The 57671-nt window shown below is 37.0% G+C and carries 53 protein-coding genes and 1 other RNA gene (1 of these 54 running past the window's edge); 33 read left to right on the top strand and 21 right to left on the bottom strand.

The genetic code is table 11. The features are described from left to right. Window positions 1-400 carry the 5' end (the start) of a glycosyltransferase family 9 protein gene (locus GFO_RS10715; protein WP_011710144.1) on the bottom strand. It extends 650 nt beyond the left edge of the window, so 400 of the gene's 1050 nt are visible here — the first part of the coding sequence; the start codon lies at window positions 398-400; the stop codon falls past the left edge of the window. Window positions 401-440: 40 nt separating this feature from the next. After that, window positions 441-1256: a 2,3,4,5-tetrahydropyridine-2,6-dicarboxylate N-succinyltransferase gene (locus GFO_RS10710; protein ID WP_011710143.1), complete on the bottom strand. Its 816-nt coding sequence runs from the start codon at window positions 1254-1256 to the stop codon at window positions 441-443. Window positions 1257-1342: 86 nt separating this feature from the next. Between GFO_RS10710 and ruvX the strand changes: the two genes are divergently transcribed. From ruvX to GFO_RS10695, 3 genes are all read left to right on the top strand, one after another. Continuing rightward, on the top strand, window positions 1343-1750 hold the full coding sequence (gene ruvX, locus GFO_RS10705; protein ID WP_011710142.1) for a Holliday junction resolvase RuvX: 408 nt from the start codon (window positions 1343-1345) through the stop codon (window positions 1748-1750). A gap of 112 nt (window positions 1751-1862) precedes the next feature. After that, complete coding sequence (gene def, locus GFO_RS10700; RefSeq protein ID WP_011710141.1) at window positions 1863-2453, top strand: peptide deformylase; 591 nt, start codon at window positions 1863-1865, stop codon at window positions 2451-2453. Between the two features lie 57 nt (window positions 2454-2510). Then, window positions 2511-2948: a DUF5606 family protein gene (locus GFO_RS10695; protein WP_011710140.1), complete on the top strand. Its 438-nt coding sequence runs from the start codon at window positions 2511-2513 to the stop codon at window positions 2946-2948. Between the two features lie 594 nt (window positions 2949-3542). Here the strand turns inward: GFO_RS10695 and GFO_RS10690 are convergent. Together GFO_RS10690 and smpB are read right to left on the bottom strand one after the other, a co-directional pair. Further along, window positions 3543-6008 (bottom strand): DUF5686 and carboxypeptidase regulatory-like domain-containing protein, encoded by a 2466-nt coding sequence (locus tag GFO_RS10690; protein WP_011710139.1) that lies wholly within the window; start codon window positions 6006-6008, stop codon window positions 3543-3545. 43 nt (window positions 6009-6051) lie between these two features. Beyond that, window positions 6052-6507, bottom strand: a complete 456-nt coding sequence (smpB, locus tag GFO_RS10685) for an SsrA-binding protein SmpB (protein WP_041250099.1) — start codon at window positions 6505-6507, stop codon at window positions 6052-6054. A gap of 114 nt (window positions 6508-6621) precedes the next feature. On the opposite strand from smpB, the gene GFO_RS10680 reads away from it, so the two are divergent. Beyond that, complete coding sequence (locus GFO_RS10680; protein ID WP_011710137.1) at window positions 6622-7374, top strand: DUF6503 family protein; 753 nt, start codon at window positions 6622-6624, stop codon at window positions 7372-7374. Window positions 7375-7376: 2 nt separating this feature from the next. Here GFO_RS10680 and GFO_RS10675 read toward each other — a convergent pair whose 3' ends face one another. Both GFO_RS10675 and GFO_RS10670 read right to left on the bottom strand, forming a co-directional pair. After that, entirely contained in the window at window positions 7377-7901 is a 525-nt protein-coding gene (locus GFO_RS10675) for a SixA phosphatase family protein (RefSeq protein WP_011710136.1), read from the bottom strand. A gap of 10 nt (window positions 7902-7911) precedes the next feature. Beyond that, window positions 7912-9027, bottom strand: coding sequence for an esterase-like activity of phytase family protein (locus GFO_RS10670; protein WP_011710135.1), 1116 nt, complete (start codon window positions 9025-9027; stop codon window positions 7912-7914). Window positions 9028-9146: 119 nt separating this feature from the next. Here GFO_RS10670 and GFO_RS10665 point away from each other — a divergent pair, with 119 nt between their 5' ends. Next, complete coding sequence (locus GFO_RS10665) at window positions 9147-9332, top strand: CsbD family protein (protein WP_011710134.1); 186 nt, start codon at window positions 9147-9149, stop codon at window positions 9330-9332. Between the two features lie 164 nt (window positions 9333-9496). Here GFO_RS10665 and clpB read toward each other — a convergent pair whose 3' ends face one another. Continuing rightward, window positions 9497-12103: an ATP-dependent chaperone ClpB gene (gene clpB, locus GFO_RS10660; RefSeq protein WP_011710133.1), complete on the bottom strand. Its 2607-nt coding sequence runs from the start codon at window positions 12101-12103 to the stop codon at window positions 9497-9499. Between the two features lie 182 nt (window positions 12104-12285). On the opposite strand from clpB, the gene ytxJ reads away from it, so the two are divergent. Next, the gene (gene ytxJ / locus GFO_RS10655; protein ID WP_011710132.1) at window positions 12286-12684 is read left to right on the top strand and encodes a bacillithiol system redox-active protein YtxJ; all 399 of its coding nucleotides are present in this window, start codon (window positions 12286-12288) and stop codon (window positions 12682-12684) included. Window positions 12685-12889: 205 nt separating this feature from the next. Here the strand turns inward: ytxJ and fahA are convergent, their stop codons facing one another. Beyond that, window positions 12890-14179: a fumarylacetoacetase gene (gene fahA, locus GFO_RS10650; protein ID WP_011710131.1), complete on the bottom strand. Its 1290-nt coding sequence runs from the start codon at window positions 14177-14179 to the stop codon at window positions 12890-12892. A 109-nt stretch (window positions 14180-14288) separates the two neighbouring features. Here fahA and glyA point away from each other — a divergent pair, with 109 nt between their 5' ends. After that, the gene (gene glyA, locus GFO_RS10645; protein WP_011710130.1) at window positions 14289-15563 is read left to right on the top strand and encodes a serine hydroxymethyltransferase; all 1275 of its coding nucleotides are present in this window, start codon (window positions 14289-14291) and stop codon (window positions 15561-15563) included. A 340-nt stretch (window positions 15564-15903) separates the two neighbouring features. Here glyA and GFO_RS10640 read toward each other — a convergent pair whose 3' ends face one another. Together GFO_RS10640 and GFO_RS10635 are read right to left on the bottom strand one after the other, a co-directional pair. Next, on the bottom strand, window positions 15904-16308 hold the full coding sequence (locus GFO_RS10640) for an acyl-CoA thioesterase (protein ID WP_011710129.1): 405 nt from the start codon (window positions 16306-16308) through the stop codon (window positions 15904-15906). After that, window positions 16308-17378 (bottom strand): glutaminyl-peptide cyclotransferase, encoded by a 1071-nt coding sequence (locus tag GFO_RS10635; protein ID WP_011710128.1) that lies wholly within the window; start codon window positions 17376-17378, stop codon window positions 16308-16310. The genes GFO_RS10640 and GFO_RS10635 overlap by 1 nt, the downstream gene beginning before the upstream one ends. 84 nt (window positions 17379-17462) lie before the next feature. On the opposite strand from GFO_RS10635, the gene ffs reads away from it, so the two are divergent. The 3 genes from ffs (at window position 17463) to fsa (ending at window position 19136) form a co-directional block, all read left to right on the top strand. Beyond that, an RNA gene (gene ffs / locus GFO_RS17545) (signal recognition particle sRNA small type) lies at window positions 17463-17561 on the top strand. 43 nt (window positions 17562-17604) lie between these two features. Then, window positions 17605-18426 carry an SDR family oxidoreductase gene (locus GFO_RS10630; protein WP_041250098.1) on the top strand — a complete coding sequence of 274 codons (822 nt, stop codon included), beginning with the start codon at window positions 17605-17607 and terminating at the stop codon, window positions 18424-18426. A gap of 53 nt (window positions 18427-18479) precedes the next feature. After that, window positions 18480-19136, top strand: a complete 657-nt coding sequence (gene fsa, locus GFO_RS10625; RefSeq protein WP_011710126.1) for a fructose-6-phosphate aldolase — start codon at window positions 18480-18482, stop codon at window positions 19134-19136. Between the two features lie 48 nt (window positions 19137-19184). Here fsa and GFO_RS10620 read toward each other — a convergent pair whose 3' ends face one another. Continuing rightward, a complete protein-coding gene (locus GFO_RS10620; protein WP_011710125.1) occupies window positions 19185-20597 on the bottom strand; it encodes a hypothetical protein in 1413 nt (470 codons plus the stop codon). Window positions 20598-20764: 167 nt separating this feature from the next. On the opposite strand from GFO_RS10620, the gene GFO_RS10615 reads away from it, so the two are divergent. Further along, a complete protein-coding gene (locus GFO_RS10615) occupies window positions 20765-22390 on the top strand; it encodes an ABC-F family ATP-binding cassette domain-containing protein (protein ID WP_011710124.1) in 1626 nt (541 codons plus the stop codon). Window positions 22391-22459: 69 nt separating this feature from the next. On the opposite strand, the gene GFO_RS10610 is transcribed toward GFO_RS10615, so the two are convergent. Next, a complete protein-coding gene (locus GFO_RS10610) occupies window positions 22460-24820 on the bottom strand; it encodes a TonB-dependent receptor (RefSeq protein ID WP_041250097.1) in 2361 nt (786 codons plus the stop codon). A gap of 648 nt (window positions 24821-25468) precedes the next feature. Between GFO_RS10610 and GFO_RS10605 the strand changes: the two genes are divergently transcribed. Continuing rightward, window positions 25469-25831, top strand: coding sequence for a CoA-binding protein (locus tag GFO_RS10605; RefSeq protein WP_011710121.1), 363 nt, complete (start codon window positions 25469-25471; stop codon window positions 25829-25831). Here GFO_RS10605 and GFO_RS10600 read toward each other — a convergent pair. Then, window positions 25802-27247 (bottom strand): sodium:solute symporter, encoded by a 1446-nt coding sequence (locus GFO_RS10600; RefSeq protein WP_011710120.1) that lies wholly within the window; start codon window positions 27245-27247, stop codon window positions 25802-25804. The two genes, GFO_RS10605 and GFO_RS10600, sit on opposite strands and share 30 nt — an antisense overlap. Window positions 27248-27324: 77 nt before the next feature. On the opposite strand from GFO_RS10600, the gene recR reads away from it, so the two are divergent. The 14 genes from recR (at window position 27325) to GFO_RS10535 (ending at window position 38471) form a co-directional block, all read left to right on the top strand. Next, window positions 27325-27942 (top strand): recombination mediator RecR, encoded by a 618-nt coding sequence (gene recR, locus GFO_RS10595; protein ID WP_011710119.1) that lies wholly within the window; start codon window positions 27325-27327, stop codon window positions 27940-27942. A gap of 215 nt (window positions 27943-28157) precedes the next feature. Beyond that, on the top strand, window positions 28158-29483 hold the full coding sequence (locus tag GFO_RS10590) for a dihydrolipoamide acetyltransferase family protein (RefSeq protein WP_011710118.1): 1326 nt from the start codon (window positions 28158-28160) through the stop codon (window positions 29481-29483). Window positions 29484-29622: 139 nt separating this feature from the next. Next, window positions 29623-30399, top strand: coding sequence for an exonuclease domain-containing protein (locus GFO_RS10585; protein ID WP_011710116.1), 777 nt, complete (start codon window positions 29623-29625; stop codon window positions 30397-30399). After that, a complete protein-coding gene (locus GFO_RS10580; RefSeq protein ID WP_011710115.1) occupies window positions 30399-31013 on the top strand; it encodes a fumarylacetoacetate hydrolase family protein in 615 nt (204 codons plus the stop codon). The genes GFO_RS10585 and GFO_RS10580 overlap by 1 nt, the downstream gene beginning before the upstream one ends. 8 nt (window positions 31014-31021) lie before the next feature. After that, window positions 31022-31363, top strand: coding sequence for an Hpt domain-containing protein (locus GFO_RS10575; protein ID WP_011710114.1), 342 nt, complete (start codon window positions 31022-31024; stop codon window positions 31361-31363). Further along, window positions 31360-32619 carry a competence/damage-inducible protein A gene (locus GFO_RS10570; RefSeq protein WP_011710113.1) on the top strand — a complete coding sequence of 420 codons (1260 nt, stop codon included), beginning with the start codon at window positions 31360-31362 and terminating at the stop codon, window positions 32617-32619. Before GFO_RS10575 ends, GFO_RS10570 begins: the two co-directional genes overlap by 4 nt. Before the next feature lie 228 nt (window positions 32620-32847). Further along, a complete protein-coding gene (gene rpmB, locus GFO_RS10565) occupies window positions 32848-33087 on the top strand; it encodes a 50S ribosomal protein L28 (protein WP_011710112.1) in 240 nt (79 codons plus the stop codon). 26 nt (window positions 33088-33113) lie between these two features. Then, a complete protein-coding gene (gene rpmG, locus GFO_RS10560) occupies window positions 33114-33296 on the top strand; it encodes a 50S ribosomal protein L33 (RefSeq protein ID WP_011710111.1) in 183 nt (60 codons plus the stop codon). 7 nt (window positions 33297-33303) lie between these two features. Beyond that, entirely contained in the window at window positions 33304-33453 is a 150-nt protein-coding gene (locus GFO_RS17540) for a DUF4295 domain-containing protein (RefSeq protein WP_011710110.1), read from the top strand. Between the two features lie 142 nt (window positions 33454-33595). Further along, on the top strand, window positions 33596-34549 hold the full coding sequence (gene ftsY / locus GFO_RS10555; protein ID WP_011710109.1) for a signal recognition particle-docking protein FtsY: 954 nt from the start codon (window positions 33596-33598) through the stop codon (window positions 34547-34549). A gap of 80 nt (window positions 34550-34629) precedes the next feature. Beyond that, window positions 34630-36264, top strand: a complete 1635-nt coding sequence (locus tag GFO_RS10550; protein ID WP_011710108.1) for an amidase family protein — start codon at window positions 34630-34632, stop codon at window positions 36262-36264. Further along, the gene (locus tag GFO_RS10545) at window positions 36257-36541 is read left to right on the top strand and encodes a hypothetical protein (protein ID WP_049792107.1); all 285 of its coding nucleotides are present in this window, start codon (window positions 36257-36259) and stop codon (window positions 36539-36541) included. Before GFO_RS10550 ends, GFO_RS10545 begins: the two co-directional genes overlap by 8 nt. 106 nt (window positions 36542-36647) lie before the next feature. Then, complete coding sequence (gene rimO, locus GFO_RS10540) at window positions 36648-38000, top strand: 30S ribosomal protein S12 methylthiotransferase RimO (protein ID WP_011710106.1); 1353 nt, start codon at window positions 36648-36650, stop codon at window positions 37998-38000. Window positions 38001-38189: 189 nt separating this feature from the next. Next, window positions 38190-38471 (top strand): hypothetical protein, encoded by a 282-nt coding sequence (locus GFO_RS10535; protein ID WP_011710105.1) that lies wholly within the window; start codon window positions 38190-38192, stop codon window positions 38469-38471. Here the strand turns inward: GFO_RS10535 and GFO_RS10530 are convergent. The 4 genes from GFO_RS10530 to GFO_RS10515 form a co-directional block, all read right to left on the bottom strand. Beyond that, on the bottom strand, window positions 38464-39150 hold the full coding sequence (locus tag GFO_RS10530; RefSeq protein ID WP_011710104.1) for a TVP38/TMEM64 family protein: 687 nt from the start codon (window positions 39148-39150) through the stop codon (window positions 38464-38466). The genes GFO_RS10535 and GFO_RS10530 overlap by 8 nt on opposite strands. A 299-nt stretch (window positions 39151-39449) precedes the next feature. Then, window positions 39450-42275 (bottom strand): M16 family metallopeptidase, encoded by a 2826-nt coding sequence (locus GFO_RS10525; RefSeq protein WP_041250344.1) that lies wholly within the window; start codon window positions 42273-42275, stop codon window positions 39450-39452. A gap of 17 nt (window positions 42276-42292) precedes the next feature. After that, a complete protein-coding gene (locus tag GFO_RS10520) occupies window positions 42293-42709 on the bottom strand; it encodes a hypothetical protein (RefSeq protein ID WP_041250095.1) in 417 nt (138 codons plus the stop codon). 22 nt (window positions 42710-42731) lie between these two features. Beyond that, on the bottom strand, window positions 42732-45221 hold the full coding sequence (locus GFO_RS10515) for a M14 family metallopeptidase (protein WP_041250094.1): 2490 nt from the start codon (window positions 45219-45221) through the stop codon (window positions 42732-42734). 114 nt (window positions 45222-45335) lie between these two features. Between GFO_RS10515 and bshC the strand changes: the two genes are divergently transcribed. The 3 genes from bshC (at window position 45336) to GFO_RS10500 (ending at window position 48776) form a co-directional block, all read left to right on the top strand. Beyond that, the gene (bshC, locus tag GFO_RS10510; RefSeq protein WP_011710100.1) at window positions 45336-46952 is read left to right on the top strand and encodes a bacillithiol biosynthesis cysteine-adding enzyme BshC; all 1617 of its coding nucleotides are present in this window, start codon (window positions 45336-45338) and stop codon (window positions 46950-46952) included. A 1-nt stretch (window position 46953) separates the two neighbouring features. Next, window positions 46954-48321 carry a pyridoxal phosphate-dependent decarboxylase family protein gene (locus GFO_RS10505; protein WP_011710099.1) on the top strand — a complete coding sequence of 456 codons (1368 nt, stop codon included), beginning with the start codon at window positions 46954-46956 and terminating at the stop codon, window positions 48319-48321. An 80-nt stretch (window positions 48322-48401) separates the two neighbouring features. Beyond that, entirely contained in the window at window positions 48402-48776 is a 375-nt protein-coding gene (locus tag GFO_RS10500) for a lipocalin-like domain-containing protein (RefSeq protein ID WP_011710098.1), read from the top strand. A 3-nt stretch (window positions 48777-48779) separates the two neighbouring features. Here the strand turns inward: GFO_RS10500 and GFO_RS10495 are convergent, their stop codons facing one another. After that, a complete protein-coding gene (locus GFO_RS10495; RefSeq protein ID WP_011710097.1) occupies window positions 48780-49169 on the bottom strand; it encodes an SIMPL domain-containing protein in 390 nt (129 codons plus the stop codon). A 182-nt stretch (window positions 49170-49351) separates the two neighbouring features. Between GFO_RS10495 and guaA the strand changes: the two genes are divergently transcribed. The 4 genes from guaA to GFO_RS10475 are packed head-to-tail and all read left to right on the top strand — an operon-like array spanning window position 49352 to window position 53824. Next, a complete protein-coding gene (gene guaA / locus GFO_RS10490) occupies window positions 49352-50881 on the top strand; it encodes a glutamine-hydrolyzing GMP synthase (RefSeq protein ID WP_011710096.1) in 1530 nt (509 codons plus the stop codon). Between the two features lie 33 nt (window positions 50882-50914). Further along, a complete protein-coding gene (locus GFO_RS10485; protein ID WP_011710095.1) occupies window positions 50915-52891 on the top strand; it encodes a LysM peptidoglycan-binding domain-containing protein in 1977 nt (658 codons plus the stop codon). Continuing rightward, the gene (locus GFO_RS10480; RefSeq protein WP_011710094.1) at window positions 52881-53282 is read left to right on the top strand and encodes an OsmC family protein; all 402 of its coding nucleotides are present in this window, start codon (window positions 52881-52883) and stop codon (window positions 53280-53282) included. The genes GFO_RS10485 and GFO_RS10480 overlap by 11 nt, the downstream gene beginning before the upstream one ends. After that, entirely contained in the window at window positions 53279-53824 is a 546-nt protein-coding gene (locus GFO_RS10475; protein WP_011710093.1) for a DUF922 domain-containing protein, read from the top strand. The genes GFO_RS10480 and GFO_RS10475 overlap by 4 nt, the downstream gene beginning before the upstream one ends. Here GFO_RS10475 and GFO_RS10470 read toward each other — a convergent pair. The 3 genes from GFO_RS10470 to mnmA are packed head-to-tail and all read right to left on the bottom strand — an operon-like array spanning window position 53821 to window position 57574. After that, entirely contained in the window at window positions 53821-54768 is a 948-nt protein-coding gene (locus GFO_RS10470) for an NAD(P)H-dependent flavin oxidoreductase (RefSeq protein ID WP_011710092.1), read from the bottom strand. The genes GFO_RS10475 and GFO_RS10470 overlap by 4 nt on opposite strands. After that, window positions 54768-56363 carry a S8 family serine peptidase gene (locus tag GFO_RS10465; RefSeq protein WP_011710091.1) on the bottom strand — a complete coding sequence of 532 codons (1596 nt, stop codon included), beginning with the start codon at window positions 56361-56363 and terminating at the stop codon, window positions 54768-54770. Before GFO_RS10465 ends, GFO_RS10470 begins: the two co-directional genes overlap by 1 nt. Window positions 56364-56386: 23 nt before the next feature. Next, entirely contained in the window at window positions 56387-57574 is a 1188-nt protein-coding gene (mnmA, locus tag GFO_RS10460; RefSeq protein WP_011710090.1) for a tRNA 2-thiouridine(34) synthase MnmA, read from the bottom strand. Between the last annotated feature and the right edge of the window lie 97 nt (window positions 57575-57671).

Here is a 57671-nt window from a genome sequence, read left to right as displayed (position 1 = left end):
GAAGTCTTTTTTCGATAGCCGATCCACCAACCGTTTTAGGTTCAATTTTTCTACTGAAGACATGGGTAGAAACAGGCTTCGTATAAAATTTATCGTAGGAAATTCTATAGGTTGCTCCTGATAATCCCGTTAGAATAGCCGTTTTAATATTTGAAAGTACATCTATAACTACATTATAGTTTTCAGCTTTCATCTTTTTGGCAAGCTTACTAAAACTCTGCTCTTTATTATAGAGTACAAACCTGTCTATATTCGGATTGTTTTGCACTACAGGAAAAGTGTGTGCGTTGATAAGGTAATGCAGCTCAGCCTTTGGAAATTCTTTTCGAAGTGCCTCAAAGAGAATTGAGGACGTAAGTACATCCCCAATCATTTTCATCTGTATTACCAGTATTTTCATTACTTCTTTTTCTCCCTAAATCATTTTGAACGAAAGATTTTTATACAGCTACACTATATTCTCTAAGTGCATCGTTCAAAGATGTTTTTTTATTGGTACTTTCTTTTCTCTTTCCAATAATCAAAGCACATGGAACCTGGTATTCACCTGCAGGAAATTTCTTGGTATAGCTTCCCGGGATCACCACAGAACGAGCTGGAACATAGCCTTTAAACTCTTTTGGTTCGTCTCCTGTTACATCGATGATCTTTGTTGAACCAGTTAATACCACATTAGCTCCTAGTACAGCTTCTTTCTCAATTCTGATTCCTTCCACAACGATACTTCTTGAACCAAGAAAAGCATTGTCTTCAACAATTACAGGGGCCGCCTGCAAAGGTTCTAGAACACCACCAATTCCAACACCACCGCTTAAATGCACATTTTTACCAATTTGAGCACAGCTACCAACAGTTGCCCAGGTATCTACCATAGTCCCTTCTTCCACGTGAGCGCCTATGTTTACGTAACTCGGCATCATGATTACTCCTGAAGAAATATAAGCACCATGTCTGGCAACGGCATTTGGCACTACACGAATTCCTTTTTCTTTATAGCCTCTTTTCAAAGGAATTTTGTCATGATATTCAAAAATTCCGGCTTCCAGTGTTTCCATTTTTTGAATCGGAAAATAAAGTACTACCGCTTTTTTAACCCATTCATTTACCTGCCAGCCATCTGCTGTAGGTTCTGCAACACGAATTTCACCTTTATCTAAAAGGTCTACAACTTTCCTGATTGCATCGGTTGTTTCGGTATCTTTTAAAAGGTCCCTATTGTTCCAGGCCTCTTCAATTTTCGCTCTTAACTGGTCCATATTTTAAATTTTTTCAAATATAATAGCTATAAGGCAATATTTATGGACAAACCAATATAAACCTTACCTTTGCATAAATTTTTTAAATGGCCAGAATTTTAGCACTGGATTACGGAACAAAGAGAACAGGAGTAGCAGTTACCGATGAATTGAAGATGATCGCCTCTGGTTTGACCACTGTTCAAACACCTGAACTTATTAAATTTCTGGAAGACTATTTCAAAAATGAAAAGGTAGAGCGTGTTTTGGTCGGTGAGCCGAAAAGAATGGACGATACACCATCTCAAAGTGAAGTGCATATTCAGGAGTTTTTAAAGGAGTTTGTAAAGAAATTTCCTGAGATGCCAATGGAAAGGGTAGATGAACGTTTTACCAGTAAGATGGCCGTGCAAAGTATGATAGATGGAGGCCTAAAGAAAAAGAAAAGACGTGATAAAGCTTTGGTAGATGAAATTAGCGCCACTATAATATTACAGACCTGGCTGTACGAATAAGGTTAGTGAAAAGTGAAAAGTTGCAAGTTTAAGGGCTTACCAGATTTATAACTTAGATTTTAAATAAAAAAGAGGCTTACAGCGTATAGCTTATGGCTGAAAACATTCAAGAATGATATTACCAATTATAGCATACGGAGATCCGGTTTTAAAAAAGAAAGCCAAAGATATAGATAAGGATTATCCAAAACTTGAGGAATTGATCAATAATATGTGGGACACCATGTATAACGCCTATGGTGTGGGATTAGCAGCGCCTCAGGTGGGATTGCCTGTACGAATGTTTATGATAGATCCTGCTCCATTTGCAGATGATGAGGAATTGGATGAAGCAGAGAAGAAAGTCTTAATGGATCTTCGCAAGGTTTTTATCAATCCGCAGATTATTGAGGAAACCGGGGAGGAGTGGGCCTTTAGTGAAGGTTGCTTAAGCATACCTGAAGTTAGAGAAGATGTTTTTAGACAACCTGATATTACCATTGAATACCACGATGAAAATTGGGAAAAACATACTGAAACTTATTCCGGATTAGCGGCCAGGGTGATTCAGCATGAATATGACCATATTGAAGGAATTTTATTTACAGATAAGCTTTCCAGCCTGAAAAAGAGACTAATAAAAAGTAAACTAGCCAATATTTCTAAAGGTAAAATTAACGTAGAATATAAAATGCGTTTTCCTAATGCAAAAAAAGCCCGCTAAAGGCTTTGATAATTGATTATGGGAATTGATATTTGCCAACCTAAATAAAAAAATACTATGGGATTAGATAAAATTCTTGCAATTTCTGGAAAACCCGGTTTATTTGAGCTAACGGCCCAAACCAGAGGCGGCTTTGTTGCAAAATCTATGCTTGACGGAAAGAAGATAGCTGTTAATATGCGTCATAATGTGAGTATTTTGAGCGAGATCGCGATTTATACGTATACTGAAGAGATTCCGCTTGGCGAAGTTTTTCAAAAGATTCAGGAAAAAGAAGATGGAGGGGAAGCGATAAACCATAAATCATCTAAAAAGGAACTAGAAAATTATTTTTCTGAAGTCCTTCCAGATTATGATGAAGATAGGGTGTATGCCAGTGATATGAAGAAAATCTTCCAGTGGTATAATATGTTGATCAATAATGGTTTTACTGATTTTTCAAAGGAAGAAGAGAAAGTAGAAAATACTGAAAATAAAAAGGACGAAGAAGAATAGAATTCTGATTTGTTGCTGAATAAAAATAGCTGAAATTTGGAATTTCAGCTTTTTTTATGTCTATATAAATGGAATTCATCACCCTGAATTGATTTCAAGATTTTTTGTCATCTCGACCAAAGGGAGAGATCTCTTTTGGAATCGCATCACTTTAGAGATTTCTCCCTCCGCTGTGCTTCGTTCGAAAAGACAAATCCATTTTTCAACATAAGTTGAGATTTTTCACTTTGTATGAATATCATCAAATTATAGTTGTCAAAACTTTACATTGTCATCTCGACCAAAGGGAGAGATCTCTTTGGAAATCGCATCACTTTAGAGATTTCTCCTACGCTGTGCTTCGTTCGAAATGCCAAACGCAGTTCTTAACGTGAGTTTGGATTTCTCACTTTGCGTGAATATTATCAAATTATAGTTGTCAAAACTGTAGGTTGTCATCTCGACCAAAGGGAGAGATCTCTTTTGGAATCACATTACTTTAGAGGTTTCTCACTCCACTATGCTCCGTTCGATGACAATTTCAGTTCTTAAAGTAAGTTGAGATTTCTCACTTCGCTGCGCTTTGTATCGAAATGACAGTTAGGGTTAATAGGACTAGAATTTCAACCCAAATATAAAAGCACCGTCTCTTTTTCCTCCAAAATCGGAAACTACATAATCCAGCCTTAAAAAGCGATATTTGCCAAACCCAAGATTGTCCAGACCAACAGAATATTCAGAATATGGATTTCGGCCCTCTGTAGTTAGTCGGTGAGCTCCCAAAATAAGATTAAAATTCAATTTATTGATCAACGGAAGCTTGCCCAAAGCCCAACCCTGGAAATCATGCTCTGCATGAAATTCAGCATAATTATCATTCGTGCTAAAGTCGTAGTAGGGCATCAAATTAAATTTTCCTACATAACTCCCAAAACCTATCCTGGTTTGATTGGCATTAAAATGTTGATAATCTACCAGGCTTATATTTTCTGCACCAGAGAAAACTCCACCATTTATTAAGTAACTAAATTCTCCTTTGTTGCCAAGCTTTAATTCCTGCCTGATCTGTGCTTTAAACTGATCAAAATTGTATTTATCATCATCTCCTCCAAATCCTTTTTCCCAGCTTAATTTCAGCTTTGGATACTTTGATTCATAAACATTGTACCTGCCGTTAGGGTACGTCATATATTTCTGCCCGAAAGTGATATCTGCAAAGAGGTTAGATTTAAAGATTGTATGTTCATCAAAAGGCCGACTCCCAAAATTATTGGGTTCAAGGGGATTATTTGAAGTATATGCAACATCATCCCGATCTATAATTACATGATCTGTATTATTGAAAAGTGGCTTCCTGTTTTCCCAGCTTAATGCTCCAAATAACCGAATTCCAGGGAATACATCCTGTCCGTAACCAATCTCTGCAAAACTCTTTTCATAGAGCTTCATATAGTTTCGTTCGAAGAAAATAGTGGAAATACTATTTAGAAGGGGTGTGATAGGTTCTGTTTCATCTATCTGACTGGCTTTGATCCCTCCGCTAATTCTTAAATACTTTTTATTGAAATTGTCAAATTTCTTTTGAAAACCTCCACTAAGCCGAAATCGTTCTTCGCTTAAACCATAACTGAGGTTGGAATTAATTCGCCAGAAATTCTCCTGGTCTTCTCCTGTTCTTTGCGTATAGCCTACATCGATATTGGTATTCCAACCCTGGACCGTGTTAAATCCAATTCCGGAAATGGGAGCGCCGATACTAAAGTTCTGGTGTTTCCAGGAATTAGTGTACGTATATCCAAAAAGCACATCAGTTATTCCGAAGGTATTATTTACTGCATCTACCGAATCTTTATATTGCTTGGTGCTTCTTATCTCTTGAATACTATCTTTTCGAACATAATCGTCAATCTCTTCTCCTGTAAGCGGAACCGGTCTTTTTTCTTTCCAGTATAATGAGTCTTTCATGTTTGCCTGTTCCTGGAAACTTAAAATTTCTCTTCCGAAACTGCTTTTATCAAACTGAGGTTTAAAATCGTAATTGCTGTACACCGCCGTAAATGTTCCGTTTCCACCGAATCCAAACATCTTAAAGCCAAAGTCCACACTTTGGGAGATCTGTATGTAAAGGTTATTTTCTTCAGAATATTTATAATTCTGTTTAATTACAATTTCTTCAATTGGCGGAACCTGGATAGCAGTTCCTGTAGTTGTTAACTCTACGCCATATATCTGCCATAGATCTTCAACAATATAAACGTAACCTGAAAAAATTCTGTCTCCTGTGCGCTTTGGAGTGACCAGTACTTTATTGATCATATTTCCGCGATCATCAAAAAAAGTTCCTTCAAGCTGGTAACGATAATAATTGAAGGCATACTCTGCGATAGGTGAAATGATCTCACTGTTTATTTCCAGCGTGTTTTCATAAAATGAAAAATAAGCTTCCTGGGCAGAGTTCAGGCTGAAACCATTGTCGTCTCCACTTACTTTCGAGGCGATGATCTTTTCTTTGAAATCATCGGGTTTTTGAAAGGCGATCTTTGAAATGGTTTCGCTGAGGTAAACAATACCACTTCGCGTAGAATCCAGTCCCCCGCCAAGATCACCCACGCTCTGACCTAAAATTTTTTCCGGAGCATTCTTTATGCGCCATAAACCACGGGAATAAAAATCGGCAGTAAATGATTCCAATTTTCTAGCGTTTAGCTCCCTTGATTCAATAGCTTTTCTAATGATCCTGTTCGCGGGATTTTCCCCACTTTCTACTGTAACTTCATCAAGACTGGTGCTTTCCGTAGCTAAAACAACATCTATAGCTAATGGAAAACTTTCAGCTTCAATTTTTTTCTTTTGAGTTTTATATCCTAGAAATTGAAAAACTAAAGTATAAGAACCTTTTTGATCTATCTTCAATTCATAGATTCCATCGTCGTTGGTGGTAGTTCCTTGAGCCCCGGTTTCAGTATAAATATTTACATAGGGAAGGGGAGTTCCATTCTTGTCTTTTACAACTCCCGTAATTTGGGAAAAAGCCTGGGAAACCGTTAAAAACAGCAACAGGCCAAAGAGCTTTTTAAGCATTGGTTAGATTTTGGATTATAAAGAGAACGAAAAAATATTAGAATTATTTATATTCTTTCTGAATTCGATCTAATCTACGCTTGCTTTCACGATCTTTTATAGTTTCTCTTTTATCATAAAGCTTTTTACCTTTAGCAAGGCTTATCTGTAATTTGGCAAGACCACGATCATTAATAAATAAGCGTAAAGGGATAATCGTTAAACCGGAGTTGGTCACTTCTTTTTCCAGTTTTCTCAATTCTCTACGTTGCAAAAGAAGTTTTCGTTGACTTCGGGGATTATGGTTAAAATGAGTGGCATGAGAGTATTCTTCAACGTGCATATTAATTACAAAAAGTTCGTGGTTATTAAATTCACAAAAACTCTCAGCAATATTGGCTTTTCCCTCCCGTATGGCTTTAATCTCTGTTCCGGCTAATTTAATCCCTGCGGTATACTTATCCAGAAACTCATAATTGAACTTAGCCTTACGGTTTTTTATGTTGATAGAATTCTTCATATAGCCACAAAAATACAAGCTTTAAGCTAATTTCATGCAAAAGCAATTTTAAAATTATCTTCAGCTGTCTGCTAAACAAAAATTTTTATTTTTGCGACATTCAAATCACCTGTTATGAAATATATTTCATTATTACTTGTTATATTTCTTTTCGCTTCGTGTAATGAAGAAAAGAAAGAGCTTACTGCCGATGAAATCGTGAACAAAGCGATTGAAAATGCCGGAGGCGAAAAATATAAAAATGCAGAAATTGATTTTGTTTTCAGAAAACAAAAGTATAAAAGTAAAAGAGCAGGAGGAAAGTTCCAGTTTGAAAGAACTATTACAGATTCTTCGGGCAACCAGGTTTATGATATATTAAATAATGAAGGACTGGAGAGATTTGTAAACGATTCGGCGGTAAAACTTCAGGATTCCCTGGTAGTTCCTGTTGGAAATTCTATAAATTCAGTTCATTATTTTGTTCAATTGCCTTTTGGACTGAATGCCGAGTCAGCGAATAAAGAACTGATTGGAAAAGATAGTATAGCCGGTCGAGAATATTATGAGATCATGGTGAAATTCGCTGAAGAAGGTGGAGGAACAGATCATGAAGATGAATATTTATACTGGATAGATACCCAGAATTTTGAAGTGGATTACCTTGCTTATAATTTTGAAATTAATGATGGAGGAATTCGCTTTAGAAAAGCTTTTAATCACCGAATTATAGAGGGAATTCGATTTGTGGACTACGAAAACTATAAATATACTGACCTCTCTACTCCTCTTGAAAAACTGGACAGCCTCTACGAAAATCGTGAGCTGGAATTACTTTCAGTAATTGAAACAAAAGATATAGCGGTTAAACTGAATCAGGAAAATTAGACTTAGTTAATATAAAGAACTTTGGATCTAGAGCTTCCATCTGCCTGTACTTCTACAATAAATAAAGCTCCATTTTCTGAATCATCAATATTTTCATATTTCTTTTCATCGAGAATAGCATTTGCGAACTGCGGCGTTGTATTGCTATGCCCAACTACAAGTAAGGTTTTTCCTGAAGTAGCTTTTTTAAATTCAGGACTGTATAAATTATTTGCATCGTAGTTTAGAAGCTCCAATTTTTTTAGATCTGCCAGCGGTTTCGCAGTTTGCATCGTTCTCTTGTAATTAGTACTGTAAACGGCATCGAATTCAATATCTTTTAAAACATTCGCCCAGTTTTCAGCTCGCTTTAATCCTTTTTCGGTAAGAGCCGGATTGCTGTTTTTTGAATCACTTCTGTCTTTTTCAGCGTGTCTTATCAGGTAAAAAGTCGTCACAGAATCATTGGAGGGGTGCGGAATGTTTTCTTCGGAATTTGACCCAAAACTTAGAATTATTGAAAAGAAAAGTGTGATAATGTTTGCCATGACGTTTTTATTAATTTGTTTTAGAAGTTAGATTCTTTATGTTGATCTCCATTATTATGAATTGATTTATTTGATCTGCAAAACTGTTGAAATTATTATCAGATACAAGTATAAGGGAATGTTTACCATTTTCAAGTATAGGCCCGAAACACATTCCTTCAATATTATCTATGATCCCCCTGGTTAATTTATTTTTCACCGATTTAAAATTGAAAAGAAGCTTTTTTTCAGCAGCCTCATAATCTTCACCCTTCAGTTTACCTAAATTTAAGGTATTATCAGCTTTAGAGGCATCAACCTCAAAAATTTTCACCGTATTCCCATGGGATCCATATCCTGCAGAATAAGACCTTTCCAGAATTAAGAATTTATCCTCGGCATACTCAATGATCTCTGTTAATCCATTTACTGCAAAATAGTTAATGGGCAGTTTTGCAATACCATCCAGTTTATAAACGAACTGTTTCGTAGGTTCGCCAGTATTTTTATCAAATTTAGTGATCCTTACATGAGATCTTGAGGGGAAGATCTTTGGTTTAGAGGAATCCTTTTCTAGAGGAGACTCTGTAGCAACCCAATATCCCTGCTGATCAAAACTTTCGGTAAGTCCTTCAAAGACTCCATTATTACGAGGTTTCTGCTCTCCTTCAGCTTTGAAATATTCAGGAATGGTAAATGAACTTTGAATTTCTCCATTATTAGAAAGCCTGTAAATACCCGGGTTCTTACCCTCATCAATTTTTCCTTCGCTGGTCACCACAAATTCGTCACGCAATTCATCAAATCTCAGCGCTTCAAGATCCAGAACTTCATTTGTGAATTTTTCAGTTTTTTTGACTTTGATCAATTTTTCAATTGAAACATTTTGAAATTTCTGTCTTTCAATACTAATATTAGCTTCGTAAATTCTTGGGTTGGAAGCCTGGTCACTAACAAGATAATACTTTCCGTTTTTATAATCTATTCCGGAAAGTCCCCCCACTACGGTATTATCAAACTTTGTATCTGATGGTAAAACATATTCGTCTAAAAATGTAAGTTGAATAGTGTCATTTTCGATATTTCGGGTTACTGCACAGCTATTCAAAAAAAGAGCAAGCAGAAAAAGTGAAATTATTCTTCTCATTGAGATATTATTGAAATTCAAAAATAACAAATGTTTAGGATAAAAATAGGAGTTTGTTAGGAGCTCTAAGAGTTGTATTTAGATACCTTTATTTTATTAACAATTAAAATCAATATGTTATGAATGAAGATCAAAGAGAAGGAAAGTGGAAACAGATAAAAGGTGATTTCAAGCAGAAATACGGAAAACTTACCGATGACGAAACCACTTATTCTGAAGGGAAGTTCGATGAAATGCTGGGTCGTATGCAGGAAAAGACTGGGAAGTCAAAAGAAGAATTGAAAAAGGAGATTGATAAATGGTAATGATTGATGAAGTAATGTAAAAAAGGCGGTAGAAATTTCTACCGCCTTTTTTTATTCTCAAATAGCACTTAATTATGCTTAAAAATATGATTTGATCCCTGAAAGATTCAGGCTTTTACAAGGGTCTTCCGTTTTAAAAGTTTACTCAAGAATCTATCTTTTAATTAATCATTTTTCGTCAATTCTTCCTGATTTCTAAACACCAGCTCTTCATTAAATTCATCCAAAAGAATAATACTGTCAGTATGAATTTTTCCGGATAGAATATCTTTAGAAAGCTTATTAAGTACCTCTTTCTGAACAACTCTTTTTACGGGTCTCGCACCAAATTGAGGATCAAATCCTTTTACCGAAAGGTATTCTATAGCTTCATCGGTAGCGTCAAGTACCATGTGCTGATTAGCCAGCATTTTTTTAACGCCCTTTAATTGAAGACCAACTATCTGTTTAATATCATTCTGAGTTAGCGGACTAAACATTACAATATCATCTATCCTATTAATAAATTCGGGACGTACACTTTGTTTAAGTAAGCCTAAAACTTCAGTTTTTGCAGCTTCCATCGCAGTATCAGGATCTTTCACATTTTCAAACTTTTCCTGAATAATATGGCTTCCCATATTAGAGGTCATGATGATGATCGTATTCTTAAAATCGGCGACGCGGCCTTTATTGTCGGTTAACCTGCCTTCATCAAGCACCTGCAATAAAATATTGAAAGTATCCGGGTGTGCTTTTTCAATTTCATCAAGAAGCACTACAGAATATGGTTTTCTTCTAACCGCTTCGGTAAGCTGGCCACCTTCATCATAACCCACATATCCCGGAGGTGCACCCACCAATCTACTTACAGAATGTCTCTCCTGGTATTCACTCATATCTATCCTGGTCATTGCAGATTCATCATCAAAGAGATATTCAGCTAGAGCTTTAGCTAATTCAGTCTTTCCAACCCCCGTGGTACCAAGAAACAGGAATGAGCCAATTGGCCTGTTTTGATCCTGCAATCCCGCACGGCTTCTTCTAACGGCATCACTCACTGCAATGATCGCTTCCTGTTGACCAACAACTCGTTTGTGAAGATCATCCTCAAGGTGTAATAATTTTTCACGATCGCTCTGAAGCATTTTGGTTACTGGAATGCCTGTCCATTTCGCCACCACTTCAGCGATATCTTCATTGGTAACTTCTTCCTGAATCAAAGATTTCTCACTTTGATTTTCGGCCACTTGTTGTTGAAGCTTTTCCAGTTTTTCCTGAGCTTCCTTGATCTTTCCGTACCTTATTTCGGCAACTTTTCCATAATCGCCTTCTCGCTCTGCTCTTTCTGCTTCAAGCTTAAATTCTTCAATATCAGATTTCGCCGTCTGGATGTTATCTACCACATCTTTTTCACTCATCCATCTTGCATGAAGATCATTGCGTTCTTCTTTGAGGTTGGCCAGATCACTGCGCAAAGATTTCAGCTTCGCTTCGTCTTTTTCCCGTTTAATCGCTTCAATTTCAATTTCAAGTTGCATGATCTTACGATCAAGCACATCTAACTCTTCAGGTTTGGAGTTGATTTCCATTCTCAACTTTGAGGCAGCCTCATCCATAAGGTCAATAGCCTTATCCGGTAGAAAACGATTTGTAATATAGCGCTGGGAAAGTTCTACCGCGGCAATAATCGCCTCATCTTTGATCCTAACCTTGTGGTGAGTCTCATATTTTTCCTTGATTCCACGGAGAATGGAAATAGCGCTTTCAGTATCTGGTTCTTCAACGATCACTTTCTGGAAACGACGCTCAAGCGCCTTATCTTTCTCAAAATATTTTTGATACTCATCCAACGTGGTGGCTCCTATAGCTCGCAGTTCCCCACGAGCGAGCGCTGGTTTAAGAATATTAGCGGCATCCATAGCTCCCTGACCGCCACCTGCACCAACGAGGGTGTGGATTTCGTCAATAAACAAGACGATACTCCCGTCGCTGGAAGTAACTTCTTTAATAACAGCTTTCAGGCGTTCTTCAAATTCACCTTTATATTTTGCGCCTGCAATAAGAGCTCCCATGTCTAAGGAGTAAATCCTTTTATCTTTTAAATTTTCCGGAATATCTCCATCTACAATTCTGTGCGCAAGGCCCTCTGCAATAGCTGTTTTCCCTGTTCCCGGTTCACCTACAAGCATTGGGTTGTTTTTGGTTCTACGAGATAAAATTTGAAGAATTCTTCTAATCTCTTCATCCCGACCAATTACCGGGTCCAATTTTCCGTCTTCTGCAAGCTGATTTAGATTGCGAGCGTATTTTTCTAAAGAATTATAAGTTTCTTCAGCACTTTGCGAGGTTACTTTATCTCCCTGTCTCAATTCTGAAATTGCTGCTTTTAAACCTTTCTCTGTAGCTCCCTGATCTTTTAAGATTTGTGCAACTTTACTGGAAGACTTAAAGATTGCGAGGATCAAATGCTCGATAGAGACATATTCATCTCCCATTTTTTTGGCAATGGAAGAAGCGTCGTTTACCGTTTTTCCAGACTCCCGGGATAAATGGATGTCACCTCCGCTAACTTTTGGGAAGCTTTCCAGACTCTTATCGAGAATCTGCGTAAACAGGTTTAGGTTGATATTTAGTTTTTTTAGTAAGAATGGAGTTACATTTTCGTCAACCATCATGATAGCTTTGAAAATATGTTCATTCTCTATTTGCTGATGGCCCATCTCCTGCGCTAGTTGCTGCGCCTGCTGGATGGCCTCTTGTGATTTTATAGTATAATTTTGAAAATTCATTTTATTGTGATTTTGAAAAATTCATAACGCAATAGATGTACCATTCAGAATAAATGTCAAAATGACGTGTATTGCTGAAAAATAACCGACAAAAAGACAGTTGCATTGAAAAGAACTAAAAAATTAACGGATTGTTCCGTTATTAAATTTAGTTAGATTTACTTTTGATAAAAAGAAAAATTATGGGATTATTTGATAAAATGTTTAGTTCTGAAAAGAAGCAGGAAAAGGAAGAGAAGAGCGTGACTCCATGGATAGATCTTAATTCTATGGCTCAACTAGACCAACTGGAAGAAAGGTCTAAAGAAAGAACAGTAGCGATCTTAAAACATTCTACTACCTGTGGTATTAGTAGAATGGTATTGAAGATGTTTGAATCTGATTATAATCTGGATGAAAATGAACCAATAGATCTTTATTTTCTTGATCTTAGAGCGCACAGAGATATTTCTAATGCCATCGCTGAAAGACTGAGGGTAAAGCATGAAAGTCCGCAATTAATTGTTCTAAAGAATGGGGAAGTGGTGCATCATTCTTCGCACCAGGCAATTTCTGCAGATAAATTGAAAGAATTGATTTAGTTAATTTTTAATCATAGGTATAAGAAGTCCTGAAACCACTTAAGGATGGCTAAATACTAAAGAAAATTACGTCAAGCTGAACTCGTTTCAGCTTCTAATTTGAGATAATAGTAATTATAAAAGATCCTGAAATAAGTTCAGGGTGACGATAAAATAAAAAGCCCCATACTTTGTTGTAAGGGGCTTTTCTATTGTATAAATTTTATTATTTCTTCTTCGGTTCGTAAACGGGAAGTAATTTTGATTTTACTTCACCAAAACCAATTCTGGAATTACCATTCTGGCAAAATCCTCTCATGATCACCGTGTCATTATCATTAACGAACTTACGTTCAGATCCATCCTTTAATTTGATTGGTTTTTTACCACCCCAGGAAAGTTCCAGCATAGATCCATAAGAATCTTCAGAAGATCCTGAAATAGTACCTGAAGCCATCATATCACCAGAGTTTACCGGGCAGCCATTTACAGTATGGTGAGCAAGTTGCTGACTCATGTTCCAGTAGAGATATTTAAAGTTTGATTTTGAAAGTGAATTTTCCTCTCCACCTTCAGGCTGAAGAAATACTTCCAGGTTGATATCAAAACTTTTCTCTCCTTTATATTTTAAATATGGAAGTAGCTCTTTTTCAGGTTTTGGACTTGCCGTTCTAAAAGGTTCCAAAGCATCCATGGTTACAATCCATGGAGAAATAGAGGAAGCGAAATTTTTGGCAAGGAAGGGTCCTAAAGGTACATATTCCCACTTCTGAATATCACGAGCACTCCAGTCATTGAAAAGTACCATTCCAAAGATATAATCTTCAGCTTCATCCACCGGGATTGGTTCCCCCAAATGATTAGCATCTGTCGTAACAAATGCCATTTCCAGTTCAAAATCTACCCTTTGAGATGGTCCAAAAACAGGTTCGTCAGAATCTGCTGGTTTAGTTTGTCCCTGTGGGCGATGTACCGGAATTTCAGAAGGAATAATCGATGAGCTTCTACCATGATACCCCACTGGGATATGAAGCCAGTTTGGCAATAAAGCGTTATCCGGATCTCTAAACATGGTTCCAATGTTGGTAGCATGTTCTTTCGAGGAATAGAAATCGGTATAATCTCCTACCTGCACAGGCATCTGCATTTCAATCTCATCCAGCGTAAAAAGTACTGTATTTCTGTGGTCCTGATTATCTTTTAATTTAGTATTGTTGGCATCGAAGATATCTGCAATGCGGTTTCTTACCAATCGCCAGGTTTTCTTGCCATCAGAGATAAAATCATTTAAAGTATCCTGTAAAAATATATCGTCAGTTAATGGAATTCCTTCAAAATAACCCAATTGGTGCAATGCTCCAAGGTCTATCGCGAAATCTCCAATTCTCGTACCAATGGTAATAACATCATCACGAGTTAGAAATACTCCAAATGGAATATTCTGAATAGGGAAATCGGTATCGCCAGGAATATCCAGCCAGGTTTTTCTTTTTGGATCGTTAGCGGTAATTGACATAAAAATGTTGGTTTTTTGTTAAAATCTAGTTGATTCAAATATATTATTTTCCTGTTATTAACCGAATGTATTTGTTATTTTTACCGAATATTTAACGTAAAAATTTGTAATGCAACGAGACACCCAGGTATTTGATTTAATTGCTAAAGAAAAGGAGCGCCAGTTAAATGGTTTGGAACTTATTGCGAGTGAAAATTTTGTAAGCGAAGCTGTGCTTGAAGCAGCAGGATCTGTACTTACAAATAAATATGCTGAAGGTTACCCCGGAAAGAGATATTATGGCGGATGTGAGGTGGTAGACCAGGTAGAACAACTTGCAATAGATCGTCTAAAGGAATTGTTTAATGCTGAATATGCCAATGTGCAGCCACATTCTGGTTCACAGGCAAATACGGCAGTTTTTCATACGGTGATGAAGCCGGGAGATAAATTTCTAGGTTTTGATCTTTCACATGGAGGACACTTAACCCACGGTTCCCCGGTGAATTTCTCGGGTAAACTTTATAATCCTGTTTTTTACGGAGTTGATAAAGAAACCGGTTTAATTGATTATGATGCAGTTGCTGAAATTGCTGAAAAAGAAAAGCCTAAAATGATCATCGCAGGAGCGTCTGCATATTCAAGAGAGATCGATTATAAAAGATTTAGAGAGATTGCTGATAGCGTTGGTGCTATTTTGGTGGCAGATATGGCGCATCCCGCAGGGCTTATTGCTAAGGGATTAATTAGTGATCCGCTTCCTCATTGTCATATTGTAACTTCTACCACCCATAAAACACTTAGAGGACCCAGAGGAGGAATCATATTGATGGGAAAAGACTTTGAGAATCCATTTGGAGAGAAATTAAAAAATGGAAACCTGAAGAAAATGTCTACGATGCTAAATTCAGGGATTTTTCCAGGAAACCAGGGTGGACCTTTAGAGCATATTATTGCAGCCAAAGCAATAGCTTTTGGAGAAGCTTTGACCGATGAATTTCTTCATTATACTGTTCAGGTTAAGAAAAATGCTGAGAAACTAGCTCAGGCATTTGTTGAAAAAGATTATAAAGTTATTTCCGGTGGAACCGATAACCATATGATGCTTATAGATCTTAGAAATAAGAATGTGAGTGGTAAGGAAGCGGAAGAAGCTTTAAGTAAAGCAGATATCACGGTTAATAAAAATATGGTGCCATTTGATGATAAATCACCTTTTGTGACATCAGGTATTAGAATTGGAACTCCGGCAGTTACCACTCGTGGATTACAGGAAAACGATATGAATAAGATCGTTGATCTTATAGATCGTGTAATCACCAATATTGAAAATGATACTGAACTTGAAGCAGTAAAAAAAGAGGTGAATTCTATGATGAGTGGAAGGCCTTTGTTTGTTGCTTAATCTGCAATTAAAGAATTATATAAGGCCGTTCTATTGAACGGCTTTTTTTATGACAAATATGAAGTATTGATAAATGTCATTTCGATGGAGCACAGCGGAGGAGAAATCTATAGAGCAATATGAACTCCGAAGAGATCTCTCCCTTTGGTCGAGATGACAGTTAAAAAGTGTTGGGAATTGTCATTTCGAACGGCACGTAGTAAAATGAGAAATCTATAGAGTGATACTATTTCCGAAGAGATCTCTCCCTTTGGTCGAGATGACAAATAAAACTGAGATATTTCCTTTTAGCCAAGATGACAAAAAAGAGTGAAAGCAGTTACTTTCTTGGATTGTTTAATTACTGAAGAAAAACCCTTTTTAATTCCTCTGAAATCTTTGCCGGCTTTTTCGTTTCAGCATGAAGTAAGCACCAGGTGGTTTTAGCTTCTGCTAAAACTTTATCTGTTTCAGAATTTTTTATAATAACGTGTCTTACGGAAGTTACATGAGTAACCTCACCCACATACGTTTGAAGTGAAATGGTATCACCCAGAAAAGCTTCTTTTTTATAATCAATCTCGTGGCGTACGACTACCCAGATCACAGTAGATTTTTGTTCTTCAGAAGCTCTTGCTTCCCAGTGTTCTTCAGCTACATCCTGAACCCACTGAACATATTCCACATTATTTACATGCCTTTGTTTGTCAAGATGGGTTTCCTTAACTACTAATTGCTTTTCATATATTTCAGGGTTGATCTCCATTACTTCCTGATAATTTTAACTTCGAAGATCTTGTCCCATCTTTTTCCGGTTACGTAAAGCTTTTTAGAAGTGCGATTATATGCTATTCCGTTTAGCACATCATTATTCGGGTCTAAATCATCGGTATTTCCTAATTCTTTATCCAGACCTTTAAAATTTATAATTCCTTCAATCCCTCCTGTTGCAGGATTAATAATTGCTACACTAGGTAATTGGTAAGTATTTGCATAGATCATTCCGTCCACCCATTCCAATTCGTTGAATTTTGTAGAAACAGACTTATGTGTGGTTGGTTGAATGTAATTCTGCTCAGCTAAAGTTTCGGGATCAAGAATCCATATTTTCTCGGTTCCATCACTTTTAAAGATCTTATCGCCATTATTGCAAAGCCCCCAACCTTCTTTACTTTGGTTATACCCGAAAGTACCGGTCTTTTCAAAAGTGTTCAGATTATAAATGAATCCTTCACCTTCCTGCCAGGTTAACTGATAAAGTTTATCATTAAGAATGGTTAAACCTTCAGCAAAATATTGATCGTCTAATTTGATTTCTTTAAGGGTTTCCCCGGTTTCAAGAGCTACTTTTCTTAGCTTGGATTTTCCATACTGGCCAATACTTTCATATAGCGTATCACCATGAAATTCCAGTCCCTGCGTGTAAGAAGTGACATCATGAGGAAACGTATTTACTATTTCATAGGTATAAACTTTAGGCGCATTTGAATTAAGGACCTTAATATTCTTTGAAAGTGTATCTATTGATTCTTCACTATAAACGATGGCTTTCAATACCTGCTTCCCCAATAATACATCGTTCAGTTTAAATTGAAGATTATTTCCGTTTTTAGAATTTTGAAGATATAGATCGCCAAAATAGAAAGAAACAGAATCTATTTGCTTGTTTTTGCTGTTTACGATAGAAGCTTCCAGTTGCTCATTTAGCTTAAATTCTGACTTCTTTTCTTTAATTTGAAGAGAAAAATCAGATTTTTTATTTGCATTATTACTTCCGCAGGAAAAAAATAAAAAGTTTAAAATAAAGAGTAACAGTAAGTTAAATTTATTCATCATAAAATCGGCTTGAATACAGGGCTAAATTAACTAATTCACATTAAAAAAAGCTTGCCAAAAGATACAAAGATTGTATATTTGCATCGGCAAGTCCCACACAACCAGCTCCTGCTGAATCCCCCAGGGCGGGAACGCAGCAAGGGTAAGCGGTCGTAGCGGTGTGATGTGGGTCGCTTGCCATTTTTTGTTTCTACTAATTCCTAAATTTATTGCATATTTGTGCGATATGAAAAAAGGGGAATCTTCAGATAAAATAGTGCTCATCACCGGCGCTTCTTCCGGAATCGGAAAGTCCATAGCGACTTACTTAGCTAAGAGAAATTTCAAAGTTTACGGTACCAGCAGAAGTAAGAAAGAATCTTCTGATTCAGTCTTTAATTTTGTTCAGTTAGATGTAACAAATGAGCAGAGTATCATAGCGGCTATCAATGAAATTTCTAAGAAAGAGGGTAGAATCGATGTCCTTATTAATAATGCCGGCGTTGGAATTACCGGACCTATTGAAGAAACTCCGGAATCTGAAATTAAAAAAGCTTTTGAGACCAATTATTTTGGTCCGTTAAATATGATTAAAAATGTATTGCCAGTAATGCGGAAGAATAATGGGGGTTTAATCATTAATGTAACTTCTATCGCAGGATATATGGGGCTTCCATATCGTGGAATTTATTCCGCAACAAAAAGTGCTTTGGAAATTACTGCGGAAGCCTATAGAATGGAATTAAAGCAATTTGGTATTAAAATGACCAATGTTGCTCCTGGAGATTTCGCTACTAATATTGCCTCTGGGAGATATCATGCCCCGGTTACAAAAGGTTCACCATACGAAAAGGTATACGGTAATACCCTGAAATTGATGAACGAACATGTTGATTCGGGTCAGGATCCTGAGGTAATGGCGAAGCAAATTTTTAAGATCATAAATACTGAAGATCCTAAGGTTCATTATAAAGTGGGAGAGCGGTTGCAGAAAATTTCTGTAAAACTCAAAGGCCTACTACCAGATAAACTTTATGAGAAAATGCTTATGAAGCATTATAAATTGTAATTTTATTACAATCTGAAAACGTATTTCATTAATACTATAAATAACACACAACTATGAAATTTTTTATTGATACCGCAAATCTTGAACAGATAAAAGAAGCTCAGGATCTAGGTGTATTGGATGGAGTTACCACTAATCCATCTCTTATGGCAAAGGAAGGAATTACCGGAAAAGATAATATTTTTAAACATTATAAAAAGATATGTGATCTTGTTGAAGGAGATGTAAGTGCTGAGGTAATCGCCACAGACTTTGAAGGTATAGTTAGAGAAGGAGAGGAGCTTGCAGAGTTACATGACCAGATCATTGTAAAAGTGCCTATGATCAAAGAAGGTGTAAAAGCTCTTAAGTATTTTAGTGATAAAGGAATAAAAACAAACTGTACACTGGTTTTTTCTGCAGGGCAGGCTCTTTTAGCTGCTAAAGCAGGTGCCACGTATGTTTCTCCATTTATTGGAAGACTGGACGATATTTCTACAGACGGTTTAAATCTAATTGCTGAAATAAGGTTGATCTATGATAATTATGGGTTTGAAACTGAAATTTTAGCTGCCTCTGTAAGGCATACTATGCACGTACTGGAATGTGCTAAATTGGGAGCAGATGTTATGACCGGACCATTGTCTTCTATAGAGGGATTATTAAATCATCCTCTCACTGATATTGGTTTAGAAAAGTTTCTTGCCGATTATAAAAAAGGAAATCAATAAAGATTGAGAAATAAATAATTTGAAAAGGCTGCCCAAAAGGTGGCCTTTTTATTTATTCAGAAATTGTAGAATATCATCTTCAAATTCGGGACTACCAAATTGAACATCTCCTCTAATGATTCTGGCATCGGGCGAAACAAATAATACCTTGTTCAGGTATTTTTGATAAGTTTCTTTGCTGGCCTGGCGGCGTGCAATTTGATATTCATCTGTTTTATCATAACCATAGGTCTCTAAGGTTCTTAGCCATTCTTCGCGTTCACCAAGGTCGATATTCACTCCAAGAAAGTCCAGCTCGGGATATTTTTGTTTAAGCTCATTTATAATATTATGCTGCCATCTGTGGTGCGCCGGAGCATAAAGCGACCATGCGTAGGTGATGGTAGGCTTATTTATTACCTCACCATATTTAATGACCTTTCCCTGAGTATTTTCAGCCATTACCTGTGCAATAGAATTTCCTACGAAATAATCTTCCTGGATGTCAGCAAGCTGCCGGACACTCTCAATATTTGAATAGTTAATTTCCTCTAAAAGATTCAGGATAGAGTCTATCCGGCTTTCTTTCTCTGCCATGGTTATAGCCTGTGCAGCCAACCTGTTTAGAAATTCATTTTTTAAAGATTCTGTATTAGAAAGTGAATCTATAAGACGAATTCTATTTTCAATATTTTTAAAGCTATTTAAATTATAGCATTTTTTATGATCATTATGTGTTGAAGCACAATTCTCAATAGATTTTGAACGCAAATAATCGTCTATTAGATTTGTGTACACGTAATAGTCCTGCAACTGTTCATTATTGAAATCTATCTTTTCACGATAATCATGAAAATCTACCGGAATTTTATCAGCAAAATTATTATAGTATTTTCTAATCAAGAATGTATATCGCTCCCTTAGGTCATAGTATTCGTAATCTATACTCGCTCTAGCAATTTTCACGAATTCCTCACTAAATTCATTCTTTTCCTTAAGGTCTTCTAAGGTTTTCAACCTTTGTTCTTTAATAGAATCTGTGATCTTAGCAAATTTCGCTGGTTCAATTTTGTAGTAGGTAAGAATGAGATCATTATCTTCCTGGTTTTTCAAAAACATGTCCAGAAGAAAATTGCTTTTTTCGGCACCATCCCCGCTAAAATTTAGAGATTCATCAAAAGATAAAGTGTTCAGCCAAATCAAGATACTGTCTCCAGGTTCCATGTACATGATTTGACTCTCAGGCGGGTGCCTAAAAGTGTAAATTCCGCTCTTCAGGTCGTCGAAATTTTTTCCGAACTGATTTTTTTCGTTCAGGTATAGAGTATCTACCGTCTTATTCTCTTTAGAAATAATGACATAATCTGTCTCTGGATTATTAATCTGACCTCCTATAAAAATGGAGTCAGATTCCGAAGAATTATCGGCGCACCCCGTGAACAGGAGAACACAGCATAAGCTTAATAAAAAAAGGTATCTCATTTGCAGTATTGAGCCACAGGGCTTTTCGGTTCGCCCGTTTTTAACAAATATATAAGCTGCCCTAGGCGAGCCATGTTAAGTGTGCGTTAAAACAAATATTTAAAACGTTAATTTTTCCTTGTAATGTTGATTATAGCTATTTTTGCAAAAAATTAATTTATTAGTTTATGCTTTCAGTATCAAATCTTTCTGTGCAGTTCGGAAAACGTGTGTTGTTTGATGAGGTGAATACCACCTTTACCCAAGGAAATTGTTATGGAATTATTGGTGCCAATGGTGCCGGAAAATCTACTTTTTTAAAGATCCTTTCAGGAAAATCTGATCCTACTTCTGGTCACGTTCATTTAGAACCAGGTAAGCGTATGTCTGTGCTTGAACAGGATCACAACCTTTATGATAATTACCCGGTGCTCGAGACCGTGATGAGAGGGAATAAACCTTTGTTTGAAATTAAGACACAGATAGACGCATTATACGCCGACTATTCAGATGAGAACGCTGATAAAATTGGTGAATTGCAGGTGGCATTTGAAGAAATGGATGGATGGAATGCGGAAAGTAATGCCGCTTCTATGCTCTCGAATCTTGGTATAAAAACAGAATTGCATAATTCTTTAATGAAAGATCTTGACGGGCAGCAAAAAGTAAGAGTATTGCTTGCGCAGGCATTGTTCGGAAGCCCGGACGTGCTCATCATGGATGAGCCTACCAATGACCTGGATTATGAAACTATTAGCTGGTTAGAGAACTTTCTTGCTAATTATGATAATACAGTAATTGTAGTTTCTCACGACCGTCACTTCCTGGATTCGGTTTGTACACATATTTCTGATATAGATTTCGGAAAGATTAACCATTTTAGTGGTAATTATACGTTTTGGTATGAGTCTTCTCAGCTAGCTGCAAGACAGAGAGCGCAACAGAATAAGAAAGCAGAAGAGAAAAAGAAGGAGCTTCAGGAATTCATTATGCGATTTAGCGCAAACGTCGCTAAGAGTAAGCAGGCGACCTCCAGAAAGAAAATGATTGATAAACTTAATATCAACGAGATCAAGCCTTCAAGTAGAAGGTATCCCGCCATTATCTTCGAGAGAGAGCGTGAAGCTGGAGATCAGATCTTAAATATTGAAGGATTAGAAGCTAGTATAGAAGGAGAAACACTTTTTAAAAATGTGGATATCAATCTTGCTAAAGGAGATAAAGTGGTTGTTTTTTCAAAAGACTCGAGAGCGACTTCTGCTTTTTACGAGATCATTAATGGAAAACAGAATGCTGTAAATGGCAAATTTCAATGGGGTGTAACTACTTCACAATCTTATTTACCTGCAGATAATTCAGACTTTTTTGATAACGATCTAACACTGGTTGACTGGTTGCGTCAATGGGCAACTTCAGAAGAAGAAAGAGAAGAGGTTTATATTAGAGGATTTCTTGGTAAAATGTTATTTAGCGGAGAAGAGGCTTTAAAAACCTGTAGAGTGCTATCTGGAGGAGAGAAAGTTCGTTGTATGTTGAGCAGAATGATGATGATAAGAGCAAATGTGCTAATGCTTGACGAACCAACAAACCACCTGGATCTGGAGTCTATTACAGCATTTAATAATTCTTTAAAGAACTTTAAGGGCACCGTATTATTCACCACCCATGATCACGAATTTGCGCAAACGCTTGCTAATCGTGTGATCGAGCTTACTCCTGGTGGAGTGATAGATCGCTACTTGAGTTTTGATGAGTACATGAGCGATAAAAGTATTAAAGAGCAAAGAGAAAAAATGTATGCCGTAAATGCATAATTTATAAGGTATATAATTAAAAAGACCCTGCCATTGGCGGGGTCTTTTTTTGGCTAATTCAAACAAATTTTAAAATACTCCACCACCTCCGGATTCATCATTGTCGCGGCTTTTACGCTTTAAGGCTTTGTTCTTGCCCCCTCCAAATCTGTAAGAAAACCCAAGATAAACTGTCTGTGTTTCTCCTTTGAATCTTCCTCTTTGTTCAAAAGGTCTTCCGTCTTCCACTCTGAATTCCTGAGTATCGAATACATCATTGAAGTTTAAACTCAGCGTAGCTTTATTGTCTTCAAGGAAGGAATATCTGGCCCCAAGATTCAGAAAATACATGGACTTTATATCCAACTGAAGATCCTGACTTTTACTTCTGTAAAATCCGAAGACTGAAAATGTCAAAGATTCGGTTGCTTTTAAATTATGATTGGTTCTAAAAGTAAAGGCTTTGTTATCTATTTCAATAAATTCATTTCCAACCACTCCTTTGAGTGTTTGCCCATAAAGCTCAAGCCCTGTATTCGTGCTCCACCAATCGGTAAACTTATAATTAGCAGAAAATTCAGCTCCATAGGAATCATTAGAATCGTAATTCGCATAGGTTAAGAAGATCGACCCTGGATCGTCTTCTTCAGTAGTGAATATCTGGTTAATCTCATCCTGAGTTCTTCTATAAAAAACTCCGCTGGTAAGACTTCCTTTTTTTCCAAGTTTTCGGGTGTAATTAAGTTCAATAGAGTTGGTGAACTGAGGTCTTAATTCAGGATTTCCGGCAACCGTTAATCTTGGAGAAGCAACTTCTCTAATAGGGTTGACCTGCCCAAATCCCGGTCTGTCAACTCTTCGACTATAACTTAATTGATAGGAGTTCTTCTCACCGGGGGTGTAGCTTACAAATCCTGAAGGATAAAGAGTGAAATAATCATCCTCATAAACGAGATCATTATTGTAGATCGCATCAACATTAAATTTTTCAAGTCTGGCTCCTAATTGGTACGACCATTTTTCAAATGTTTGACCAAATGTGGTGTAAAAACTATAAATATCGCGGTTGTATTGATAGTCACTATCAGAGAATTCAGGATTAGTGGTTTCATAATCGTTATTGGTATCCAATAAACGAACTTCAGCGCCCATCTCTAATTTAGAAATATCACTTAAGGGATTTATATAATCTATATTCCCTGTAAAATTTTGTCGGTCTTGAAGCACAAAATCTGTGTATGGAGTAAAATCGAGTTCAGTATCCCTAAAGTCAATTTTTGTATTCTCTTCTTCTTCAAAATCGTTGTAATCTAGCTCAAACTGAATGTCATGCCCTTCTTTCTCAAAATCGTGATCGTAAAGAAAATTATAAGCCGAATTTCGATTATCCATATTTATATCAAGGAGCTGGGTTAGATTCATAGACGAATCATCAGCGTCTGTAACCGATATAAATCCGTCTGGACCACCATCAAATCTTCCCTGGTTTGTATAAAAAGACAAAGTGTTTTTCTCATTCAGATAAAAATCCACTCCTACTTTATAGAGATAGGATGTTCTTTCATTAGCTACTTTAAAGACCTGTTCGATGTTCTGTTCAGGAAGCCCTAAGGTTCCTCCGTTTTCACGCGGACCAAAATTAGTCCCGAGATTGGTGTAAATATTAAACTTTCCTTTTCTGTAGTTCATATCCAGCGTTCCGTTGAACCTGGTATTCTCGCCAAAAGTCACCCCGGTATTCAAATTTCCGTTGAAGCCCTGATTTGCATTTTTATGCAGTACAATATTGATGATTCCACTCATGCCTTCAGGATTATATTTAGCGGAAGGATTCGTGATCAATTCAATACTTTTAATAGAAGTAGAAGGAATCTGTTTTAGTAGTTGAGCAGGATCCATATTAGTAGGTTTTCCATCTACCAGAATTCTCACATTAGAATTTCCGCGAAGCGAAATATTACCATCCTGATCTACATTCACCGAAGGAATGTTTACCATAATTTCTGAAGCACTTGCTCCAGTGGTCATTAAATCTTTTCCAATGTTAATGACTTTTCTGTCTACACGCTGTTCTATGGTTGTTCTTTCGGCAATGACCACGGTTTCATCCAGCATAGCAACATTTGGCTCCAGGTTAATTTGCCCGATTTCAATATTGGTATTATTTCTATTGATATGAATTTCTTTGCTGAAAGTCTTATAACCTATAAACTGAACTTTAAAAATATAATCTCCTGCTTTGATGTTTTCAATAAGAAAAGTTCCGTCATCGCCAGAAGTAATTCCTGTAACAAGATTTCCCTCCATATCATTTATGATGATAGTGGCATATGGAATAGGCTCATTTAATTCCTGATCGATTATAGATCCTGAAATTTTGCCGACAGGATCGGTGAAAGCCAGGCTTAAGGCTGATGTAAATAGTAAAAAACTAAAAATTAACTGTTCCATTTTTTGATTGATTTGATGATTAATGTATAACAAGTTACTTGGCATTGCATAATAGATGAGCGCAATACTCCGTATTTTGATGTGCTTGTACTATAAAGACGATTCAAATTTTAAATTGTTACAGAAAAAATCATAACTATCCGGAAGTTGTAATTTTTGTGAACCCTTTTTCGCAGAATATGTGGTAAAATTCTCGAGATTCAGGATGAGCGATTTTTTCTATCGCTCCTCCGCGGGAATTTTATCACGGTTCTTGGCTTTTTGCCAAAAAATTCCTTGCAAAAGGCGTCTTTTTCTTTGCTTCGTTTATTTTGGACGAGCAAAATAAATGAAGGGCAAGGAAAAAAATAATCTTCGAGGTGAAATTTCAGTCCAACAAAAGTTCACTTATTTTCTTGGATTTTTTAAAAATATACAGCAATTTTTAGGCTTTTCGTTACTTTTCCCAGGTTTTTGGAAACTTTCGGATGGCAGTGAGAAAAAATGAAAAGAACCTGCATTCCTCTAAAGAAATGCAGGTTTTGGTAGAATCATCTTTCTTAACACTAACCATCAAAATTAATAGGATGACCCTGCAAGGTCCGGACCTCATTTTAAAGACTAGTATCAATTTGAATTGTTACACTAAATTTTGTTTAACTTTGAGATATGCAGAAAAAGACGTTGGTTTTAGGAGCCTCATTAAATACAGCCAGATATTCAAATCTTGCGATCAATAGATTAGTAAAGTATGATCAGCCTACTGTAGCTATTGGTTTACGTAAGGGTAGTGTACAAGGAGTGAAAATTGAAACTGAAAAAGTTCCGTTTCAGGATATAGATACCATTACCTTATATCTTAATGCAAAGCGTCAGAAAGAATATTATGATTATATCTTATCTCTAGAACCGGAACGGGTGATATTTAATCCCGGTACAGAAAATCCTGAGCTTTATGAACTTTTAAGAGAAAACGGCATCTTTTTCGAAAATGCCTGTACGTTAGTGATGCTTTCTTCTCAGCAATACTAATCCCAGGAAAGTTAGAAATCCGTTGAGGATTAGGATAAAGAATCCAAATTCGAATCCAAACCATACCAGGCTATTAATGCTAATAATGTATGATAGAATTGGTGCAGCAATAGCGATTATTGGAACCAGTTTATCCTTTACATTCCATTTGGTAAAAAGTCCGAAAGCATAAAGACCCAATAACGGGCCATACGTATATCCTGCGAACTGAAACAGCTTATTGATCACACTTTTATCTGCAATTGCGTATTTGAAGACCAGCATTACGAGAATTAGTAAGACTGAAATAGCTATATGAATTTGTTTTCTAATTCTTACCTGTTTCCTTTCATCATATTTTTTTTCAATATCAAGAATATCAATACTGAAAGAGGTGGTAAGAGAAGTCAATGCACTATCTGCACTGGAATATGCCGCAGCTATTAATCCAAGGATAAAGAAAATCGCCACGCCCATTCCCAACGCTCCACTGGTAGCAATTGCCGGGAAAAGATCGTCTCTAACTTCAGTGATTCCATTAATATCGGCATAATCGGTCAATAGCACTCCTAAGGCAAGAAAGAGGAAGTTGACAAAGACAAGGACGATAGTAAACCAGAAAACATTCTTTTGAGCATCCTTCAGACTTCTACAGGTAAGGTTTTTCTGCATCATGTCCTGATCAAGACCCGTCATTACAATGGCGATAAACGCACCCGAAAGAAACTGTTTTACAAAGTGATCTTTACTTTTCCAGTCATCAAAAAAGAAGATTTGAGAATGTTCACTTTCAGCCAGATAACCAAATAAATTGGTAAGATTGAATCCAAGATCTTCAGAGATAAAATAGATCGTAATTCCCAGAGCTAATAACATGAAGAATGTCTGAAGCGTATCTGTCCAGATGATCGTTTTAATTCCGCTTTTAAAAGTATAGAGCCATATGAGTAAAATAGTGATGGTTACGGTAACATAATAGGGGACACCCATAGCATCAAATACAATAAGCTGAAGCACATTAGCAACTAGAAATAACCTGAAACTTGCACCTACCACCCTCGATAATAAGAAGAAAGAAGCTCCTGTTTTATAGGAGGCATTTCCAAACCTACTTTCCAAATAGGTGTAAATAGAGGTTAGGTTCATTTTATAATAGAGAGGAAGCAATACCTGCCCTATTACAGCATACCCTACCGTATACCCCAGAACTACCTGAAAATAGCTAAAGGAATCAGATTCAACAGTTCCGGGAATAGAGATAAAAGTGATACCGCTTAAGGAGGCTCCAATCATTCCGAAAGCAACCAGGTACCACGGAGCCTGTTTATTGGCTTTAAAAAATTCGGCGTTACTGCCCCCGCGGCCGGTAAAATATGAGATTAGAATAAGTACTGCGAAATAAGCAGCGATAAGAATGAGGACCTGGTATGGTTGCATAAATCGTATTTCTACGGAGCAATTTACAAATTAAGCTTTAAGTAATTTCATCCGCTGAAAAAATCATAAATTCGCATATGGATTTTTCTTCAAAATTACTGGAGCAGGCAGTGGACGAAATGTCCCAGTTGCCGGGAATTGGAAAGCGAACTGCGCTAAGACTGGTATTACATCTTTTAAAGCAACCGGAGGAGCAGACAACCCAGCTTTCGAAAGCTCTTTTAGAGCTAAGACAAAATATCAAACTCTGTAATAACTGTTACAATATTAGTGACACCGAACTCTGCGAAATTTGTGCGAATCCATCTAGAGTTTCAGAAATTGTTTGTGTAGTAGAAGATATTCGTGATGTAATGGCCATTGAAAATACCGGTCAGTATAGAGGGCATTATCATGTTTTAGGAGGGAAGATAAGTCCCATGGATGGTATTGGCCCTTCACAGCTCACTATAAAACCTTTGATAGAAAAAGTACAGGCAGGAAAGATCGACGAGATTATTTTTGCTTTAAGCAGTACTCTGGAAGGAGATACTACCAATTTTTATATTTTCAAGCAATTGGAAGGTACTGCTATTAAAACTTCAACCATTGCACGTGGAATTTCAGTAGGAGATGAACTGGAATACGCCGATGAGGTAACTTTAGGGCGAAGTATAACCAACAGAATTCCTTTTGAAAATTCCATGAAGAGCTAGCTTATAGTAGTAATTAAGATAACCGAAGTTTTAAAAACTTCTGAAACTTTTTCAATTCCGTAGTTGAAATCGTAGTTTTAGCATAAAAATATAAGGGTTGTTTCGCTGTAAGAAATTCAGTAAAAATCAATTTTATTGATTTTTTAATATTTAATAAGCGGTATTTTGATTAAATTCGCAACTCAAATAACAAAAATCACATCTGATTTAAAGATATGGCAAAATTTGAATTGAAGTTGCCCAAAATGGGTGAAAGTGTTGCAGAAGCAACGATAACAAGCTGGCTGAAGGAAGTAGGGGATACCATTGAAATGGATGAGCCGGTTCTTGAAATAGCAACAGATAAAGTTGATAGCGAGGTTCCAAGTGAAGTTGACGGGAAACTTGTGGAGAAACTTTTTAATGCCGATGACGTTGTTAAAGTAGGCCAGACTATTGCAATCATAGAAACTGATGGTGATGCTGAAGGAGGAACAGATGAAGATGAAGACGAAGAACCAGCACAAGCAGCCGATGTAGCAGAAACCGTGGAAACAGCAAAAACAACTGCATCATCTTCTGAATCTACTGAAGATTATTCAGATTCTTCCAGATTTTACTCTCCTCTGGTTAAGAATATTGCTAAGGAAGAAGGAATCGCTTTATCAGAACTTGAAGGAATTGACGGAACTGGAAAAGAAGGTCGGGTTACTAAGAATGACATTCTTGGTTATGTTGAAAACAGAGGTTCCCAGTCTCAGAAATCTGAAGCTTCCAAAGGAAAATCTATAGATACTAAAGATGTAGAGGCCGGAGTTTCTAAAAAGCCGGAACCTGTTGTTAGTGGAGAAGATGAAATTATTGAGATGAGCAGAATGGGTAAAATGATCGCCCATCATATGGTAGACAGTGTTCAAAAATCTGCGCATGTTCAGTCTTTTATTGAAGTTGATGTAACTAATATCTGGAACTGGAGAAATAAACATAAAGCCGATTTTCAGAAGAAGGAAGGTGAGAAACTTACGTTTACACCAATATTTATGGAAGCGGTAGCAAAAGCGATTCGTGATTTCCCAATGGTCAATATTGCGGTAAATGAGGATGTTACCAAAGTGATCAAGAAGAAAAATATTAACCTGGGAATGGCCGCAGCCCTTCCTGATGGAAACTTAATTGTACCGGTAATCAAAAATGCAGATAGGCTAAACCTTGTTGGAATGGCTAAAGCGGTAAATGATCTTGCCAATCGTGCAAGACAGAATAAACTGAAGCCAGACGATATCCAGGGAGGAACTTATACAGTTACCAATGTGGGTACTTTTGGAAGTATCATGGGAACTCCAATTATCAATCAACCTCAGGTAGGTATTCTTGCTTTAGGAGCCATTAGAAAAATGCCTGCTGTGATTGAAACACCAGACGGTGATTTTATTGGGATTCGTTACAAGATGATCCTTTCGCATAGTTATGACCATAGAGTGGTAAATGGAGCTCTAGGAGGACAATTTGTTCAAAGAGTGGCACAATACCTGGAAGGTTTTGATAAGAATAGAGAAATATAATATTTTGATAAAATAGATATTGAAAAGCCACGTTCTGCGTGGCTTTTTTATTTTTAAAATGGAATAATCCCGGTCTATTTCTAAGTGATATTTTAAAGAGATTATCAAATTATATTAACTTTACTGAAATTTTTTAAATATGGATCTTAAGCTTACCAAGCCCATCTGTTTCTTCGACCTGGAAACAACCGGGACGAATATTTCAAAGGACAGAATTGTTGAAATTGCTGTTTTAAAGGTCTTTCCTAATGGTAATAAGGAAAGCCATACCTGGTTAGTAAATCCGGAGCGGGAAATTCCTGCAGAGGTAATAGCTATTCATGGTATCACCAATGAAAAAGTAGCAAATGAGCCAACCTTTAAAGAGCTCGCTCAAAAAATCCATGATCTTATAAAAGGATGTGATCTTGGAGGTTATAATTCAAATCGCTTTGATATTCCGCTTTTGGTGGAAGAATTGTTACGTGCTGATATAGATTTTGAAATGAAGAATGTTGTTGCCGTAGATGTTCAAACGATTTTCCACAAGAAAGAGCAGCGTACTTTATCTGCGGCTTATCAATTTTACTGCGGAAAGGAACTAGAGGGAGCCCATGGAGCAGAAGCAGATACAGAAGCTACTTACGAGGTTTTAAAATCCCAGTTAGACAAATATCAAGATCTTGAGAATGATATGAAATGGCTTGCCGATTTTAGTTCAAGAAGAAAATTTGCCGATTTCGCCGGATTTATAAGTTTTGATAAAAAAGGTAAAGAAGTCTTTTCTTTCGGAAAATATAAAGGGAAACATGTGGAGCAGGTGCTGGAAGATGAGCCGGGATATTTTGGCTGGATCCAAAATGCAGATTTTCCACTTTATACCAAAAAGGTTTTAACTGCGATCAAACTTCGTAAACTAAATAATAAGCTTTCCTAATGAAGATTATTTGTGTAGGTCGCAATTATACAGAGCATATTGATGAATTAAAGAACGAGAAACCGGAAGATCCTGTACTATTTCAAAAACCGGATACTTCGATATTATTAAAAAAACAGCCTTTTTTTATTCCGGACTTTTCAAATGATGTACACTACGAAGTAGAGGTATTGGTAAAGATCAAAAAGATCGGAAAGCATATTCAGGAGAAATTCGCACACAAATATTACGATGAAATTGGTCTTGGAATAGACTTTACCGCCAGGGATCTTCAGGAGAAATTAAAAAAGAAAGGCCTTCCCTGGGAAAAGGCTAAAGCTTTTGATGGAGCTGCTGTGATTGGGAATAAATGGTTGGATAAGAGTGAATTGCCTAATGTTGATGATCTTAAGTTTAGGCTGGATAAAAATGAAGAGACCGTACAGCAAGGGAATACGTCCCATATGCTTTGGAAAATTGATGAATTAATTGCTTATATTTCGACGTATTTCACCCTAAAAATTGGGGATATTATATTTACAGGAACTCCTGCCGGGGTGGGAAAAGTATCTCCCGACGATCGGTTAACTGGTTTCCTGGAGAGCAATAAAATGTTTTCGATCAAAGTAAAATAACCAACTGAATGAGTAGCTATAATCTTGACGAAGTAAAAGAAATGGCAGGCGGGGATGAAGAATTCATGCTCGTTGTAGTGCAGACTTTCCTGGAAGAAATCCCACCGGATGTGGCATCTATGAGTGAAGCCATTGGCAATGATAATCCATCATTAGCTTACCAATACGCTCATAAAATGAAACCCAATCTTCAGCTTTTTGGATTGAATCTAATGGACCAGATAAAGATTATCGAAGCCTGGTCTAAAAAAGGTCAGCGAAAGGATGAAGTACCACAGGCGGCTGATACGATTTCAAAAAAAGTGAATGTTGCTGCTATTGCGCTCAAACGAGATTTTGAATTAGAATGATAGCTGAAATAGTCACAATCGGAGATGAAATTCTCATCGGTCAGGTTGTTGATACTAATTCAGCATATATCTCCAAAGAACTCAATAAGATAGGCGTAAGCGTTCATCAAATAACTTCTATTGAAGATGACCGCACGCATATACTTCAAACCCTTAAAGAAGCTTCGCAAAGAGCCGATATTATTATCATTACCGGTGGGCTTGGGCCTACTAAAGATGATATTACAAAAAAATGCCTTTGTGAATTTTTTGATGATAAACTGGTTCGAAACAAGAAAGTATTAAAACATATCGAAGAGCTTTTCGATAAGTATATAGATACTCCAATTTCTGATCTTAACAGAGATCAGGCATTATTGCCGTCTAAAGCCATTGCCTTACATAATGAATATGGCACCGCCGCAGGGATGTGGTTTGATAATGGTGGTAAAGTATATATTTCTATGCCCGGGGTGCCATACGAGATGCGTGGACTTATGGAGAGAGAGATCATTCCAAGGTTAATGCAAAATTATTCCCGTCCCGTAATTTTACATAAAACAGTAGTTACTTACGGTTTGGGAGAAAGTGCCATCGCTGAAAAGATTGAATCCTGGGAAGATAACCTGCCTAAAGAGATCAAGCTTGCCTATCTGCCTAATCTTGGCAGGGTAAGGCTTCGATTATCTGCCCGAGGTGATAATGAAGATCATCTTCGAAATTTGATAGACAGCCAGATCACTGCATTGCATGAATATATTGGGGATATAATTTTTGGCTATGAAGATGAGGATCCTGTTGAGGTGGTAATTGGTAAAATGCTGGCCGAGAGAAATTGGTCATTATCTACAGCTGAAAGTTTTACCGGAGGTAGACTTGCTTCTAAATTTACTAAAGCGCCAGGTTCTTCAGCCTCCTTTAAAGGAAGTCTTGTTTGTTATTTTACAGAGGCTAAAAAAGAGCTTCTAAATGTTTCAGAAGAATTAATTAAGAAACATTCGGTGGTGAGTGCAGAGGTTGCAAAGGCAATGGCACAGGGAGCCAGGGATAAATTTCATACGGAATTTGCTATTGCCACTACAGGCAATGCAGGTCCGTCCAAGGGTGATAGTGATGCAGATTTAGGTACTGTTTTTATTGGTATTGCGACTCCAGATGGCGTAACTGCTCATCAGTTTAATTTTGGGAACCATCGCGAAAAAGTAGTAGGGAAATCTGTTAATAAAGCGATGGAATTGCTTCAGCAAAGTGTTATAAAATTCACGAAGAATGATTGATTATCAGTTTATTGCTGAAATTAATCCTATTATTCGGATAGTTTTCTCTTGATTTATATGAATTAAATATCTTATTTTTGCACTCGGAAAAGCCCTGAGACAGGTGCGAAACGAGGATTCAACCGAATTATTTTAAGAGTAAAATATTTTTTTTGAATTAGTTGCCTGTTAGGTAAAAAAATCGTTAATTTGCAGCCTGTTTTGAAATAACGAGAAAAGTATAGAGCAATGTCAAGAGTTTGTGAACTTACCGGGAAAAGAGCAATGGTTGGGAATAATGTTTCTCACGCCATGAATAAGACTAAACGTAAATTTAACGCCAACTTAGTTAAAAAACGTTTCTTTCTTCCTGAAGAAGACAGATGGGTAACACTTAAGGTGTGTACGTCTGCATTAAAAGATATCAATAAAAAAGGCATTTCTGCCGTAATTAAGGAAGCTAAAGCAAAAGGATTTCTTCAGAAATAATCCTTAGCACCTAAAAATATTTCACAATGGCAAAGAAAGGTAACAGAGTTCAGGTAATTCTAGAATGTACAGAGCATAAGACATCTGGGCAACCAGGTACTTCAAGATATATTACTACAAAAAATAAGAAGAATACACCGGATAGAATCGAGTTGAAGAAATTCAACCCAATTCTTAAGAAAATGACGGTTCATAAAGAAATTAAATAATTAAGTCATGGCAAAGAAATCAGTAGCATCTATTCAAACAGGATCTAAAAGATTAACCAAAGCGATAAAAATGGTTAAATCTGACAAAACTGGCGCCTACACTTTTGTAGAACAGATCATGGCTCCGGAAGACGTAAACGACTTCTTGAAGAAGTAAGAATCGTTCACAAACGATTTTAAATAATCTTTAAAAGCCGTCCTGGATTTAATCTGGACGGCTTTTTCTTTTTACGTATATTTATTGCCGCTTTCGAAAGGATCTTAGTCTTTCGGATTTATTAAAAACCTGCCAAACCAAAATGAGTTTATTTAAAAAGATATTTAATAAAGAGAAAAAAGAAAATCTTGACAAAGGTTTAGAGAAATCCAAAACCAGTTTCTTTGACAAGATGAGCAAGGCTGTTGCCGGTAAAGATAAGGTTGATGAAGAGGTTCTGGATGATCTGGAAAATGTACTTGTAAGCAGTGACGTTGGAGTTACAACCACCATAAAGATCATCAATAGAATTGAAGAAAGGGTAGCCAGAGATAAATACCTCGGGACAGATGAGCTAAATAAAATTCTTCGTGAAGAGATAGCCGCATTACTTTCTGAAACAAATACCGGTGAAGGATCGGAAATTCAGATTCCGTCAGATAAGAAACCATATGTGATCATGGTAGTTGGAGTAAATGGTGTTGGAAAAACAACCACCATTGGAAAACTTGCACACCAATTTAAAAGTAATGGACAAAAAGTAGTTCTTGGCGCTGCAGATACATTTAGAGCGGCGGCTATAGATCAGCTTCAAATCTGGGCAGATAGGACAGGTGTTCCTATCATCAAACAGAAAATGGGCAGTGATCCGGCTTCCGTAGCTTTTGATACCGTACAAAGTGCAGTAAAGATGAATGCCGATGTGGTGTTGATAGATACTGCAGGAAGACTTCATAATAAGGTAAACCTTATGAATGAGCTTACCAAGGTGAAAAGGGTGATGCAAAAAACTATCGCAGATGCTCCTCATGAGGTCTTATTGGTATTGGATGGCTCTACCGGACAGAATGCTTTTGAGCAGGCTAAGCAGTTTACTGCGGCCACAGAAGTAACTTCATTAGCTGTTACCAAACTTGACGGAACCGCAAAGGGCGGGGTCGTAATTGGGATTAGCGATCAGTTTAAAATTCCTGTAAAATATATTGGTGTTGGAGAAGGTATTGAAGATCTGCAGGTTTTCAATAAATATGAATTTGTAGACTCTTTCTTCAAATAATCCTATAATTGGCGTCGGTAATGAAAGGTGGATCAACCGAAACATAAATATTATTTCCTAGTGAATTAAATTTTTCCTCAATGAAAAAATTAGTACTTCTTTTTATTGCAGTTGCAATGTTCAGCTGTAAAAACGATACAACTGAAAACACTTCTGAAACTAAGCAGGATCAACCCGATTCTACAAAAGTTGAAGAGATGGAGTTCAAACAAGTAGATTCTAAGATCATTGATAATGATAGTCTTTGGAAACCTTTTGATGCTGATCTTTCAGAGTTTTCTAGCGAAGTTTATGAAGAAGTAAAAGCACTGGCTTTTGAGAAAAGTATTCCTGAAATTCAGGAGGCTATAGAATCTGGGAAGTTAACCTATGAGGAACTTGTATTATTCTATCTTACCAGAATCATGGAATACGATAGGGAGAATGAGTTTTCACTGAATTCTGTGATCTCACTAAATCCTAATATCATTGAGGAGGCCAGGGCAAAAGATCAGCAAAAAAGTAAAGCTTCCAACAGGCATCCAATTTATGGGATTCCTGTGCTGTTAAAAGATAATATCAATACTACCGGGACACCTACCACGGCAGGTTCGGTAGCACTTCAAAATAACCAGACCGAGGATGCTTTTATCGTAAAGCAGTTAAAAAATAACGGAGCTTTGATCCTGGGAAAAGCGAATCTAAGTGAGTGGGCGAATTTCTTTTGCGAAGGCTGTCCTAATGGATTCTCTACTATTGGTGGTCAAACATTAAATCCATATGGAAGAAAAGTTCATGATACTGGTGGTTCAAGTTCTGGAAGTGGCGTAGCGGTAGCAGCGAATTTTGCACCTGTTGCGGTTGGATCAGAAACTTCAGGTTCCATTCTTTCTCCGGCAAGTTCAAATTCTGTGGTAGGTTTAAAACCAACCATCGGAGTTTTAAGTAGAGGCGGAATTGTACCAATTTCAAGTACCCTGGATACTCCGGGACCAATAACAAAGTTCGTTATAGATAATGCGATATTATTGGATGCGATGAAGGGAGTAGATAATGAAGATGTTTCTTCCAAAGGAGCAGGAAAACAAAATTCAGTTTATTATTCAAATATTAAAAAAGCCGATCTTAAAGATAAACGTTTTGGCGTTATAAAAGCCCTGATGGATGATTCACTATATGTAAGAGCGATCAACGATCTTAAAAAGGCCGGTGCAGAAATTGTTGAATTTGAAGCGGAAGATATAGATCTTCCTAATTTTCGAAGATTACTGAACTTAGATATGAAAAAAGATCTTCCAGCCTATTTGAAGAATTATGGGGGAGATGTTTCTTATAAAAATGTCCAGGACGTAGTAGATTACAATACTCAGGATTCTTTGAACAGGGCTCCTTACGGTCAGGCATTATTCATGGGTATTTTGAAAGACTCTGCTTCAGAAAAAGATTTTTCAGCAATTAAAGATACCCTGAAAACTAACGGAACCAGATTCTTTGAAAAACCAATGAAGGAACTTGATCTGGACGCCGTTCTATCTATTAATAATTATCATGCAGGTTATGCGGCTGTAGCTAAGTATCCGGCGATAACAGTTCCTATGGGATATAGCTCAGAAAATCAACCAAGAGGCTTAACGTTTATAGGGAAACCGTTTACTGAAGAACAACTTCTGCAATTTGCCTATATATTCGAAAAAAATTCTCAAAGAAGAAAAACCCCTGGAAATTACAATGAGTAGTAATTCTCAAAGATATCTTGTCCTTATTTCAAAGATTATTTTCTTTTATAGTGTTTTCTATGTGATTATGAAGATAATTGCAATATTCGGCGATGCCTGGCTAAAGCCAAATCTCATCTTATCGTTACCTTATTTAGCGTTCGCTATCGTTGGTGGGATCATGGTAAAGAGAAATTCTTATCATTGGGCGTATGTGGTTGCCGGTGTAATTTTAATTAGTATAGTGCGGTATTACGAACAGGAATGGATGCTTCAGCTGCACGAATACTTCTCTTAAGATCTTCAATATAAAGACTTTCAGGTATATCAAATTTTAGATTGTATCTTTGCACCCGCTTTAGATTTTCTTCGGAATAATTTTCAGCTAAAAAGTAGAGAAGTTTATGAGGACGAAATCACTTAAAAAGAACAGGATCAACGTAGTAACCCTTGGTTGTAGCAAGAATGTTTACGACTCTGAGATTTTGATGGGGCAGTTGAAAGCGAACGATAAAGACGTAGTGCATGAAGAGGATGGGAACATCGTTGTGATAAATACCTGCGGATTTATTGATAACGCCAAAGAGCAGTCAGTAAATACCATTCTTGAATTCGTGGAGAAAAAACAACAGGGTGACGTAGACAAGGTTTTTGTTACCGGTTGTTTGAGTGAACGATATAAACCAGATCTACAAAAGGAAATTCCAGATGTAGACCAGTATTTTGGAACTACAGAATTACCGGGTCTTCTAAGTGCTTTGGAAGCTGATTATAAACATGAATTAATCGGGGAAAGATTAACTACAACCCCGAAGAATTATGCATACTTAAAAATTGCCGAAGGTTGCGATCGTCCATGTTCTTTTTGCGCAATCCCGTTAATGCGTGGTGGGCACAAGTCTACTCCAATAGAAAACCTGGTTACCGAAGCTGAAAAGCTGGCTGCCAATGGAGTGAAAGAATTGATATTGATCGCCCAGGACCTTACCTATTATGGTCTTGATCTCTATAAAAAACGTAACCTGGCTGAATTGCTTGAAAACCTGGTAAAGGTTGAAGGAATTGAATGGATACGTTTACATTATGCCTTTCCAACAGGATTCCCAATGGATGTGCTGGAAGTGATGAAGCGTGAGCCAAAGGTTTGTAATTATTTAGATATTCCGCTGCAACATATTTCAGATGATCTATTGAAATCTATGCGTCGTGGAACTACTCATGAAAAGACAACGAAACTTCTGAAAGAATTCAGGAAAACGGTGCCGGAAATGGCCATTAGAACAACGCTTATCGTTGGGTACCCTGGAGAAACCGAAGAGCACTATCAGGAGCTGAAAGAATGGGTTAAGGAAATGCGTTTTGAAAGACTTGGGTGCTTCACGTATTCTCACGAAGAAAATACCCATGCTTATAATCTGGAAGACGATGTACCTCAGGAAGTAAAACAGGAGCGTGCAAATGAAATTATGGAAATTCAGTCACAGATTTCCTGGGAATTAAATCAGCAGAAAATAGGCGAGGTGTTCAACGTAGTGATTGATCGTAAAGAAGGAAACTATTTTATAGGCCGTACCGAATATGATTCACCAGATGTTGATAATGAAGTTTTGATCGATGCTACTACCGTTTATCTAAAAACCGGGGATTATTACGATGTAAAGATCGCTGAAGCTGCCGATTTTGATCTTTATGGAGAGCCTTTAAATGTGACTACTGAAAAGCCTAAACGTAAAGAGTTGAAAATCAAATCTGTTTAAGAAACCTACAATTTTATATTTTTTATTACTTTAGAAGAAGCATGTTTTTTCTGTTTCTCTCATGGAGAAAATCGAAAATTTACAACATTTTTATAGCTAATTTCCATACTTATTGGTTGGTTTTTATTAGCTGTATTTTATCTTTTATCTGCTGAATGGGATGAAGGTCAGGAATATTTTGAGTTTATCATGTCCGGAGCATATGTAATAGTGTCCGTCTTATATTTCTATCAGGCTTATCAAAATCGTGGAAATAACGGGGAATATATAGAATGGGATAGTGAATCTATAAAATATAAACCCAGTCAAGGGAAAACCCATTCATACAAAATAAAAAAAATAATAAGTTTGACTGTTGCTACCAATAACCTGATCATCAAAGCTCCAAACTCCCAGGGAACGATGGCTTCATTAAAAGGTTATGTCGAAGAAGATCTTCAGAAATTAAGACAAAGTTTCCCCGCTAACTAGAACTTTGTTTCTTGTTTTTTCGGTAATCTATAAAAACATAGATTCCGTAGATAAGAATTCCTGCGCCTCCAATCCAATAAAGTCCATTCTTTAATTGATCTATATCCTGTGCAAAATAAGCGATCGCAAAAGACAAGGGAACGATCCCGGTTAAGGTCGCCAGGATAAATTTCCGGTAGGTCATACTCAGCATTCCTGCAACAATACTAATAGCATCATTAGAAAGAAAAGGGGAGATACGAAATATGGCGATAGTCCAGAATCCATAATCTGAAACCCAGTATTCAACTTTTTTATTTTTCGATTTCCCCATAATTTTTTCAAGATGATCTTCACCCAGCCATTTACCAATGTAAAAGGCAATAGTGGAAGCGCAGAATACCCCGGTGATAGAAATCAAGGCTCCACCCCAAAATCCATAGGCTAATACGGCAACGATCATCGGCAGCCACGAAGGAAAAACGACCAGGAAAATCTGCAAAATCATCACAATAATAATGGCTATTGGACCCCAGAAGCCAAAACTTTTAAAGTGATTCCTGATTCTTGTTTCATCTTCACTCCATAAAATTTGCCAGGTTTCATTGATAAAGCCCTGGAAAGGAGGATATAAAAAATAAAGCAGTATTAAACCGGCAACAATGCTTCCGGTAAGTATATAAGAAAGCTTTTTAGACAAATTCGTGGTTTTCTGGTTGATCGTTATTTAGTAATTGAGAAGATATAAAAAAGGCGGGAATTGAAGTTCCCGCCAGACTTAAAGCTTTTATAAAATTTCAAAGGTCAGTAGTTAAGTGCATATAATTTTAAAGTATATAAAATACTGATTACTAATAGTGTAAAAAATTTTTATTGTCAGTTCGAGCGCAGTCGAGAACTATTGGTGAGTTAAATTTAGGTTTCGACTTCGCTCAACCTGACATTTGCAAATCTAATAAACATTTGAATATGAAACTTTCTACTGACCTCTATAAAATTTTATTCTTCAGTATTTTTATTCAGTAAAACAGGTTTTCCATAACCTAATTCTTCAAGTTTTTCAAGTTGTGTTTCCGCATCTCCAACGATAAGATAATACATCTTTTCAGGATTAATATATTGCTTTGCCAGGTCCTGAATATCAAGGACACTAATTTTCTCTACGCTTGCTTCCCGGGTTTTAATATAATCTTTCTCATATCCATAATCATTGATCTCACGTAACATATTTAGTTTTGCTCCGAGAGTTTCAAATCTTCTGGCATTACTCTTAATCATATAACTTTTGGTCACATCAAGGTCCTCCTGATCAAAGCTGGTAGAATAATCTTTAACAATATTTCTTACCAGTTCTGTTGCCTCATAGGTAATATTGGTTCTCACTCCACTGGTGATCATAAATGGGCCAACGTAAGACCTGTCCATAAACCTGGAGCGAATTCCATAGGTATAACCTTTTCCCTCTCTAAGCTCCTGGGTTAATTTGGATGCGAAACCTCCACCACCTAAGCGATAATTCATTACCTCCGCGGGATAGTAATTATCATTTTTTGCCGAAAGTCCCGGTGCACCAAAAGCAAGTACAGATTGTTTAGCTCCCGGTACATCGTAGAAATATACTTTTGATTTTTCCGGAAGTTCAAATTCCGGAATTTCAGGAAAACTTATATTTTTTGGTGCCCAGTTTGCCGAAATAGCCTTTACCGAGTTTACAGCTTCAGTTTTCTCAACAGCTCCTACAGCCATAAAAGTGGAAGCTAACGGAGATAGATTTTCTTCATAGTAGTTTTTCAGATCGGCTATGCTTAAACTTTTCACAGTTTCAGGAGTTCCTAATTCGTTATAAGAAAGGATGCTGTTAGCGCCATATATCAACTTCTTAAATTCGTTTTGAGCAATCGCATTTGGATCTCCTTGTTCTTCCTGAAGTCGACTTAAATTTTGTTGCTTAATCAGTTTAAATTCTTCTTCGTCCCAACGCGGCTCAAGCAGTATTTCCTGGACTAAAGCCATGGTTTTAGTGTAGTTTTTTGCCAGTGTATTCCCTGAAATCGTTATTTTCTCTTCATTGGAATTTACATAAATAGATGCTCCTAATAATTCAATAGCTTCTTCCAGTTCTGCCGGTGTTTTTTTTGCCGTTCCCTTGGTCATCATACTTGCAAGCATGTTTGACACTCCCGCCTGAGCAGGATTCTCCAGTAATTGTCCGCCTTTCATTTCCAGGCTAAACTGCACTACGGGAACTTCTGTATTGGTAATTCCCATCACTTTCATTCCAGAAGGCATCCGGGCATCCCAAATTTCAGGAATATTTAATTCCGGTTTTCCCTGATATGGTGGTTCTATGGTACGGTCAAAATTTGAAGGAGTTTTATTATAGGTAACCTGTTGGTTTGAATCAAATTTTTCTTCAGCGCCTTCAACAATCTTTTCTTCAACAACTTCAGCTTTTTTAGAATTTTCAAGACTTAATTCTAATTGATCTTTTGGAACGAAACTGGTAGCGATATAGTTTTTATCTTTTACATATTTCTTATAAACCTTCATAACATCCTCTGTAGTTACTGCCAGCATTTTATCAACTTCCTTATTGATGAAATTAGGGTCTTTTGCATAGATCTCGTACTGCGCTAATTGAAATCCTTTTCCCAGTACACTGGAAATGGAATTGTAGAAATTGGTTTCCAGTCCGGCTTTTATTCTTTTTAAATCTTTCTGCGGAATTCGATTTTTTTCAAATTCAGTAAAAGTTTTATCAATTGCTGTTTTAACTGAATCCAGATCTTTTCCGTCATAAGCCCTCACCTGAAGCATTAATTGGCCTGCAAGTTCTGAGGTATAATTAAACATACTAACATTCCCTGTGAGCTTTTTAGATTTCACCAGGTTCTTATAAAGCGGTGCATTCTTACCATCGGCTAAGTAATTCGATAGAATTTCCAAAGCAAAGGAATCAGGATGATAGGAATAAACCGAAGGCCATGTAAGCGTTAATTCAGGTAATTGAGCAAAATTATCTTCATGATAAACCCGCTTGGATTCTGAAAGTGTCACCAGCTGCTTCTCTAATTCGAGCATTTCAGGGCCTCGTTCTATTTCATCAAAATACTTATGAACCCATTCTTTTGCCTGTTCCTTGTCAAAGTTTCCGGAAATTGTCAGGATCACATTGTTAGGGACATACCATTTATTATAAAAATCTTTCACATCCTGTAAAGTAGCGTTTTGAAGATCTTCCAGACTTCCAATTACCTGCCAGTTATAAGGATGATCTTCAGGATACAAATTCCGGTCTACCACATAAAAGGTGTGTCCGTATGGCCTGTTATCTACACCCTGTCTTTTTTCATTTTTTACCACCTGTTTTTCTTTCGCCAAAACAGGTTCTGTAACCGTATTAATAAAAAAACCAAGTTTATCTGCTTCTGCCCAGATCATTTTTTCAAGCGCATCATTAGGAACTGTTTGAAAATAATTGGTCCTGTCCCTGCTGGTAGATCCATTGGCTCCGGAACCACCAATTCTGGCACTTAATTTATCCAATCCGCCTTTTCCCAGATTTTCAGATTCCAGAAATAATAGGTGTTCAAATAAATGTGCAAAACCGGTTCTGCCTTCCTTTTCTCTTGCTGAACCCACATGAGCGGTCAAGGCTACTGCGACCACTGGGTCAGACATATCCTGATGAAGAATCACTTTTAATCCATTCTCCAGATTAAAAGTTTCAAAATCAACTGAAAAATTTTCGGTTTTCTCCTGACTAAAAGCTGAACTAACAGCGATTAGTATAAATATTAAGAAGAATGATTTAGTGGTTTTCATTTTCTGCGTTATAATTTTCATGTCAGCATTAATATTATTAAAAGGAACGTTAAAATTCCAATCGTTGTAGTAAATCGCCCTAATTTTTTTGATTTAGTCCAGCCGGCCAGGGAAATCATGGCTATTAGTGAAACTATTCCTAAAAGAAATAAAATTACTCCTACAATTCTAGGAAGCATTAAATCGGTCTGTATCACGTTCATTGGGTATCCTTCGGTGGTCATCATAAGAAGTTTCGTCATAGCAAAAACTGTAATCAAGAATGAACCTGCAGCTAAAGTTGCAGTTATCATAATAATTTTCGATAAACGAGTATTTGTATCAGAAACTAAAAGGTTCGCTATTACTGCAATTGAAAATCCACCAAGTAATGAACTAATTGTGATTATCTGTTCAGCAAGTTTATTCCAATATTCAAATGTGATTTCCATCATAATATTTAGGCGAATTTTCCAGCTAATATTTGTAACCTGTATTATTAGTAAAGAATAGAGTATTGGCAAAGAAAAGCTTTCCATTCTCCCAAAATGCTCGAAAAAGGGGGTTATCTACCATATAGATCACACTTCCTTGTCCCATTGGTACTTCACCAAATACCAGTGAATTTTTTAGGTTTTTAATTGCCTCACTTCCGGCAAAACCTGAGACTACTTCAGGTTCCTGAATATAGGAAACATTGTAGCCACTATTTAATAAGGAATAGCTGTCACTACTTAATTTTAGTGTAAAATACTGGTCATCGTACCCAAATGCCATGGGATGCGTATTATCTACCCTGGTCTTAATGATACTTCCCGTAATCAGATTTTTGATGCTTTCGCGCTCTCTTTCAGCATAAGGAATAAGATTGGCTTCTGTGGTAGTAGAATCTTTTTTAGCCGTGCTATTCTCTTCAATTCCGAAGCCTTCCTTATCAGTGAAACTACCAACCGCGCTGCCTATAGCAATCAGTTTTCCGCCGTCTTTTACCCAGGAAGTGATCTTTTTTAATGTATCCTCATCCATAAAATCATGATATCGACCTTCAGGAATAATTAAAACATCAAATCCTTCAAGATTTACCCTGTTAAAGTAATCTGTGTTTAACGGGGTTACGGGGTAATTTAAATCCTGCTCAAAGAAATACCAGATTTCTCCAAAATTAAGCGAAGAGACTTCATTACCTTTTAAAAGAGCAATTTTTTGCTCGTTGATGATCTTGATTTCAGAAGATCCAAAATCGGGACCGCTACCCGCAAAACTTGTTTCTGCCGTTAAAAGCTGACGTTTATGATCGTTGGCAATCTCGATAACTTTCGTGTCGAAATTTTCAGTTTTAAGGTTGTCACTTTTAGTAATGATTAGACTTCCTGGAACGAATTGTTGTCCGTTACTTTCAAAAGAAACTTCACTAAAGCGGACCTTAATGTCATTCTTAATAAGATCTGCGAGGAATTGAGCATCCTTCATGCTATTCCACTTTGAAACATATCCGGCTCCATCAGTATTTGGACTATTCTGAATATTATTGTTATTCGATTTTTCTGAACCGGAAATGATCTTATTGCTGGCAACTGCATCCAATCCATAGGCGTAAGGCAAACTCCAGGCAGTAATATCATAAGTTAGCGAGTCCATTAATTTAGTTTTAGGCTCAAACAGTACTTTTACCATCTTAGCCTTTGGCTGATTCGTAGAAACCAACAGCGTATTTTCATTGCTGTTTAAACTCCCATTTTCACCATTTATAAAACTATAGCCATTTATTTTCCCTGAATTTGAGTAAGAATACTCTATTTCGTGTCTGTCTAGTAATTTCTTTAAAGTTTCCAGTTTATCGGCGTTTCCGTTTAGTGCATAGCTTTTATATTTAAAATCATCATTGCTGAAATAATTCTGAAATTGCTCATTTAATTCTGAAGCATTTTTAGAAGCTACTTCAATCGTGGAAAGTCCGGTAGTATAGTGGTGCTCTAAACGATCTTTTAAAGTAAGCACATAGCCTTCATCGGTTTTTATCCCTAAACCGGCACGGCCATGACCGGCCTGCTCATAGGTCATTCCGATAGCTCCCATGTAGGTTGGATACGTATCGCCATAACTAGGGTAAAGGAGATCAAAACGCTCCCCGGTAAAATAAAGCCAGCCTTCTTCATCAAAATATTTCGCATGATTTTTTCCAATTTTCGTTTGGAAATCCCTTTGAAAAGGAGTGATCACTTCATGAAATGGCTCGGCTGCCGGAGCAAAATAATAAGGATCGTTAATTCCCTGCTCATGAAAATCTACGTGAATATGGGGTAACCATTGATTATATACTTTCAATCTTTGCTGGGTTTCAACCTGTGTGGCCCAGGCCCAGTCACGATTCAGATCAAAAAGATAATGATTGGGTCTTCCTCCCGGCCATGGCTCATGATGTTCTGCTGCTTCCTGAGAAGTGTTGTAAGGTTCGGCTTTTACCTGGTTATACCAGTTTGCATACCTGTCCCTTCCGTCTGGATTCACGCAGGGATCCATAATGATCACTGTGTTTTTTAACCAATCTTTTTTTTCTGTAATAAGGCTATAAATAGTTTTCATAGCAGCTTCGGTACTGGAAGCTTCATTCCCATGAACATTATAACTTAACCAAGCAATCGCGATATCTGAATCTTGAGTTGTATTACCAATTCCGGCATTTTTCAGATGATTCTTTTTTATTTGTTCGAGATTGGCCATATTTTCTTTTGAAGAAATAACAGCATACGTAAGGGGTCTTCGTTCATTGGTTTTTCCATAAGTATGATATTCAACAAACTCAGAATTTTCAGCAACATGATTAAAGTAATCTACCACAGCGGCATGACGTGAAAACTGACTTCCCAATTCATAGCCCAGAAACTCTGAAGGACTTTTGATTTCCTGTGCATTAATTGAGGCGAAACTTAAAAATAGAAAGCTAAATAGGTAAAGGTGATTTTTCATCAAAAACATTAATTTCGGATAAGCCGAGTAAAGATAGCATCTAGGCTTGAATTAACTAAAATTTAGGGAATAAAATCCTTATCTTCGATATCTTTGCAAACAGAATTGAAATTTATGCCAACCAATTGTATTTCGTATCCCGAAACCAATTATTTCACTCCACTTATTCTTGATTATTTATCTGAAAAAAAAGAATTAAGTAATTTTTATCATCGCTTTCCGGAAATTGAAAATTTTGGAGCGCAGATTACTGAGAAAAAGAAAAGCTACGATCATACTATCAGAAAAGACTTAATTCAGGTTTTAAATGATCAGTATTCAAAACTGACAGTTTCAGAAAATACCCGGGCAAATATTGATGCCTTAGAATCTAAAAACACTTTTACTGTAGTTACCGGGCATCAGTTAAACCTTTTCACCGGGCCTTTGTATTTTCTATACAAGATTATTTCTACAATTAATCTTACTAAAAAATTAAAAGAAAAGTACCCGGAGAATAACTTTGTGCCTATTTACTGGATGGCGACCGAAGATCATGATTTTGAAGAAATCAACTTTTTTAATCTGAATGGAAAGAAATTCAAGTGGAATAATGCCGATGATCGAGCCGGAAAAACTGCAGTTGGAGGACTTTCTACGGAAGGACTTGATGAAGTATTTAAGCTTTTTTCTGCAGAAATTGGCGGTGGCGAGAATGCTGAATTCCTAAAGTCAACCTTTGAAAAGGGATATTTAGAACACGATACTCTTTCCGATGCAACGCGTTTTATAGCCAATGAAATTTTTGGAAAATATGGGTTAGTAATTGTTGCGGCCGGTGATAAGCGATTAAAAAAGCATTTTATTCCGAATGTCGGGAGCGAGCTTGTTGAGCATAGTTCCCATAAACAAACTACCGAAACGCTTCAAAAAATAAATTCCCTGGGATATAATATCCAGGTGAATCCAAGGGATATAAACCTGTTTTACCTTACCGATGAAATTCGTGAAAGAATTATTGAACGTGATGGAAATTATTTTGTTCACGAGACAGAAATTTCATGGACGAAAGAGGAAATTCTTCAGGAATTAAAGGACCATCCAGAACGATTTAGTCCGAATGTAATGACGAGGCCTTTGTATCAGGAAGTGATTCTGCCTAATCTTTGTTATATCGGTGGAGGTGGAGAGCTGGCCTATTGGCTGGAATTAAAGTCTTATTTTGAAGCTGAAAATGTGACTTTTCCTATGTTATTGCTACGGAATTCCGCAATGCTACAAACTGGAAAGCAGAATGATAAACGGGAAAAACTGAAAATTTCAATTCAGGAATTATTTCTTAAACAGCATGAACTAATCAATAGAAAAGTTCGTAAAATTTCAGATATCGATATAGATTTTTCCGGCCAAAAAGAGCATTTGGTAGAGCAGTTTCAGCATATGTATGACCTGGCAGAAAAGACCGATGAATCATTTATTGGTGCGGTAAAAGCTCAGGAAGTAAAACAGTTGAAAGGTTTAGATCATCTTGAAAAAAGATTATTAAAGGCTCAAAAGCGAAAACTGAAAGATGAAGTTGAACGAATTGCTGAACTTCAGAATGACCTTTTTCCGAACAGGAGTCTGCAGGAAAGACAAACCAATTTCTCTGAATTTTACGTGGAATATGGAGAGGAATTGATAAATAAATTAATGGAAGAATTAGATCCGCTAGAATCCAACTTTAAAATTTTGACTTTTGGAAGAGAATAAAATGCACACTATAGATATGAATCTGGTAGAAATGACGCTAGATGTCATGAAATATACCATAGATCGTATCTCCAATATTACCCCAGAACTTGGTTCACCTAAGAAAGAAGAAGATCTTTTAAAACTTGTAGGAGAAACTGTAACTTCTGAAGGAATAGGAGGTGAAAAAGCTTTCCAGTTGTTTAAAGATGTATTGGTTAAGGCTACGGTTCCTATAGATCACCCGAGACATTTGGCATTTGTACCGGCAGCACCAACACGAGCCGCTATTATGTTTGACCTGGTGACTTCAGCTTCCAGTATTCACGGAGCATATTGGATGGAAGGAGCAGGAGGTATTTTTTGTGAAAACCAGGCAATGAAATGGCTGGTTTCATTAACGAAATTACCCAAAGGGGCTTTCGGAGTTTTTACCAGTGGAGGTACGGCTGCGAATCTTTCAGCATTGGTAACGGCAAGAGAGGAATGGCGAGAACAAAAATCTGATCACGCAAAAGAGCGTGCGCTGTTGCTAACTTCTACAGGAGCCCATAGCTCCATAAAATCTATGGCTAAGGTTATGGATGCCGATGTTCATTTAATAGATTCGGGAGACGAGTTTCTTTCTGGAAAAGATTTGAAAACTGCGATTGTTAATCTTAGTGAAAAGAATAGAAACAGGCTGTTTGCGGTGGTCGCTACCGGAGGAACAACCAACGCAGGGATCATTGACGACCTAAAGGGAATAGCAGATACTTGTGAAGAGGAAAATGTATGGTTACATGTAGATTGTGCTTATGGGGGTGGAGCTTTGGCTGCGAATTCTGTTCGGCATTTATTTAATGGAATAGAAAAAGCTGATAGCATTACGATAGATCCTCATAAATGGCTTTTCTCCCCTTATGATTGTGGAGCAGTAATTTATAAAAACCTGGAACTTGCTAAAAAAGCACATTCTCAAAAAGGTGCTTACCTGGAAATTTTTAAAGATGAAGGAGCCCAGGGCTTTAATCCTGCCGATTATCAAATACAACTTACTCGACGACTTAGGGGAATGCCACTTTGGTTTTCTCTGGCCATGCATGGGACTAATAAATATAAAGAAGCAATTGAACGTGGAATTGAATTAGCTAAAATTGCGGCTGATAAGGTTGAAGAAAATGAGAATCTTGAGCTTGTAAGACCTGCAAGTTTATCTGTGGTACTTTTTAAAAGAAATGGGTGGAGTGCAGAAGATTATAGGGACTGGACCTACAGAAACCATAATTCAGGTTTTGCCCTTGTGACCCCTTCTCTCTGGAAAGACGAAAGTGTGGTTCGTTTCTGTTTTATCAATCCTGATACTACCGAGAAGGATATTGATGAGATATTGGACACACTACAAGGTTAAAATAAATATTGCATGATAAAGTTTCGCTTTAACAAAGAAGTTTATTAAATTGTTGTTATTCAGTGTTTTAAGTGCAGTTTATGAGAAAATTAATTTTCATATTGATTTTTTTGATAATTGGAGCTTCATGTTCATCAGATGATGCTGAAGAACCTTTAATTACAGTAGATGTTAAGGAGGGTATCTTGGGAATCTGGTATGTAGAGTGGGAATGCAATAATCGCATACATAATTGGGAATTTTTTAATGATGGGTCTTTCGAGATTAATTTTATGGATACTAATAATTCTGGTAACTATTCTATTACAGGAAAAAATTTAACTATAAGGGATTTTAATGATATTGGTACCGGGAATGAACGATATGAAATAATAGTACTTACCAGCGATAGACTTGAATTAGATGATTTTGGTGATTTTGGAATTAATTATCAATTCGTTAGAGCATGCCCTTAGTTCTTACATAATAAATACAGTCCACATAGTTGATTCGATTTTTACCGATTGTGATAGTAAATATCCTTTAAATACACTGCCTGCATAATTGCCATTTTGATATTGATTCTCTTGTTGTTCACCGGTATTTACTGAATTAAAAACAAGGTTTTCAGCTTTAATTCCCTTGGAAATAAGATAGTCATAGACCGTTTCTTTATTCTGTTCCAGGTTAGCACTGGTCCTGGAAAATTGTCTCTCCCAAACATTATGGTCTGAAGTGAAATTCTCACTACCCGATCCTGTTACTGAAATTACTCCATCTGGATTTGCCCTGGAGACATAAGAATTACCTAAGAAATATTCAGCAATTACAATAGCAAGGGAAAAAACAATGGCACTTATGTATTTCATAGTACAATTTTTTGCTTTTTGAAAAATTAATACAGATTAAAAGACCTATTTTCAATTAGTTAAAATCAAATCTCACTTCTTAAATCTATCAACGGAGCGGTCTTACATCTTATGTCGGAAGACAATGATAAAATTTATCAAATCCCTTGCATTCATTTTTTCCCAATTTCCTATTTTTGCGCATGCAAAACAACGTACTCATCCTAGACTTTGGCTCGCAGTACACGCAGCTTATCGCGCGTAGAGTTAGAGAGCTGAATATTTACTGTGAAATTTATCCTTATCATAAGATCCCGGAAGATTTATCAGGTTTTAAAGCGGTAATTCTTTCCGGAAGTCCGTTTTCTGTGAGAGCTGAAGATGCACCGCATCCGGACCTTTCTCAGATTCGTGGAAAATTGCCCATTCTGGCTGTTTGTTATGGAGCTCAGTATTTTGCCCATTTTCATGGGGGAAAAGTAGAACCTTCAGATACAAGGGAATATGGTAGAGCTAATCTTACAGTTATTAAGGATGCCGAACCATTATTCGAAAACATCAAAGAAAATTCCCAGGTGTGGATGAGTCATAGTGATTCTATCATCAGATTGCCTGAAAATGGAGTGAGACTGGCAAGTACTTCAGATGTTCTGAATGCAGCCTATAGAATTGAAGGAGAACAAACTTTTGCGATACAGTTTCATCCTGAAGTTTATCATTCAACAGACGGAAAACAATTACTTGAAAATTTCCTTATAAAGATTGCAGGTACTAAAGCAACCTGGACACCTGGTAAGTTTGTAGATCTTACAGTTTCAGAATTAAAGGAGAAGGTTGGGGATGATAAAGTGGTACTTGGTTTGAGTGGTGGAGTAGATTCTACAGTTGCCGCGGTACTTCTGCATAAAGCTATCGGGAAAAACCTTTATTGCATTTTTGTAAATAACGGATTGTTGAGAAAGAATGAATTTGAGAGCGTTCTTGATCAATATAAAGATATGGGGCTTAACGTTAAAGGCGTTGATGCTTCGGCACGTTTCTTGGATGCCCTAAAAGGATTAAGTGATCCTGAAGAAAAGCGTAAAGCGATTGGAAATACTTTCATCGAAGTTTTTGATGATGAGGCGCACGAGATTAAAGATGTGGTATATTTAGCACAGGGTACTATTTATCCTGATGTGATAGAATCTGTTTCAGTAAACGGGCCTTCAGTAACTATTAAATCGCATCATAATGTGGGTGGTTTACCTGACTTTATGAAACTTAAAATTGTGGAACCTCTAAGAATGTTGTTTAAAGATGAGGTAAGACGTGTAGGAAAGGAACTTGGAATAGATAAAGAATTACTGGGCAGACATCCATTTCCGGGACCAGGACTGGCGATTAGAATTTTAGGGGATATTACAGAAGAGAAAGTAAGGATCCTTCAGGAAGTAGATCATATTTTTATTCAGGGATTAAGGGACTGGATGTTATATGATAAAGTATGGCAGGCAGGAGCAATTTTACTGCCAATTCAGTCGGTTGGAGTAATGGGAGATGAGCGAACTTATGAGCAGGTTGTAGCACTTCGAGCAGTTGAATCTACCGATGGAATGACGGCAGACTGGGTAAATTTACCTTATGAATTTTTACAGAAAACATCCAATACAATAATTAACAGGGTAAAGGGCGTTAATAGAGTGGTATATGATATTAGTTCTAAACCACCGGCAACCATAGAATGGGAATAATAGAATTGACCATTTCAACTTAAATTGATCAAAATGAAGTACCTATTTGTATTATGTTTTCTTTTTCAGATTTATGCGACTTCGGCGAATGCCCAGTCCTATAAATATCATACTGTAAAAAAAGGGGAAACGGTTTTTAGTATTTCCCAAAGTTACAGTATAGACGAGGAGGATATTTACAAATATAACCCTGGTGCCCGCGAAGGAATTGGTTTAAATGAAAAACTGGTAATTCCTATTGATGGGAAAGCTACTTCAGAAAAGTTAGAAACTTCCGGTACTCCAGAATTTATTGAACATACGGTTAAGAAAAAGGAGACACTTTACAGTTTATCCAAAGAATACAATGTAAGTATTGATGAAATAAAGAAATATAACAAGCAACTTTATTCAAAAGAATTGCAAATGGGGGAGACTGTAAAAATTCCTTCAGGAAGTTCTTCTGAATCGGTTGCTATGGTAACCAAACCAGATTCTACTCCCGTTGCAACCAATAAGCCTCAGGAAAAACAAATCACAAGTACCAGAGAACATATTGTACTTCCTAAAGAAACCAAATATGGAATTGCCAGGAAGTATGGAATGACAGTCAAAGAACTGCAGGGTTTGAATCCGAGGGTGGAAGTTCTTCAGCCGGGAATGATGATAAGAGTAGGGATAGATGTTCTTGAAGATGAGCTGGTAATTATTACCGATGAAAGATTCAGGTTCTATGAAGTAAAACCTCAGGAGACCTTATATAGTCTTTCTGAACGTTTTGGTGTAAGCCAGGATTCGTTAAAGCAACTTAACCCTGCACTCAAAGAGGGGTTAAAGTTTGGGATGGTATTAAAAGTTCCGAAGAATAATAAGGACGGTAAAGAGATAGACGATGATGCTTATACCGGAAAAGGGGAGGACGCCTATACAAAAATGAATCTTAGTGAGTCTATAGACAATCGTAGCACTAAAGAAATTGTTTTAATGTTACCGTATCATTTGGATCTAATTGATACCGATTCTTTAGGTACCTACCGAAATACAATTTTAAATGAACGGGTAGTAAGAATTTCCTTAGACTTTTATAGTGGTGTTCTCATGGCGGTAGATAAAGCAAAATCTATGGGGATTTCTACAAATTTAAAAGTTTACGATACCAGGCGAAATGAAAATGAAGTTGCAAACATTATTAATGCTAATAACTTTAATAATGTAGATGCCGTCATTGGACCCTTGCTTCAGAAAACTTCGGAAGCTGCTGCTGCTAGATTGGAAAGCAGTAATATCCCTGTGATCAATCCACTTTCTAATAGAAGTATGAGGGGGTTCAAGAATCTTTTTCAATCTAATCCTGGTGATGAACTTACGAAAAAAGCCATGTTGGATTATTTTTCCAGAAATGCTCCCGGAAAAAACGTAATTATTATTGCAGGTGGAAAATCTTTTCAGATTAAAAACGAACTGAATAATGTCCTTCCTTCCGCAAGGAATATTAATCCAAGTAATAATTTTGTTTCAGAGCAGGAATTAGCTGCGATGATGACCGGTGGTGAAAACTGGATCATTCTGGAATCAGAAAATATCAATCTGGTTAGCAGTACCACTTCAGCCTTGAACAGGTTGGCAAGAAATCACGATGTAACCTTACTTACCACTAATAAAAATAGTGCTTACGAAAGCGATATTGTCTCTAATAACCACCTTGGGAAATTAAAGTTCCGTTATCCTTCAGTAGATAAAGAGTATGATACAAAAGCTTCTGAAGGTTTTATAGAAGATTACGAGGAAAGATTTAATATAGAGCCAAATAAATATGCTTTAAGAGGCTATGATCTTACTATGGATGTACTTTTAAGACTTGCTTCTGCTGAAGATCTTTATGAGTCTTTTGAAAAATATCCCGGTTATACCGAATATTATGAAAGTAAGTTTCATTATATGCCCAACGCTGGCGGAGGTTATACAAACGATGCCATTTATATTCTGCAGTTAAATGAAGATCTAACCATATCTGAAGCAAATGACCTCTAAAGTTAAATATCTTGGCGGACTTAGAACCGAATCTGAACACCTTCAAAGTAGTTCTAAAATGATCACTGATGCTCCGGTTGATAATCATGGAAAAGGCGAGGCTTTCTCTCCAACCGATACTGTTGCCAATGCTTTGGCGACCTGTATGTTAACTGTAATGGGAATTAAGGCTGAATCTATGGGGCTTGATATGGACGGAGCCTCTGCTGAAGTAACCAAAACAATGGCTTCTAATCCACGAAGAATTTCTAAAATTGAGGTAGATATTCTCTTTCCGAAGTCTTATGGTGAAAAGGAGACTAAGATCCTTGAAAATACCGGAGAAACCTGTCCTGTATTGCACAGTTTACATCCGGATATTGAAAAGATTATATCTTTCAAATACTCATGAAAAGTTTAGGTAGCTTATTGTTTTTTCTGGTGATTCCAATGATCACTTTTTCTCAGGAAAAGCAGGAGAAAATTCAATGGCAGGAGGGACTTCCCTTAAACTGGAATGATTTTAAAGCGCAGCCGGATAAATCGAATTCTTTTTCAGCAAATACCAATTCGGGAATTAGTTATAGTTGGAGTTATAGTACAGCCTCTGGTGTGCCTGTTCTAAAACATGAAGTTTTCACCAATTTCTATCCAAACCTTTCCTGGGTTAAGGATATTAAAAATGAAGAATATCTATTAGCACATGAACAACTGCACTTTGATATTTCAGAATTACATGCGCGAAAGCTTAGAAAAGCATTAGATGATTATGAAATTGGGAGAAATATACGCCAGGATCTTAAAAGACTTTATAACAGAATAGAGTCTGAACGTGTTGCCATGCAAAATCAGTTTGATAAAGAAACTTCGCATAGTGAGAACAGTTCAGCGGAAATGCGATGGAGAAAATTCGTAGCAGACGAATTAGAAAAATTTAAAGCATATACTCTTTAAAGGCTATTAACTTCTTGTTTTGCATTTTCGAAATTAGTCATGATTTCATTTACAATTTCTTCCGCAGGTTTTATTTCGTGAATAAGTCCTGAAATTTGTCCAATTTCAAGTTCACCTTCTTCAAGGTCACCCTCAAACATACCTTTCTTTGCACGGGCTCTGCCTAATAATTCAATAAGATCTTCCTTGCTAGGTGTTTTTAAATAAAGATCCTGAACATCCTTATAAAATTTGTTTTTCAGTAAGCGAACAGGGGCTAATTCTTTTAGTGTTAGCACCGTATCGCCCTCCTTGGCATTCACTACCATTTCCTTGAAATTTTTATGAGAGGAAGCTTCTGGAGTTGCTACAAACCGACTTCCGATTTGTACGGCGTCTGCTCCCAATACCATCGCGGCCAACATACCGCTTCCTGTCGCAATCCCTCCGGCAGCAATTAAAGGAATAGAAATCTTTTCTTTTACCATTGGAATAAGCGTGAACGTGGTAGTTTCGTCACGACCATTATGTCCTCCAGCTTCAAAACCTTCGGCAACAACAGCATCCACTCCTGCTTCTTCAGATTTTATTGCAAATTTCACACTGCTAACTACATGAACTACTTTAATTCCGTGATCCTGTAAATGTTTCGTCCAGGTTTTTGGGTTTCCGGCAGAGGTAAAAACGATCTTCACGCCTTCTTCAATAATAATCTCCATGATCTTATCTATTTCAGGATAGAGCATAGGGACATTTACAGCGAATGGTTTTGCAGTCTCCTTCTTACATTTTTGAATATGTTCTCTAAGAATGTCTGGATACATGGAACCGGAACCTATAATTCCCAATCCGCCGGCATTAGATACAGCACTGGCTAATTTCCATCCGCTGGCCCAGATCATTCCGGCTTGAATTAATGGATATTTTATATTGAATAGTTCGGTAATTCTATTGGTAGCTGGCATTATTTTTTAATAATAAGAAATGATTGTCTGGAATTATTTTGTTCAAACATAGCAATATAAATTCCTTTAGAAAAACCTGAAAGGTCTATTTCATTCTGAACCTGGTCCTTTTGTAAAATCACCTGGCCAAGCATATCGAATAAAGTGATATTGTAAGTTTGATCTGTAGAATTATTGAACTTTAACTGATTGACGACCGGATTTTGATATAGAAAAAGCTCCCCTGAATCCTGATTGCTTTCAAGTAAATCTGACAGCGCATTCCTAAAATCGGGTATTCCATAGCCAAGCCTATTATTTGGTGTGTTAAATAAACTTGAAGCCGCTTTTACAAGTTGCATTACTTCAAGATTGCTCAAAGATGGATCGGCCTGCCAGAAACTGGCAACTGAACCTGCAAGAATGGGAGAGGCAAAAGAAGTTCCACTGGCTTGTACCAGGTTATTAAACTGATCTATAGCAACAATCTCTAAACCCTGAGCGGCGACATCTGGTTTCACGCGACCATCTGCTGAAGGTCCTCGAGAACTGAAAGTGACATAATTTCTATTTCTATCTACTCCACCAACACTTAGAACATTGGCATCTGCAGGAGCGCTGATAATATTAAAATAATTTTCCTCTCCCCGGTTCCCCGCTGAGGTTACTATCAATAAGCCTTTTTCTGTGGCAATATTCGCACCTCGTGAAATAAACGCAGTTTTGCCGTCCATATCTTCAGGAGCATAACTATAATCTGGATTATCAAATAATGTATAGCCTAGAGAGGTGTTTATCAGGTCTACTCCCAGGCTATCTGCTCTTTCAGCAGCTTCCACCCAATAAGTTTCTTCAACAGGAGTTTCTGTAGGTCCAATTTCAGTAATAAATAGATAATATGCTGCATCTGGTGCGGTTCCAACAAAATTATTTTCAATAAAACCGGCCATATTTGAAAGCACCAGTGTTCCGTGATTGCTTAATTCAGGATTACTGTAATTTCCAGATCTATTGGTGAAATCAAAACCACCCAGCAGTTTTCCATTCAATTTCAACCTATCAAATGCTCCTATTGTATTTACATTTGCAAAACCGCCATCCATCACTGCTATGGTGACTCCTTCTCCTGTATAATCATTTTCATGAAGATAATCGGTACTCAACATCTTAGTCTGGTTTAATGCCAGACCGTAATTGAAATCAATATTGGTTTCTAATTTGTTCTCTAACTTTTTATTTTCTACGGAAGCTCTTGAGTTTATGTTTTTATTCGCAAATTCGATTTCTGAAACAAATCCCAGATTACTTAGATTAGAGATAGCTTCTAATGATCCAATTACATGAACACAATTCATCCATTTAGACTTCGCCTTTACCGAAATATTCTCCTGCGTTTTAATAGTAGAAATATATGCTTCATTTACCGGAATATCCCTTTCATCGATTGGCGTACCACGCAACGATTTACGCTGAATAGCTTTCGAGCTTAAGATAGTGGAAGGATTGTTTAGAGCCGCTTCTACATTAGGTTTATCTTTAAAGTATATCCATGCGTGTTCTTCCTGTGAATAAGAGTAACAGGTAACAAGAAAAAAGATTAATAAAAGTCTTTTCATGGATAGGGCTGTAAACCTTGAATTTACGAAATAACTCCTGAACCTAACAATTCCCCGTTCTGGTACCAGGCCACAAATTGTCCTTCAGTAATGGATGCCTGTGGCTGATCAAAAATGACGTACATACCATTTTCAGTTTGGTGAAGTGTGGCATCCTGAAGAGGTTGACGGTATCTAATTCTGGCTTTTATTCTTAATTCTTCATCACTATCGATCGCAAGATCTCTACGTACCCAGTGAACCTCGTCCTGAGCGATAAAAAGTCCCTGACGATAGATTCCCGGATGATCTTTTCCCTGTCCGGTATAGATCACATTTTCAATAACATCGGTATCTATTACGAATAGTGGTTCTGGCGTTCCACCCACAGCAAGGCCTTTACGTTGACCTTTAGTGAAATAATGCGCCCCCTGATGTTTTCCAACTACTTTGCCATCTGTAAGCTGGTAGTTGAACTTTTTAGAGAGATGTTGCAACTGATCAATTTTAGATTTGAAATTGATGTCTTCTTCCAGATAAGAATCATTCCCTGCAGGAACTTCTACAATCACCCCTTCTTTAGATTTTAATTTCTGTTGAAGAAAATCGGGAAGTCTTACTTTTCCAATAAAACAAAGTCCCTGTGAGTCCTTTTTTTCCGCAGTTACCAGATTTTGTTCTGCAGCGATCTTTCTTACTTCAGATTTCTGAAGTTCTCCAATAGGGAAGAGGGTCTTTGAAAGCTGCTCCTGTGTGAGCTGACAAAGAAAATAGGACTGATCTTTATTATTGTCTTCTCCTGAAAGCAACTGGTAGATAGGTTCGCCATCTTTTTCAAATTCTGCCTTTCTGCAATAATGGCCAGTAGCCACATAATCGGCTCCAAGGGAAAGCGCGATCTTCATGAAAACATCAAATTTTATTTCCCTGTTACAAAGCACATCAGGATTAGGAGTACGGCCCTTTTCATATTCGTTAAACATATAGTCCACGATACGCTCTTTATATTGTTCGCTAAGATCTACTGTTTGAAAAGGGATTCCAAGTTTATCGGCTACCATCATGGCATCATTGCTATCGTCTAACCAGGGGCATTCATCAGAAATCGTAACAGAATCGTCGTGCCAGTTTTTCATAAATAGACCAATCACTTCATAGCCCTGTTCCTTTAAAAGATAGGCTGAAACGCTTGAATCTACACCTCCAGATAAACCAACAACAACTTTTTTCATTCTGTTTATTTTTTGCTTTTTCAGTAACCGATTATAGAGTCGGTTAAGGGGGCACAAAATTACGAAATAAAAAAAGGTGGCGAAAGCCACCTTTTAA

This window comes from Christiangramia forsetii KT0803 (assembly GCF_000060345.1).
Lineage (GTDB): Bacteria > Bacteroidota > Bacteroidia > Flavobacteriales > Flavobacteriaceae > Christiangramia > Christiangramia forsetii.
This window is presented reverse-complemented; position numbering and strand designations above follow the sequence as displayed.

Bases quoted from the DNA above. Each gene is read 5' to 3' on its own strand.
- GFO_RS10710 (WP_011710143.1), bottom strand. From the start codon at position 1,256: ATGGACCAGTTAAGAGCGAAAATTGAAGAGGCCTGGAACAATAGGGAC.
- ruvX (WP_011710142.1), top strand. From the start codon at position 1,343: ATGGCCAGAATTTTAGCACTGGATTACGGAACAAAGAGAACAGGAGTA.
- def (WP_011710141.1), top strand. From the start codon at position 1,863: ATGATATTACCAATTATAGCATACGGAGATCCGGTTTTAAAAAAGAAA.
- GFO_RS10695 (WP_011710140.1), top strand. From the start codon at position 2,511: ATGGGATTAGATAAAATTCTTGCAATTTCTGGAAAACCCGGTTTATTT.
- GFO_RS10690 (WP_011710139.1), bottom strand. From the start codon at position 6,008: ATGCTTAAAAAGCTCTTTGGCCTGTTGCTGTTTTTAACGGTTTCCCAG.
- smpB (WP_041250099.1), bottom strand. From the start codon at position 6,507: ATGAAGAATTCTATCAACATAAAAAACCGTAAGGCTAAGTTCAATTAT.
- GFO_RS10680 (WP_011710137.1), top strand. From the start codon at position 6,622: ATGAAATATATTTCATTATTACTTGTTATATTTCTTTTCGCTTCGTGT.
- GFO_RS10675 (WP_011710136.1), bottom strand. From the start codon at position 7,901: ATGGCAAACATTATCACACTTTTCTTTTCAATAATTCTAAGTTTTGGG.
- GFO_RS10670 (WP_011710135.1), bottom strand. From the start codon at position 9,027: ATGAGAAGAATAATTTCACTTTTTCTGCTTGCTCTTTTTTTGAATAGC.
- GFO_RS10665 (WP_011710134.1), top strand. From the start codon at position 9,147: ATGAATGAAGATCAAAGAGAAGGAAAGTGGAAACAGATAAAAGGTGAT.
- clpB (WP_011710133.1), bottom strand. From the start codon at position 12,103: ATGAATTTTCAAAATTATACTATAAAATCACAAGAGGCCATCCAGCAG.
- ytxJ (WP_011710132.1), top strand. From the start codon at position 12,286: ATGGGATTATTTGATAAAATGTTTAGTTCTGAAAAGAAGCAGGAAAAG.
- fahA (WP_011710131.1), bottom strand. From the start codon at position 14,179: ATGTCAATTACCGCTAACGATCCAAAAAGAAAAACCTGGCTGGATATT.
- glyA (WP_011710130.1), top strand. From the start codon at position 14,289: ATGCAACGAGACACCCAGGTATTTGATTTAATTGCTAAAGAAAAGGAG.
- GFO_RS10640 (WP_011710129.1), bottom strand. From the start codon at position 16,308: ATGGAGATCAACCCTGAAATATATGAAAAGCAATTAGTAGTTAAGGAA.
- GFO_RS10635 (WP_011710128.1), bottom strand. From the start codon at position 17,378: ATGATGAATAAATTTAACTTACTGTTACTCTTTATTTTAAACTTTTTA.
- GFO_RS10630 (WP_041250098.1), top strand. From the start codon at position 17,605: ATGAAAAAAGGGGAATCTTCAGATAAAATAGTGCTCATCACCGGCGCT.
- fsa (WP_011710126.1), top strand. From the start codon at position 18,480: ATGAAATTTTTTATTGATACCGCAAATCTTGAACAGATAAAAGAAGCT.
- GFO_RS10620 (WP_011710125.1), bottom strand. From the start codon at position 20,597: ATGAGATACCTTTTTTTATTAAGCTTATGCTGTGTTCTCCTGTTCACG.
- GFO_RS10615 (WP_011710124.1), top strand. From the start codon at position 20,765: ATGCTTTCAGTATCAAATCTTTCTGTGCAGTTCGGAAAACGTGTGTTG.
- GFO_RS10610 (WP_041250097.1), bottom strand. From the start codon at position 24,820: ATGGAACAGTTAATTTTTAGTTTTTTACTATTTACATCAGCCTTAAGC.
- GFO_RS10605 (WP_011710121.1), top strand. From the start codon at position 25,469: ATGCAGAAAAAGACGTTGGTTTTAGGAGCCTCATTAAATACAGCCAGA.
- GFO_RS10600 (WP_011710120.1), bottom strand. From the start codon at position 27,247: ATGCAACCATACCAGGTCCTCATTCTTATCGCTGCTTATTTCGCAGTA.
- recR (WP_011710119.1), top strand. From the start codon at position 27,325: ATGGATTTTTCTTCAAAATTACTGGAGCAGGCAGTGGACGAAATGTCC.
- GFO_RS10590 (WP_011710118.1), top strand. From the start codon at position 28,158: ATGGCAAAATTTGAATTGAAGTTGCCCAAAATGGGTGAAAGTGTTGCA.
- GFO_RS10585 (WP_011710116.1), top strand. From the start codon at position 29,623: ATGGATCTTAAGCTTACCAAGCCCATCTGTTTCTTCGACCTGGAAACA.
- GFO_RS10580 (WP_011710115.1), top strand. From the start codon at position 30,399: ATGAAGATTATTTGTGTAGGTCGCAATTATACAGAGCATATTGATGAA.
- GFO_RS10575 (WP_011710114.1), top strand. From the start codon at position 31,022: ATGAGTAGCTATAATCTTGACGAAGTAAAAGAAATGGCAGGCGGGGAT.
- GFO_RS10570 (WP_011710113.1), top strand. From the start codon at position 31,360: ATGATAGCTGAAATAGTCACAATCGGAGATGAAATTCTCATCGGTCAG.
- rpmB (WP_011710112.1), top strand. From the start codon at position 32,848: ATGTCAAGAGTTTGTGAACTTACCGGGAAAAGAGCAATGGTTGGGAAT.
- rpmG (WP_011710111.1), top strand. From the start codon at position 33,114: ATGGCAAAGAAAGGTAACAGAGTTCAGGTAATTCTAGAATGTACAGAG.
- GFO_RS17540 (WP_011710110.1), top strand. From the start codon at position 33,304: ATGGCAAAGAAATCAGTAGCATCTATTCAAACAGGATCTAAAAGATTA.
- ftsY (WP_011710109.1), top strand. From the start codon at position 33,596: ATGAGTTTATTTAAAAAGATATTTAATAAAGAGAAAAAAGAAAATCTT.
- GFO_RS10550 (WP_011710108.1), top strand. From the start codon at position 34,630: ATGAAAAAATTAGTACTTCTTTTTATTGCAGTTGCAATGTTCAGCTGT.
- GFO_RS10545 (WP_049792107.1), top strand. From the start codon at position 36,257: ATGAGTAGTAATTCTCAAAGATATCTTGTCCTTATTTCAAAGATTATT.
- rimO (WP_011710106.1), top strand. From the start codon at position 36,648: ATGAGGACGAAATCACTTAAAAAGAACAGGATCAACGTAGTAACCCTT.
- GFO_RS10535 (WP_011710105.1), top strand. From the start codon at position 38,190: ATGTCCGGAGCATATGTAATAGTGTCCGTCTTATATTTCTATCAGGCT.
- GFO_RS10525 (WP_041250344.1), bottom strand. From the start codon at position 42,275: ATGAAAACCACTAAATCATTCTTCTTAATATTTATACTAATCGCTGTT.
- GFO_RS10520 (WP_041250095.1), bottom strand. From the start codon at position 42,709: ATGATGGAAATCACATTTGAATATTGGAATAAACTTGCTGAACAGATA.
- GFO_RS10515 (WP_041250094.1), bottom strand. From the start codon at position 45,221: ATGAAAAATCACCTTTACCTATTTAGCTTTCTATTTTTAAGTTTCGCC.
- bshC (WP_011710100.1), top strand. From the start codon at position 45,336: ATGCCAACCAATTGTATTTCGTATCCCGAAACCAATTATTTCACTCCA.
- GFO_RS10505 (WP_011710099.1), top strand. From the start codon at position 46,954: ATGCACACTATAGATATGAATCTGGTAGAAATGACGCTAGATGTCATG.
- GFO_RS10500 (WP_011710098.1), top strand. From the start codon at position 48,402: ATGAGAAAATTAATTTTCATATTGATTTTTTTGATAATTGGAGCTTCA.
- GFO_RS10495 (WP_011710097.1), bottom strand. From the start codon at position 49,169: ATGAAATACATAAGTGCCATTGTTTTTTCCCTTGCTATTGTAATTGCT.
- guaA (WP_011710096.1), top strand. From the start codon at position 49,352: ATGCAAAACAACGTACTCATCCTAGACTTTGGCTCGCAGTACACGCAG.
- GFO_RS10485 (WP_011710095.1), top strand. From the start codon at position 50,915: ATGAAGTACCTATTTGTATTATGTTTTCTTTTTCAGATTTATGCGACT.
- GFO_RS10480 (WP_011710094.1), top strand. From the start codon at position 52,881: ATGACCTCTAAAGTTAAATATCTTGGCGGACTTAGAACCGAATCTGAA.
- GFO_RS10475 (WP_011710093.1), top strand. From the start codon at position 53,279: ATGAAAAGTTTAGGTAGCTTATTGTTTTTTCTGGTGATTCCAATGATC.
- GFO_RS10470 (WP_011710092.1), bottom strand. From the start codon at position 54,768: ATGCCAGCTACCAATAGAATTACCGAACTATTCAATATAAAATATCCA.
- GFO_RS10465 (WP_011710091.1), bottom strand. From the start codon at position 56,363: ATGAAAAGACTTTTATTAATCTTTTTTCTTGTTACCTGTTACTCTTAT.
- mnmA (WP_011710090.1), bottom strand. From the start codon at position 57,574: ATGAAAAAAGTTGTTGTTGGTTTATCTGGAGGTGTAGATTCAAGCGTT.